Annotated in this window: 50 protein-coding genes, 2 tRNA genes and 1 other RNA gene (1 of these 53 running past the window's edge); 24 read left to right on the top strand and 29 right to left on the bottom strand. The window is 52.0% G+C overall.

All coding sequences use genetic code 11. The features are described 5' to 3' along the window. The 4 genes from BM231_RS06915 to BM231_RS06900 all read left to right on the top strand — a co-directional run. Positions 1–1,176: the end of an ATP-dependent helicase gene (locus BM231_RS06915; RefSeq protein ID WP_093517972.1), read on the top strand. It extends 1,263 nt beyond the left edge of the window; the window shows 1,176 of its 2,439 coding nt (coding positions 1,264–2,439); the start codon falls outside the window, past its left edge; its stop codon occupies positions 1,174–1,176. A 74-nt stretch (positions 1,177–1,250) separates the two neighbouring features. After that, entirely contained in the window at positions 1,251–3,068 is a 1,818-nt protein-coding gene (locus tag BM231_RS06910; protein ID WP_093517970.1) for a cation:proton antiporter, read from the top strand. 89 nt (positions 3,069–3,157) lie between these two features. Continuing rightward, positions 3,158–4,060, top strand: a complete 903-nt coding sequence (locus BM231_RS06905) for a 50S ribosomal protein L11 methyltransferase (protein ID WP_093517968.1) — start codon at positions 3,158–3,160, stop codon at positions 4,058–4,060. A 578-nt stretch (positions 4,061–4,638) separates the two neighbouring features. After that, positions 4,639–6,459, top strand: a complete 1,821-nt coding sequence (locus tag BM231_RS06900) for an aminopeptidase P family protein (protein WP_093517966.1) — start codon at positions 4,639–4,641, stop codon at positions 6,457–6,459. A gap of 60 nt (positions 6,460–6,519) precedes the next feature. On the opposite strand, the gene BM231_RS06895 is transcribed toward BM231_RS06900, so the two are convergent. From BM231_RS06895 to BM231_RS06880, 4 genes are all read right to left on the bottom strand, one after another. After that, positions 6,520–6,843, bottom strand: a complete 324-nt coding sequence (locus tag BM231_RS06895; RefSeq protein ID WP_093517964.1) for an AzlD family protein — start codon at positions 6,841–6,843, stop codon at positions 6,520–6,522. After that, a complete protein-coding gene (locus tag BM231_RS06890) occupies positions 6,840–7,589 on the bottom strand; it encodes an AzlC family ABC transporter permease (RefSeq protein ID WP_093517962.1) in 750 nt (249 codons plus the stop codon). The genes BM231_RS06895 and BM231_RS06890 overlap by 4 nt, the downstream gene beginning before the upstream one ends. Positions 7,590–7,676: 87 nt before the next feature. After that, on the bottom strand, positions 7,677–8,546 hold the full coding sequence (locus BM231_RS06885; RefSeq protein WP_063289926.1) for an AraC family transcriptional regulator: 870 nt from the start codon (positions 8,544–8,546) through the stop codon (positions 7,677–7,679). Between the two features lie 89 nt (positions 8,547–8,635). Continuing rightward, entirely contained in the window at positions 8,636–10,276 is a 1,641-nt protein-coding gene (locus tag BM231_RS06880; RefSeq protein WP_093517960.1) for a chloride channel protein, read from the bottom strand. 309 nt (positions 10,277–10,585) lie between these two features. Here BM231_RS06880 and BM231_RS06875 point away from each other — a divergent pair, with 309 nt between their 5' ends. Next, positions 10,586–12,007: an FAD-binding oxidoreductase gene (locus BM231_RS06875; protein WP_093517958.1), complete on the top strand. Its 1,422-nt coding sequence runs from the start codon at positions 10,586–10,588 to the stop codon at positions 12,005–12,007. 172 nt (positions 12,008–12,179) lie between these two features. Then, the gene (locus tag BM231_RS06870) at positions 12,180–16,256 is read left to right on the top strand and encodes an AsmA family protein (protein ID WP_093517956.1); all 4,077 of its coding nucleotides are present in this window, start codon (positions 12,180–12,182) and stop codon (positions 16,254–16,256) included. Here BM231_RS06870 and BM231_RS06865 read toward each other — a convergent pair. The 4 genes from BM231_RS06865 to ssrA all read right to left on the bottom strand — a co-directional run bounded on the left by BM231_RS06865 (position 16,249) and on the right by ssrA (position 17,841). Next, on the bottom strand, positions 16,249–16,470 hold the full coding sequence (locus BM231_RS06865; RefSeq protein ID WP_093517954.1) for a ribbon-helix-helix domain-containing protein: 222 nt from the start codon (positions 16,468–16,470) through the stop codon (positions 16,249–16,251). The genes BM231_RS06870 and BM231_RS06865 overlap by 8 nt on opposite strands. Positions 16,471–16,479: 9 nt before the next feature. Further along, entirely contained in the window at positions 16,480–16,689 is a 210-nt protein-coding gene (locus BM231_RS06860; protein ID WP_093518496.1) for a DUF4169 family protein, read from the bottom strand. A 57-nt stretch (positions 16,690–16,746) separates the two neighbouring features. Then, positions 16,747–17,358 (bottom strand): SspB family protein, encoded by a 612-nt coding sequence (locus BM231_RS06855; RefSeq protein WP_063298175.1) that lies wholly within the window; start codon positions 17,356–17,358, stop codon positions 16,747–16,749. Positions 17,359–17,485: 127 nt separating this feature from the next. Then, positions 17,486–17,841: a transfer-messenger RNA gene (gene ssrA, locus BM231_RS06850) on the bottom strand. Between the two features lie 272 nt (positions 17,842–18,113). On the opposite strand from ssrA, the gene BM231_RS06845 reads away from it, so the two are divergent. From BM231_RS06845 to BM231_RS06830, 4 genes are all read left to right on the top strand, one after another. Continuing rightward, a complete protein-coding gene (locus BM231_RS06845; RefSeq protein WP_093517952.1) occupies positions 18,114–18,908 on the top strand; it encodes a thymidylate synthase in 795 nt (264 codons plus the stop codon). A gap of 30 nt (positions 18,909–18,938) precedes the next feature. Continuing rightward, the gene (locus BM231_RS06840) at positions 18,939–19,763 is read left to right on the top strand and encodes a 3-deoxy-manno-octulosonate cytidylyltransferase (protein ID WP_093517950.1); all 825 of its coding nucleotides are present in this window, start codon (positions 18,939–18,941) and stop codon (positions 19,761–19,763) included. Beyond that, positions 19,760–20,371 carry a histidine phosphatase family protein gene (locus tag BM231_RS06835; RefSeq protein ID WP_093517948.1) on the top strand — a complete coding sequence of 204 codons (612 nt, stop codon included), beginning with the start codon at positions 19,760–19,762 and terminating at the stop codon, positions 20,369–20,371. Before BM231_RS06840 ends, BM231_RS06835 begins: the two co-directional genes overlap by 4 nt. Before the next feature lie 88 nt (positions 20,372–20,459). Beyond that, positions 20,460–20,981: a dihydrofolate reductase gene (locus BM231_RS06830; protein ID WP_093517946.1), complete on the top strand. Its 522-nt coding sequence runs from the start codon at positions 20,460–20,462 to the stop codon at positions 20,979–20,981. 10 nt (positions 20,982–20,991) lie between these two features. Here BM231_RS06830 and BM231_RS06825 read toward each other — a convergent pair whose 3' ends face one another. Beyond that, positions 20,992–21,912, bottom strand: coding sequence for a phytanoyl-CoA dioxygenase family protein (locus BM231_RS06825; RefSeq protein WP_208860157.1), 921 nt, complete (start codon positions 21,910–21,912; stop codon positions 20,992–20,994). Positions 21,913–22,111: 199 nt separating this feature from the next. Here BM231_RS06825 and BM231_RS06820 point away from each other — a divergent pair, with 199 nt between their 5' ends. From BM231_RS06820 to BM231_RS06800, 5 genes are all read left to right on the top strand, one after another. Further along, on the top strand, positions 22,112–22,576 hold the full coding sequence (locus BM231_RS06820) for a GNAT family N-acetyltransferase (protein ID WP_093517942.1): 465 nt from the start codon (positions 22,112–22,114) through the stop codon (positions 22,574–22,576). 349 nt (positions 22,577–22,925) lie between these two features. Beyond that, entirely contained in the window at positions 22,926–24,095 is a 1,170-nt protein-coding gene (hflK, locus tag BM231_RS06815; RefSeq protein WP_093517940.1) for an FtsH protease activity modulator HflK, read from the top strand. Then, the gene (hflC, locus tag BM231_RS06810; protein ID WP_063307985.1) at positions 24,095–24,982 is read left to right on the top strand and encodes a protease modulator HflC; all 888 of its coding nucleotides are present in this window, start codon (positions 24,095–24,097) and stop codon (positions 24,980–24,982) included. The genes hflK and hflC overlap by 1 nt, the downstream gene beginning before the upstream one ends. After that, complete coding sequence (locus tag BM231_RS06805; RefSeq protein ID WP_057465757.1) at positions 24,982–25,176, top strand: DUF2065 domain-containing protein; 195 nt, start codon at positions 24,982–24,984, stop codon at positions 25,174–25,176. The genes hflC and BM231_RS06805 overlap by 1 nt, the downstream gene beginning before the upstream one ends. Before the next feature lie 164 nt (positions 25,177–25,340). Then, a complete protein-coding gene (locus BM231_RS06800) occupies positions 25,341–26,825 on the top strand; it encodes a Do family serine endopeptidase (protein WP_093517938.1) in 1,485 nt (494 codons plus the stop codon). A 72-nt stretch (positions 26,826–26,897) separates the two neighbouring features. Here BM231_RS06800 and serB read toward each other — a convergent pair whose 3' ends face one another. Continuing rightward, positions 26,898–27,791, bottom strand: a complete 894-nt coding sequence (gene serB, locus BM231_RS06795) for a phosphoserine phosphatase SerB (RefSeq protein WP_093517936.1) — start codon at positions 27,789–27,791, stop codon at positions 26,898–26,900. Here serB and miaA point away from each other — a divergent pair. Both miaA and BM231_RS06785 read left to right on the top strand, forming a co-directional pair. Then, positions 27,769–28,767 carry a tRNA (adenosine(37)-N6)-dimethylallyltransferase MiaA gene (gene miaA, locus BM231_RS06790; protein WP_167550276.1) on the top strand — a complete coding sequence of 333 codons (999 nt, stop codon included), beginning with the start codon at positions 27,769–27,771 and terminating at the stop codon, positions 28,765–28,767. The two genes, serB and miaA, sit on opposite strands and share 23 nt — an antisense overlap. A gap of 609 nt (positions 28,768–29,376) precedes the next feature. Then, positions 29,377–29,913: a GNAT family N-acetyltransferase gene (locus BM231_RS06785; protein ID WP_208860156.1), complete on the top strand. Its 537-nt coding sequence runs from the start codon at positions 29,377–29,379 to the stop codon at positions 29,911–29,913. A gap of 58 nt (positions 29,914–29,971) precedes the next feature. On the opposite strand, the gene BM231_RS06780 is transcribed toward BM231_RS06785, so the two are convergent. The 3 genes from BM231_RS06780 to BM231_RS06770 form a co-directional block, all read right to left on the bottom strand. Then, entirely contained in the window at positions 29,972–31,528 is a 1,557-nt protein-coding gene (locus tag BM231_RS06780) for a 2-isopropylmalate synthase (RefSeq protein ID WP_093517930.1), read from the bottom strand. 532 nt (positions 31,529–32,060) lie between these two features. Further along, positions 32,061–32,975 (bottom strand): PhzF family phenazine biosynthesis protein, encoded by a 915-nt coding sequence (locus BM231_RS06775; protein WP_093517928.1) that lies wholly within the window; start codon positions 32,973–32,975, stop codon positions 32,061–32,063. A 138-nt stretch (positions 32,976–33,113) separates the two neighbouring features. Next, positions 33,114–34,268, bottom strand: a complete 1,155-nt coding sequence (locus BM231_RS06770; protein ID WP_208860155.1) for a GNAT family N-acetyltransferase — start codon at positions 34,266–34,268, stop codon at positions 33,114–33,116. Between the two features lie 301 nt (positions 34,269–34,569). Between BM231_RS06770 and BM231_RS06765 the strand changes: the two genes are divergently transcribed. Next, the gene (locus BM231_RS06765) at positions 34,570–36,048 is read left to right on the top strand and encodes a tetratricopeptide repeat protein (protein ID WP_093517925.1); all 1,479 of its coding nucleotides are present in this window, start codon (positions 34,570–34,572) and stop codon (positions 36,046–36,048) included. A 53-nt stretch (positions 36,049–36,101) separates the two neighbouring features. Here the strand turns inward: BM231_RS06765 and BM231_RS06760 are convergent, their stop codons facing one another. From BM231_RS06760 to BM231_RS06740, 5 genes are all read right to left on the bottom strand, one after another. After that, positions 36,102–38,147, bottom strand: coding sequence for an alkyl/aryl-sulfatase (locus BM231_RS06760; protein ID WP_093517923.1), 2,046 nt, complete (start codon positions 38,145–38,147; stop codon positions 36,102–36,104). A gap of 126 nt (positions 38,148–38,273) precedes the next feature. Next, complete coding sequence (locus BM231_RS06755; RefSeq protein WP_093517921.1) at positions 38,274–38,696, bottom strand: GNAT family N-acetyltransferase; 423 nt, start codon at positions 38,694–38,696, stop codon at positions 38,274–38,276. Between the two features lie 182 nt (positions 38,697–38,878). Continuing rightward, positions 38,879–39,319, bottom strand: coding sequence for a GNAT family N-acetyltransferase (locus tag BM231_RS06750; RefSeq protein ID WP_093517913.1), 441 nt, complete (start codon positions 39,317–39,319; stop codon positions 38,879–38,881). A gap of 15 nt (positions 39,320–39,334) precedes the next feature. Continuing rightward, complete coding sequence (locus BM231_RS06745; protein WP_093517911.1) at positions 39,335–40,537, bottom strand: MFS transporter; 1,203 nt, start codon at positions 40,535–40,537, stop codon at positions 39,335–39,337. 135 nt (positions 40,538–40,672) lie between these two features. Further along, the gene (locus tag BM231_RS06740; RefSeq protein WP_208860154.1) at positions 40,673–41,878 is read right to left on the bottom strand and encodes an MFS transporter; all 1,206 of its coding nucleotides are present in this window, start codon (positions 41,876–41,878) and stop codon (positions 40,673–40,675) included. A gap of 307 nt (positions 41,879–42,185) precedes the next feature. Here BM231_RS06740 and BM231_RS06735 point away from each other — a divergent pair, with 307 nt between their 5' ends. Both BM231_RS06735 and BM231_RS06730 read left to right on the top strand, forming a co-directional pair. Beyond that, a complete protein-coding gene (locus tag BM231_RS06735; protein WP_063298157.1) occupies positions 42,186–42,683 on the top strand; it encodes a hypothetical protein in 498 nt (165 codons plus the stop codon). A gap of 12 nt (positions 42,684–42,695) precedes the next feature. Beyond that, positions 42,696–43,175, top strand: a complete 480-nt coding sequence (locus tag BM231_RS06730; RefSeq protein ID WP_063298156.1) for a carboxypeptidase-like regulatory domain-containing protein — start codon at positions 42,696–42,698, stop codon at positions 43,173–43,175. Between the two features lie 120 nt (positions 43,176–43,295). Here the strand turns inward: BM231_RS06730 and ilvC are convergent, their stop codons facing one another. The 4 genes from ilvC to BM231_RS06710 all read right to left on the bottom strand — a co-directional run bounded on the left by ilvC (position 43,296) and on the right by BM231_RS06710 (position 46,439). Further along, entirely contained in the window at positions 43,296–44,315 is a 1,020-nt protein-coding gene (gene ilvC, locus BM231_RS06725; protein WP_063301472.1) for a ketol-acid reductoisomerase, read from the bottom strand. Positions 44,316–44,418: 103 nt separating this feature from the next. Next, positions 44,419–45,048, bottom strand: coding sequence for a TetR/AcrR family transcriptional regulator (locus BM231_RS06720; protein WP_057465771.1), 630 nt, complete (start codon positions 45,046–45,048; stop codon positions 44,419–44,421). Positions 45,049–45,303: 255 nt separating this feature from the next. Next, positions 45,304–45,906: a YeeE/YedE thiosulfate transporter family protein gene (locus tag BM231_RS06715; RefSeq protein WP_093517907.1), complete on the bottom strand. Its 603-nt coding sequence runs from the start codon at positions 45,904–45,906 to the stop codon at positions 45,304–45,306. 11 nt (positions 45,907–45,917) lie between these two features. Further along, positions 45,918–46,439 carry a YeeE/YedE thiosulfate transporter family protein gene (locus BM231_RS06710; protein ID WP_093517905.1) on the bottom strand — a complete coding sequence of 174 codons (522 nt, stop codon included), beginning with the start codon at positions 46,437–46,439 and terminating at the stop codon, positions 45,918–45,920. Between the two features lie 302 nt (positions 46,440–46,741). Between BM231_RS06710 and BM231_RS06705 the strand changes: the two genes are divergently transcribed. Next, positions 46,742–48,274: a hypothetical protein gene (locus tag BM231_RS06705; RefSeq protein ID WP_208860153.1), complete on the top strand. Its 1,533-nt coding sequence runs from the start codon at positions 46,742–46,744 to the stop codon at positions 48,272–48,274. Positions 48,275–48,315: 41 nt separating this feature from the next. Here the strand turns inward: BM231_RS06705 and BM231_RS06700 are convergent, their stop codons facing one another. The 3 genes from BM231_RS06700 to BM231_RS06690 all read right to left on the bottom strand — a co-directional run bounded on the left by BM231_RS06700 (position 48,316) and on the right by BM231_RS06690 (position 50,313). Further along, the gene (locus BM231_RS06700) at positions 48,316–48,696 is read right to left on the bottom strand and encodes a ribbon-helix-helix domain-containing protein (RefSeq protein WP_093517903.1); all 381 of its coding nucleotides are present in this window, start codon (positions 48,694–48,696) and stop codon (positions 48,316–48,318) included. A gap of 31 nt (positions 48,697–48,727) precedes the next feature. Next, complete coding sequence (locus tag BM231_RS06695; RefSeq protein ID WP_093517901.1) at positions 48,728–49,309, bottom strand: DJ-1/PfpI family protein; 582 nt, start codon at positions 49,307–49,309, stop codon at positions 48,728–48,730. Positions 49,310–49,407: 98 nt separating this feature from the next. Next, positions 49,408–50,313 carry a hypothetical protein gene (locus tag BM231_RS06690; protein ID WP_093517899.1) on the bottom strand — a complete coding sequence of 302 codons (906 nt, stop codon included), beginning with the start codon at positions 50,311–50,313 and terminating at the stop codon, positions 49,408–49,410. Between the two features lie 346 nt (positions 50,314–50,659). Between BM231_RS06690 and BM231_RS06685 the strand changes: the two genes are divergently transcribed. After that, positions 50,660–52,066, top strand: coding sequence for a type I glutamate--ammonia ligase (locus tag BM231_RS06685; protein ID WP_093517897.1), 1,407 nt, complete (start codon positions 50,660–50,662; stop codon positions 52,064–52,066). Positions 52,067–52,139: 73 nt separating this feature from the next. On the opposite strand, the gene BM231_RS06680 is transcribed toward BM231_RS06685, so the two are convergent. The 3 genes from BM231_RS06680 to BM231_RS06670 form a co-directional block, all read right to left on the bottom strand. Continuing rightward, positions 52,140–52,898, bottom strand: a complete 759-nt coding sequence (locus tag BM231_RS06680) for a pyridoxine 5'-phosphate synthase (protein ID WP_093518490.1) — start codon at positions 52,896–52,898, stop codon at positions 52,140–52,142. Positions 52,899–53,098: 200 nt separating this feature from the next. Beyond that, on the bottom strand, positions 53,099–53,692 hold the full coding sequence (gene ilvN / locus BM231_RS06675; RefSeq protein ID WP_057465780.1) for an acetolactate synthase small subunit: 594 nt from the start codon (positions 53,690–53,692) through the stop codon (positions 53,099–53,101). Between the two features lie 19 nt (positions 53,693–53,711). Then, positions 53,712–55,484, bottom strand: a complete 1,773-nt coding sequence (locus BM231_RS06670) for an acetolactate synthase 3 large subunit (protein ID WP_093518488.1) — start codon at positions 55,482–55,484, stop codon at positions 53,712–53,714. Positions 55,485–56,344: 860 nt separating this feature from the next. Between BM231_RS06670 and BM231_RS06665 the strand changes: the two genes are divergently transcribed. Next, positions 56,345–56,420: transfer RNA gene (locus BM231_RS06665), tRNA-Lys, on the top strand. A gap of 20 nt (positions 56,421–56,440) precedes the next feature. Continuing rightward, positions 56,441–56,516 (top strand) — tRNA-Lys (locus tag BM231_RS06660). A 373-nt stretch (positions 56,517–56,889) separates the two neighbouring features. On the opposite strand, the gene BM231_RS06650 is transcribed toward BM231_RS06660, so the two are convergent. Next, the gene (locus BM231_RS06650; protein ID WP_093517895.1) at positions 56,890–57,153 is read right to left on the bottom strand and encodes a hypothetical protein; all 264 of its coding nucleotides are present in this window, start codon (positions 57,151–57,153) and stop codon (positions 56,890–56,892) included. Between the last annotated feature and the right edge of the window lie 518 nt (positions 57,154–57,671).

Here is a 57,671-nt window from a genome sequence, read left to right as displayed (position 1 = left end):
ATTGGCGGTCCGCGCTTTTATGAGCGCATGGAAATCCGTGATGCACTCGCCTATTTCCGCTGTGTTATGCAGACGTCAGATGACCTGGCTTTTGAGCGTATCGTGAATACGCCGAAGCGTGGGCTTGGCGAAGCCACGCTGAAAATCGTTCATGCTTATGCACGGGAACGTGCTATTCCGCTGATGATTGCTGCGGAAGAGTTGGTGCAGACCAATGAACTGCGCCCGAAAGCTCGTGCTGCGCTGGCGGATGTGCTGGGCATGTTGGAGAACTGGCGCAATCAGGTTGAGACCATGAGCCATACAGAGCTGGCGGAGATCATTCTTGATGAGAGTGGTTACACCCAGATGTGGCGTCAGGATCGATCTGCTGAAGCGCCGGGGCGTTTGGACAACCTGAAAGAACTTATCCGCTCTATGGAAGAGTTTGAGAGCATGGCTGGCTTCCTTGAACACATCTCGCTGGTGATGGATAAGGACAGTGATGCGGAAGAGGATGCGGTGTCCATCATGACACTTCATTCCGCTAAAGGTCTTGAATTCGATACGGTTTTCCTGCCGGGATGGGAAGAAGGCGTGTTCCCGAACCAGCGGGCATTGGATGAGACAGGGCAGGCTGGTCTGGAAGAAGAGCGGCGTCTTGCCTATGTGGGTGTTACCCGTGGCCGCAAGCGCGTGAAGGTGTGGTTTACCTCCAATCGCCGCATTCATGGGTCCTGGCAATCCTGTATTCCTTCGCGGTTTCTTGATGAGCTGCCTGCAGACAGCGTTGAGGTTGTTGAGGCTTCCAGCTCTTACGGTGGGTATGGTCTGAACAGTGCTGGCGGTGGATATGGTGCCAGCCGGTTTGACAACAGTGATCCGTTCCAGAGCAAGTATTCGACGCCGGGTTGGCAGCGCGCGCGCAAGGCGCAGGCTTCCGGGCAGCAGTATGGCAAAATGCATGGTGGTAACCAGAGCCGTCGGGCTAAGAAGGCTGGCCCGATGACCATTGAAGGCGAGCTGGTTGCCAAAAGCGTGACTGAGGCAGGAAGTGATTTTGCGATCGGTGAGCGTATCTTCCATATGAAGTTTGGTTATGGATTGATCGGCGATATCGAAGGGAACAAGCTTACCGTCGATTTTGAGAAAGCTGGCCAAAAGAAAGTGCTCGATAGCTTTGTTGAGCGGGCATAAGCTGCAACTCAAGCGTTAATTACCTTTAGGGTAGATTGTGCTATCTCTCTTCTAAGTTGTGTTGGGAGGTGGCAATGAATGAGGTGGTTCTCGCGCTTGCGATGATTGGTGTGGCAGGTGTTGGTGCACAATGGCTTGCCTGGCGATGGTCTTTGCCTGCAATCGTCCTTCTGCTTGTTGCTGGCTTTCTCATTGGTCCTGCCACAGGTGTTCTTAGTCCAACTGCGTTGTTCGGTGATTTATTGCGTCCAACTGTTGCGCTTGGCGTTGCCGTTATTCTGTTTGAAGGCGGTCTTTCCCTTAACTTTCAACGTATTGGCGGTGTTGAGAAAGCGGTTTGGCGGCTCGTTCTTATCGGTGCGTTGATTGCGTTCTTATTGGGTGCGCTGAATGCTCATTACTTAGCTGAATTAAGCTGGCCATCGGCTCTTGTGTTCGCAGCCATCCTGATTGTGACCGGCCCAACTGTCATCATTCCACTGCTGCGTCAGGCGAGACTAGAGCGACGGGTGAGTTCGCTGTTGCGCTGGGAAGCAATCCTTGCTGATCCGCTTGGAGCGCTGCTCGCGGTGTTCATGTTTGAGGGCTACCTTGTTTATCATGGAGACCATGGTTTTTGGGTGCTGGCGATCCGGGCCGTGGCTGGGCTGCTGTTTGGTGGTGTTGGTGGCTGGGCGCTGGGGCGTGGGTTGATCTGGCTGTTTGTCGGTGGCCGCGTTCCTGAGTTTCTCAAAGTTCCGCTGATTTTTGTGAGCGTGATGGGCGCCTATGCACTTTCTGATTTGGTCTTGGAAGAATCTGGTCTGCTGACGGTGACGGTTCTTGGGCTGGTGCTTGGTAACTCTCGTCTTGCCAGTCTTGAAGAGCTGAAGCGGTTTAAGGAGGCGGTCACGATCATTCTGGTGTCTTCTGTGTTTATTGTGCTTACAGCTTCCGTTCAGCTTGGCAGTCTTGCTGAGTTTGGTTTCGAGGATCTGGCGTTTGTTCTGGTGCTGTTGTTCGTGATCCGGCCTATCTCGGTTTGGGTTGGAACCATCGGTGCTCATCTGAGCTGGAAAGAACGTTTGCTGGTTGGGTGGATTGCGCCGCGCGGCATTGTTGCTGTTGCAGTTTCCGGCTTGTTTGCAAGGTCGCTTGTTGAGCATGGGGCTCCTGATGGGGAGCGGCTGGCGGTTCTGTCGTTTGCTGTAGTGGTTGCAACTGTGTTTGCGCATGGGTTTTCGCTTGGGCCGTTTGCGCGGTGGCTCGGGCTTTCCAGTCATTCCGGGCCGGGTTTACTGATCGTAGGGGCGAGCCGTTTTAGCGTTGCGCTTGCGACCAAGTTGAAAACGCTGGATGTTCCAAGTCTTACTGTTGATCGCAACTGGGGCAAACTGCGGCTTTCGCGCAATGCCGGACTTGCGAACCATTATGGCGAGGTTCTTTCTGAGGAAGTTGAGAACGAGCTCCCGCTTGAGGACTACAGCGTTTTGCTCGCTGTGACCGACAATGATGATTACAATGCGTTGGTGACCACAAACTTTGGACCACTTATGGGGCGAGGGGAGGTGTATCAGTTTGCGCCTTCAGAAGAGCAAAGCGAGAAGGAAAAATTTCGCCGTGTTGTGACACTTGGTGGTCGCCCCTTCCTGACACCAGAACACAGTTATAACGACCTTGAAACGAAGATCCGTGAAGGCTGGTTCATCAAAGCCAGTGAGTTGACAGAGACTTATGGCTGGACCGAGTTTCAGGAGACCTTGCCGGAAACGGCCATTGTGCTGATGGTGATAGACCCGACCAAGAAGCTTCGCCCGCTGAATGGTTCCAAGCCTGCGATGCCGGTTTCTGGTTCAACAATACTTAGCCTTGTTCCCTGTGAATATGCTGCAGAGCGCGAGAAAACCTCGTGAGCACTGGCTTTTCGGAGCTGCACCTTCTATACGCCTAGGCAAAGGTTTTCACTGAGTTTTGTTAGCTCATCGTAACTAAGGGATTTTGCATGGACACGATCCGGGTTCGCATTCCGGCACCTGAGGCTGAAGCAAAAGCACTCTCCGATATTATGGAGGCACGCTTTGAAGATGACGGGTTCCCAGTTGCCGTCTTTGAAAGCTCCAAGGACGGAAAAACTTGGACCGCAGAAGTGCTGGTTCTGGAATCTACAGTTGATGACGCAATCAATCTGGTTGAAATGCGTTTGTTTGATCAGTTTGAAGGCGGCGTTATTCCAAGCTTTGCTGAAGTTGAGGCGTTGCCTGACATCAACTGGGTCGCCAAATCCCTTGAAGGTCTGAAGCCGGTTCGCGCGGATCGGGTTATCGTTCATGGTGCGCATGATCGTGATGCTGTCGGCCAGTCTGATATTGGTATCGAGATTGAAGCGGCGCAGGCCTTTGGTACCGGTCATCACGGTACGACTGAAGGATGCCTCTTGGAACTTCAGCGTTTGTTGAAGCGGCACAAATACCACCGCATGCTGGATCTGGGTACCGGAACAGGTGTTCTGGGCATTGCCCTTGCCAAGCTGACTAGTTCTGAAGTTCTGGCGACCGATATCGATCCTATTGCAGTGGAAGCTGCGATTGATAATGCACGCAAGAACAATGTGGGGCCTCACTTCAAAGCGTTTACCGGTGCTGGTGTAGATGATCGACGCTTTAACGAGTTTGGCCCGTTTGATCTGGTTGTTGCCAATATCCTTGCAAAGCCTTTGATGCAGATGTCTGCTAAACTGTGTAGCAATCTTGCGCACAAGTCCACGCTGGTTCTTTCCGGCTTGCGGACTGAGCACGGTCCACGGATCATTTCTGCATATGGGCAGCAGGGATTGAAGCTTGTGCATCGTCGCGAGATTGACGGGTGGTTAACGCTGACCTTTGCCAAAGGCAATTGGGACTCGTAAGGTCTGACAGACTGCCATTAATTCTGAACCCTCATTGCTTATGCTGTGAGGGTTTTTTGATATCTGGCTGAAATGCAGAAAACAAAAAACCTTTGCTTCCAGATCCGGCAAATTGGGAGGAAATTGCCGGGGAAGCAAAGGTTTTTTTGTGTGCCAAGCAACTGGGAGGAATTTGCTTAGCTTGCTAGATACTGGGAGGAGGTATCCAGCTGTATAAGTGGCATTTCTAGCGCTTTATCAGCAGCTGATGGATGCCGGCCATTTTTGTCGTGCAGATCACTTTGGGAGGAGGTGTGATCCGCCGGTTTGCTTTGGGAGGGAAGCGCCCCGTCGACAAGAGGAGTTATCTATTATTTTAGTTTGTAAAAAAAGAGATAGTTTCGCATGACACTTATGCATTTTTTGCATGTCTCTGTATTGTCATGATCTGAATTTGCATGGAGTACATAGCAGATCTGCGTATACCGCATGGATTGTGTACTTCTGTATCCTCTCGACCTGAATTGAGAGCATAAATTCCTCTGAGGAGCCGTGTTTGTGTGGTTGAGTTGCGTGCCGATCGGCATTAGCCTTCCGGCATGTTTCAGAGCTTTGACACAGTAAATGATAAATCTCGTGGGCCGGTTCGGTTGGCCGCTCTGCGAGACGAGCTGGCCTCTCGTGGGCTTGATGGCTTTTTGGTGCCGCGAGCAGATGCTCACCAAGGTGAGTATGTTCCTGATAGTGACTGCCGCCTTGAATGGCTGACAGGTTTCACCGGTTCTGCCGGCATTGCTGGCGTGCTTACTGAGAAAGCGGCTGTTTTTATTGATGGCCGCTACACCATTCAGGTGCGGGACCAGGTGGACGAAGATGCGTTTGCCTATCGTCATCTGATTGATGAGCCGCTGACGGGCTGGCTTCGTGAGAATGCGGCAGAAGGTCAGAAGATCGGTTACGATCCAATGTTGCATCCTGTTCGTCAGGTGCGCTCCCTGAAAGCTGCCTGTGAAAAGGCCGGTGCTCAGCTGATTGCCATTGAAAGCAATCCGGTTGATGCAGTGTGGAGTGATCGCCCTGAAGCGCCGCTTGGTGCAGTGAAAATGCACGCGATGCAGTTTGCTGGTGAAAGTGCTGCAGACAAGATCAAGCGTATTGGTGAGTTGATTGCTGGAAAAGAGGCGGATACAGCGCTTCTGACACAGCCAGACTCCATTGCATGGCTGTTGAACATTCGTGGCAGTGATGTGATGCATACGCCGTTGCCACTGTCTTTCGCTTTGGTGCCCACCAAAGGCAAGCCATCGCTGTTTATTGATGGACGCAAGCTTTCTAATGAAGTGCGTGATGAGCTGAGTGCTCTTGCAGATATTGCAGGACCGACAGAACTTGCACCTGCGCTGAAAGCACTGGGTAGTGAAGGCAAACGGGTTCTCATTGATACCGGTCTTGCTGGTCAGGCTCTTTATGATGCGGTTGCTGACAATGGCGGCCATGTTGTGGAAGGGCAGGAGCCAACTCTGTTGCCTAAGGCTGTTAAAAATCAGGCTGAGATTGAAGGTAGTAAAGCTGCACATCTGCGTGATGGTGTTGCTTACGCTGGCTTCCTTGCTTGGTTTGAGAAAACAGCGCCTCTTGGCGGCTTGAGCGAAGTTGTTGTGGCTGAGAAGCTTGAGGAGTTTCGCCGTGAGACGGGTGCTTTGAAGGACATCTCCTTCGACACCATTTCAGCTGCTGGTCCTCATGGTGCGATCTGCCACTACCGCGTGAGTTATGACAGCAATCTGCCGATTGAGCTGAACAGTGTGTATCTGATCGATTCCGGTGCTCAGTACGAGGATGGTACGACAGACATCACGCGTACACTTGCTGTTGGGGCTGTGACCGCTGAGCAGTGCAAGCACTTTACGCTTGTTCTGAAGGGCCACATTGCAATTGCGACTGCACGTTTCCCTGTTGGGACGACTGGGTCTCAGCTGGATACGCTGGCCCGTATCGATCTTTGGAAGCAAGGTCTCGATTTTGACCATGGTACTGGTCATGGTGTCGGTTCTTATCTGGGTGTGCATGAAGGTCCGCAGCGGATTTCCAAAGCACCAAACAGCATTGCGCTGAAGCCGGGTATGATCCTTTCCAATGAGCCGGGTTATTACCGTGCTGATGAATATGGCATCCGAATTGAGAATCTTGAGCTGGTTACACCTGCGGCTTCAATCGAAGGCGGAGATCAGAAGATGCTCGGTTTTGAGCCTCTGACGCTGGCGCCGATTGATCTGCGCATGGTGGACACCAAACTTCTCTCTGAATTTGAGTTGAACTGGCTGAATGCTTACCATGCACGTGTGCGTGAGTTGGTTGGCCCGTTGCTGGATGATGAGACTAAAGCATGGCTGGAAGAGGCGACACGTCCGGTTTCCTAAGCTGCTTTTGTTTTTCTTTGAGATATAGAAAACCCCGCTTCATGGAGCGGGGTTTTTTGTTTAGATGACAGTGAGTGCCAATCTGAGCACGACAACACTGACGACACCCAGTGTCATAGCTGCCAGCATTGGTAGGCGCAGGGCTGCAATCGCGGTGATCGCTGTTGCGGCGGTCTCTGCGATGCCGGTTGCGAAGGCCGTTGGGGCCACGACCGACATGAGGATTGCTGGTGGAACGGCCTGTAATGCCGCCTCAGTTCTACCCGAGAACGTGACGAACTTTGTCAGCACCAGCCCTGCTATGCGGGTCAGATAAGTTCCTGCTGCCATGACCAGAATGGTGAAGAGGACGAGCGGATCAACTGCGAAGACTTCTGACATCATGACTGAAGTGCCTCCGCAGGTTTCTGGAGCCTATTTGGGTTGTCGTCATACTGAATGGCTGCTGCAATAACACCAGCAATAGCGCCTGCAATTATGTACCAGGCACCCGGCACGAACTTGTGTGTGAGAACAGCAGCAAGACCGCTGGCTGCGAGGACTACGCCCGTTTTGCGGCCTTGCCAGAAGCCCATGACCAGACAGATGAAGAGAGCGGTAAAGGCAAAGTCCAGACCGTAGCGGGATGGATCGCCCATGACAGCACCTATCAGGCTTCCTGCGACTGAAGCGGCTTGCCATGTGACGAAGAGGGTGAGACCGACACCCAGATAGAAGCTGAAGGTTGTGTGCTGTTTCATGGCACGTTGCTCAGACAGTGCCCAGACTTCGTCGGCTAATATGAAAAAGCCGAGGTATTTTTGCAGGGGTGTCCAATGGCCGAGTTTGGGGGCAAGCGATGCACTCATAAGCACGTGGCGCAGGTTGATCAGAAACGTGGAGAAGGCAATGGTGAGCCATGGGAGCGGGTCAGACCACAAGTCCAACGCGAGGAACTGAGAGCCACCTGCAAACACGAAGGAGCCCATCAGCAATACTTCCAAAGGAGACATACCCTTTTGTGCCGCGAGAGCGCCAAACAACAGGCCGATAGGTGTCGCGGCGAAGATCAACGGGAAGAACGTTGTTACACCGAGAAAAAATTCATTAGGGCCAGCGTTGACCGCTGATTTGTTCTGATTGCTTTTCACAAAACCCTCCTAGAGCATGGAGTGGTTTTAGGTCAGAGTGACCGGTGTCGTCTTGAATGAAATTGCGCTTCTGGTATGCCGCTGTGATTAAATGGAAATCACAGATCGCTGGAACGCTGCTGGTGTGGTGCCTACGCGGGATTTGAACTGACGCGTGAGATGAGCCTGATCTGCAAAGCCGCAAAGCGATGCCGTCTCGCTTGGAGAGGTTCCACGAACAAGCAGGCGTCTGGCATTTCGTACCCTCACGTCGGTCAGGTAGGCATGTGGTGTTTGCCCAGTCGCTTTCTTGAAGGAGCGGATGAGATGGTACTTTGAGCGGCCCGAGATGTTCACCAGATCATCCAGATGCACGGTGCCCATGAAGCTTTCTTCCAGATACTCCCGCGCTCGCGTGATCGCGACAGGATCTTTTGATCCGGTGATGTTGTCAGTGAAGCTGCCGTGTTTTGCGAGCATCTTGGCGAAGATCATATAGAGCGGCTCTTCAGCTTCCAGATCAATGGAGCGGTTCTGTATGGATTTGTGCGCTTCGACGAATTCCTGACAGAGCTCTGGGTCATGGACACAGGCCTCCGGGAAATAAGGTGTTCCGCTTTGTGGTTTGTCCGTCAGATCCTCTGCGATCTTCTGCAACAGGGAGATGCTGGGATAGGTCATCCGGTAGGTGTAACCGTAGCCCTCCGGTATGCCGTCATGAAGCTCGAACGGATTGACGAAGACCAGATCTCCAGGGCCAGCGAATATCTGCTGTCCGCGTTGCCAATAGCACTGACAGCCCGAGAGAATACCACCGACAACGAACGTATCGTGAGTGTGAGGTTCGTAGACATGGGTTCTGAAACTTGCCGCAAGGCATTCCAACCCATCAAAGCGAGGCGCACGCCAGAATTGTGCGTTCTCTCCCGAATTGAGCGGAGTTGCTTCTAAGGCAATTTTTTGAGTGACCGGCTTCATAGACCCAATTTATCCAGCGAAGACAAGGATGTCTTGAATGAGATTGCTGTTTTTTACGGATGGGTCAATGGAGATTATCTGGGGTTTGGCTAGCGGTGCTCCTCAACATTCGCCTGAATGAGGGCTGAATTGAAGTAACGTAACGCCTTCACGTGGCTTGCGTAACCAACAATTTCCGTCGGGTTCTTGGGGTCAATGACGGGCAGGGTGGATTTGCCAGCATCATCGAAGGTTCTGAGTGCTTTTTCGAGCGTATCCAGCGGTGCCAGGAACGGCTCTTCTGACTCTGGGTCGAAGGTTGTATCGGAATCCGGCCTTGGCGGATCTGCGAAATCTTCAACATGAACAATGCGGACGAGCCATTTGTGGGCACCGTCTTGCAGCATGACACCGCGCATTTCCAGCTGCCAGTGGAAGTAGGACCGGCCATGGATTGCCTGATTGAGGCCAGTGGAAATGGAGACAGCGATCAGTAGTGCAATGGACAATTCGTAACCACCTGTCAGCTCGAACACGATCATGGTGGTTGAAATTGGTGCGCCAAGGACAGCTGAGGCGACCGCTCCCATGCCTAAAATAGCGTAGAGGCCGTGGCTGGAAGCCATTTCGGGCAGGTGATTTGCCGCGATCAGGCCAAAGGCGCCACCTGTCATAGCGCCCAGATACAGCGAGGGTGAGAAGATGCCGCCGCCGAAGCGGGAGGCGAGTGTGATGGCTGTTGCTATTGTTTTTACAACGAGCAATGAGAGCATCAATGTGAGTGGCAGTTCTGAGTTGAGCGCCCCATCGGTTGCTTCGTAACCAACGCCGATGATCTCTGGATAGAAGACAGCGATAGAGCCAACCAATGCGCCGCCGATGATCGGGCGAAGCCAGATTGGCATTTTGATGTTTCTGGCAAGCCAGTCTGAGCCGATCAGTGCGAACTGAAAGGAGATGGCAACAATTGCGCAAATGATGCCGAGCAGCACGAAAGCCGGGAATTCCCAGTATGTGTTGATCTGGTAGTGGGGAAGAATGAAAGCCACCGCTTCGCCAAAATAGAGGCGAGACACCAGTGTTCCCATGGCTGAGGAGAGCACGATTGGAACGAAAGCGGACATTGCGTAGTGGCCGAGGATGACCTCGTGTGCGAACAGTACGCCTGCGATTGGTGCGTTAAAGCTTGCGGAAACTGCACTTGCGACACCTGCAGCGAGCAGGATGCGCATTGTTGAATCGGGGAGTTTCAGCTTGGAGAAGACAGAGGTGCCGAGTGTGGCGCCCAAGTGAACCATGGGGCCTTCACGACCTGCGCTGGCGCCACTGCCGAGTGAGATGACTGTGATGAGTGCGGAACTGAGGCCGGGCCAAAAGGGCAGGCCGGTTCCTCCATGGGCTCGTGCTTCAATCACGTCTGCTACGCCGCCAGCACGTTGCTTCTTCTGGATGGTTTGCAAAAGGAGGCCCACAATTGCGCCGCCTATGACGGGTGCCAGAACAATCACATACCATGGTTGCGCGTTGGCCGCGCTTATCATGCGTTCGGAGACAGTGCCGAGCGATAACCACTGAACCAGACCGATGCCAATGCGAAACAGGATCGCTGACCCGCCCACAGCAGCTCCGATGATCAGCGCAAGGAGCCAGACAAGCGGGAGCCGCGATGACATGAACAAACGTAAGTTAGGTTCGACCCATTTATAGGCTATACGCATTGCGATTTTCAGCGGGTTAGCTTGGTTTGGCATAATAGATTAAGCGATACGACAATGAATGATTGGCACTGTCTTTAACGAGATTCCCCGGCAAACGCTAATCAGGATATGCTCTGATCTTCGGATTTCGGATCATTATTTTCGATAAGCACTGAGAAACACTTAAGGAACCTCAAGAGGCCGCAACGTCAAGGTGGGTTCAGCCTTGCCAAAAGCTCAATTATGCTGACCATGCAGAATACTATAATTCCAATAAATGCCGAGGCGTGTCTCGAAGTTTCGACTATATGCTTGGAAGTGTGCTTCCGGGGGGAAGTATCTGGAATATAAGGGAGGTCTGCCATGTCTCTGACGGGGATGCAGCTGAATGTTACACGTAATGCCGAGGGGATCGACAAAGCGATTGCGTTCTTGAGTGAGAAGTTTGGCGATCGCTGCCAGACATCCATGAGCTTACGGGAGCAGCACGGGCATACGACATCATGGCTACCAAACCAACCGCCGGATGCTGTTGTCTTTGCACAGTCGACCGAGGAAGTCTCTGAAATCGTAAAGCTTTGTGCTGACCTGCATGTGCCGATCATTCCGTTTGGCAGTGGTTCTTCTCTCGAAGGGCATCTGAATGCACCGGGCGGCGGTATCTCGCTGGATCTCTCTCAAATGAATGAGGTTGTCTCCGTTCATGCCGAGGATCTGGACTGTGTGGTTCAGCCGGGTGTGACGCGCAAGCAGCTCAATGCTTATTTGCGCGATACTGGCTTGTTCTTTCCGATTGATCCGGGCGCTGATGCCACCATTGGCGGTATGACAGCGACACGTGCTTCGGGTACCAATGCGGTGCTTTATGGGACGATGAAGGATATGGTTCTGGCGCTGACGGTTGTCATGCCTGACGGGACCATTGTGAAGACTGGAAGCCGTGCCAAGAAATCATCTGCGGGATATGACCTGACGCGCTTGATGGTTGGCTCGGAAGGCACGCTCGGGGTGATCACTGAGATTACGTTGAAGCTGAAGGGCATACCTGAAGCAATTTCAGGTGGAATTGCTTCTTTCGATAGCATTGCAGATTGCTGCAACACGGTTATCGAGGCGGTACAGTATGGCATTCCCGTTGCCCGTATGGAGCTATTGGACACACTGACCGTCCAATCCGTCAATGCTTACTCAAAGCTGGATTTGCCAGAATCGCCGCTGCTGCTTGTGGAATTCCACGGCTCTGAGGCTGGTGTGAGAGAACAGGCTGAGCGGTTTGGTGAGATTGCGGCTGAAAACTCTCTGAAAAAATTTGAATGGGCGACGGATCCTGAAGAGCGCAACAAGCTTTGGGCCGCGCGGCATGACGCCTATTGGGCTGGCCTTGGACTGGCACCTGAGCGAACCGGATTGTCGACAGATGTCTGTGTGCCGATCTCTCGTCTGGCCGATTGCGTGACAGCTACACATGATGACATCGAAGAAAATGGCCTGATAGGTCCGATAGTTGGCCATGTTGGTGACGGCAACTTTCATGTGCTTGTGTTGACGGACCTGACTGACCCTGAGGACATTGCCAAGTCTGAAGCGTTTGTTGAACGTTTGAATTACCGTGCGATTGAGCTGGGTGGAACCTGTACTGGTGAGCATGGTGTGGGGCAGGGCAAGATGAAGTATCTGCCAAAGGAACATGGGGCAGGGGTGGCTGTGATGGCTGCAATCAAGCGTAGTCTTGACCCACTGAATATAATGAACCCTGGTAAGATTGTTGCCTTAGATACCGAGTAAAGAAGTGCCATAAATACGCACTTGCTTCGTTCCGTTCGGAAACATTGCCTTAAGTCGTTGCTGTCGTCTTGTTCCTGCTGTAATTCACATAGACAAACAAGTGTTTGCATGCAGCTCATAGGCGGACAGCGCGGCAAGGCGTGAGGTTCGAAGTGGGTAAAGGAGCTTAACGTTGAATTCGGTTTACATCACCGTCGGTGGGACTTTGATCTTGGCGCTGGTCATCGCGCTTGTTGGCCCTTTGGTCATCGATTGGTCAGCTTATCGTTCCCTGTTTGAAAGCTATGGTGAGAAAGTTCTGGGGCATCAGGTGACGATCCTCGGTGAGACCGATGTCCAGCTGCTGCCTGCTCCGTATGTGAAGCTCTCTGACGTTCGTGTTGGTTCTGTCGAAGATCCGCTGATGACCATCAAAGGATTTGAAGGCCGTATTGAGTTGCCTTCGCTTTTGCGCGGCGAAGTGCACGTCACCGAGATGAAACTCAACGCGCCAGAACTTAGCCTTTCTCTTGATGAGGAAGGCCGTCTTGATGTTTTGCAAACCAATTCCCGCCGTTCCGTTATTTCTGAAATCGATCCGACCTCGCTTATTCTGGAAGGGGTGAGCGTTCAAAATGGGTCTGTCGTGCTGACTGATGCGCGCACTGGCGAAGTGCGCCGCGCAGGCAATGCGAACCTTGAACTTTATGCTGGTGGTTTGCAGGGGCCTTTCAAAGCGGAAGGCGCAATGCTTTATGAAGGCGTGCCTTACACGCTGAAAATCGGTAGTGGCCGAGTGGAGCGCAATGGTCAGATCCGGGTTAAGACGCAGGTGTCTCCTGCAAATGTTGCGGCTCAATTCTCAACTGATGGCTTCCTGACACACCAAAACGGTGTGGTTTCCTATTACGGAGATGCTGAGGTTCAATCTGTTGTCAGTGAAGGCTCTGACGCGCTGGAATGGGCCGGCAAGAGTAAGTTTAATCTGGACGGTGAGCGACTGGAACTGACTGAGAGCACGTTGCGTCTTGGCTCAGAAGATCGTCCGATTACCGCTGAGGGTGGCGGGATTTATAGTTTTGGGCCAGAGCCAGAATTTCAGGCTGTTGCTCAGTTCAAACAGGTTGATCTGGACCGGATGATCGGCGGTGGGCCACAGCGTCCGCTGGTCCCGACCGATGTTGTTCTCACGCGACTGGCTGGTGGCTTGAAGTCGTTGCCGCTGCTGGATGTGAAAGGCAATATGGATCTGACCGTTCCTGTTGTGGTGGCGGGCGGTTCTGTTGTTTCCAATCTGAGTGCCTTACTTGAATCGACAGGAACCGGCTGGAAAATTGATGAGCTCTCTGGAGAGTTGCCGGGTCGTAGTTTGTTCAAGACCAGCGGTTATCTGGAGCTGCGCGGTTCTGCCGGGTATCAAGGTGACTGGGAAATCTCTTCCCGTCAGCCACATCAGCTGGCGCATTGGTGGTTGGGTGAGCGTAAGGACGCTTCCAAACGGCTGTCTCCTGTTGCGTTGAGAGGTCGTGTTGAAGCTGGTTCGGGCGCTCTGCGACTTCCTGATCTTCGGATTGATGCAGGAGATGTACGCAGTGTAGGCTTAATTTCATTTGAGCATCCGCTGGATCGCAGCCCGTTGATCACCGTTGATATGGATAGCGACCGCGTCAATCTGGATGAAATTCAGCGTTACGTGGAAGCTTTTACAGGCAAAAAGATCAAGCCAAGCGCAGTTGATATGTCCATGCGGCTTTATGCAGATGAGCTTGTTGCCAGTGGCGTGAAAGCAAAAAGCATGGCGGTGAGTGCGAGCCTGAGCCGGGATACGCTTTCCATTGAGCAGCTGAAGATCCGTGATTTTGCTGGTGCGTACATTGATATGAAGGGTCGTATTGATGATCTGAGTACGACGCCACAGGGGAATATCAAAGGCACGCTGACTGCGTCATCTCTCAGTGGTGCGGTTGCTGTTTTGGAAGAATATGCGCCTGACCATCCGTTGATCGAGCGCTTGAAAACGGCTGCTCCGGATCTTGCACCTGCCAACCTTAAAGCAGAGCTTTCTGCTTATGCTGAGAAGGGGCGGACCGATATGTCTTTGAACCTCTTTGGTGAGGTTGGTGTCAGTGATCTGGATCTGAATGGCACCTTTGAAGGCCGCATTGATGACTTCGCAGAAGGTGACCTTTATGCGGAAATGACGCTTGGCGGCAAAGATGGCGTCAAGGTGCTTCGTCAGCTTGGGTTCGAGGCTATCCCAATTACGCAACTGCAACCGGGAGAGGTTCGCCTTTCCTTGTCTGGTAGCCCTCGTGATCAACTTGCCTTTGGGTTTTCAAGTGATCTTGTTGGGCTGAAGATCCTCTCTGATGGGACCGTGCGTATTCCGAACCGGTCTGCTGCTGTCTGGTCTGCCAAGGTGGCGTTGCAGTCTGATGATTTGGCGGATTATGGACTGGCATTTGGCAAGATCTATCCAATTTACTCCGGTCCTCTCAAAGCAAACCTGAGTGGTCAGCTTGAAGGACGTGGGCGGGACTTTAAGCTCTCAGATCTGAAAGGCCAGCTGGCTAATATGGATCTTTCTGGTGATCTTGAAGGTACTTTGAAAAAGGGTGGGCCTTTAGAGGCATCTGGCAAGTTGGAACTGTCTGAGCTTGATATGCGTAGTCTGAGTGAACTGCTGCTAGGTTCCAATGTTTGGGCTGGTGTGCTGCAGGAGGATTCTGTCTGGTCCTCGCAGGCGTTGGGGCAAGGCCTTGCTGATGGTGTGGATTTGACGCTTGATGTGAAGAGCGACCGCGCCTTGTTCAGTGATGAGTTCCGACTGGATGCCGCCAGTGGTCAGCTTCGGTTACGTTCAGATCAGCTGTCTATCAATGAAGGCACTGGTCGTTTTGCGGGTGGTGAGTTCTCGGGTGCCTTCGATCTGCGGCGGGATCAGGGGCAGGCGAATCTGTCTGGCCGGTTACGGTTGGATGACGCTGACTTTGAAGAGCTGGCCTGGACTGATGAAGGCCGTGCTTTAGCCACTGGTCAGTTGCAGGCAATTGCTGAGTTTGAAGGAAGCGGACGCACAATCTCAGGTCTTGTTGCAGGTCTTTCAGGTGGTGGTACTTTCAGCGTTACTGATGGTGAAATTCGCCGGATCAACCCAGCGGCCTTTGATCTCGTGATCAAGGCAGCGGATGCGGGTCTTGAGCTGGATGAGGCTGCTATTCAAAACACCTTTGCGGACCATCTGGATGCAGGGTCTATTGCGTTCAACCGGGTTGACGGTTCATTGGGCATCGCCAGTGGGCGGATACGGGCGCGTAACATCTCCGTTGATACTGCTGGAACCACATTGTTTGGCTCTGCGCTTGTTGATCTGGAGAAGTGGGCGCTGACAGGCGATGTTTCCATGAAGACCCGTGATGAAGCACAGAAAGTTGCCGGTGCTGAGCCTCAGGTCGCTATCTTGTATTCTGGGCCGCTGGAAAACCCAGTGCGCAAGCTGGATACCGGGCCTTTGCTCTCCTACCTCAATCTTCGTGCAATTGAGTTGAATGTGAAACGCATTGAAGAAGAGCAGCGCAAGATTGCTGAGCAAGAGCGCATGCTTGATGAATTGAAGAAAAAGCGGGAAGAGGAAGCCGCACAAAAGGCGCAAGCTGCAGAGGATGCGGAAAAGGCTCGTCAAGCCGAAGCTGCTGCTGCAGCTGAGCGTAAGCGACAGGCGCAGGCAGACAAAGAGGCGAAAGCCCGTGCTGCTCGTCTAGCTGCTGAGGAAGAAGTGCGCAAGGCGAAAGCAGTTGAGGCTGTGAAGCGGGCTGAGGAAGCTCAGAAGGCGGCAGAAGCAAAAGCTGCTGCGGAGGCTAAAGCTGCTGCTGAAGCAAAAGTCCAAGCCGATGCTGAGGCCAACAAGAGTACAGTTCAGGACTTTACTGCGCGTATTCGGTCTGTTCTTGACGGAGACGCCACTGCAAAAAAGCCCGTTAGCCCCTCTGTTGCAATTGTTGACCCGCCCAAACCGCGGGCAAAATCCAGCCTACCTGCATTGGAAGCTCCGGTGACCATTGGTGGCGTGAACGAGGCGACCGTGCCAGCGGGAGAGGTTGACCTGCTTGGGCCTATCATCCAGTCAGGTGCTCCGAAAAATCTTGGCGTGCTTGAGGCAGGCAATGACAATCAGGTCTTACGTGGACCGCTGCCTGATTTGCAGACTGATGAACGCGGAGCGCCTAAGTTCATTGAGCTGCCAGGCGGTCGCCTGCTGCAGGTTAACTGACCAGTTGGCTCTGAAAGTGCTTGAGCACGGCGACGCGGATACAGCTTGAGAGGTTGTTTTCCGGGTTCCGCTCATCATCAATTGAGGCGATTGCTGCGGTAATATTTTTACCCTGACTTCGCGCAAAATCTTCCAGACCAGCCCAGAACTCTGGCTCCAGCGTGATGCTGGTTCTATGTCCGTGGAGGGTGATGGAACGTTTCTTGAGGCTCATAGGGATGTCTCAGTCTTCATCTGTAGGTGATGATGAGGAGACGGAGGCCAACTTGTGACCTTCAAAGCGTTTTGTCTGCAGGTCTGCTTCTGCATTTTCCTGAGATTTTTCGGCTTTTGAACGCCCGAACTTCCGGCGGTTTTCCGCTGCGGACAGGGCTTTACTGTCTCTGGCCTTTTGTTTGCGGGCCTGACGCAGGTTAACAACGGTCGCGCTCATACAATCACCCATTACATGACGTTGATGAGCCGACCGCTCTTATCTTGATCGGAAGGATCAGCTCTTCTTGCGGAAAGCATCCAGAGAAACAACCTGCGCACTTCCGTTGTCATCTTTGGAAGTCTCGTCAGAGTCAGTTTTCTCTTTCTCTTCCTCAGAGTCTGAAGCTGTCTCTTCTGTTTCGGAAGCAGCTGCGTTAGCTTCTTCTTTTTCGTCCTGTTCGACAGCCGATTCCAGACGTGCATGGAACTCTTCTACAGAGTCCAGATCACGTTCCGCAATGCGGAATTCTGCAGGCAGTTCTTCACCGGTCTTGCCAGGCTCAAACTCAAGAGCAAACTGGACAGACGGGTCGAAGAAACCCTTAATTGCAGAGAACGGAACATACAAATGCTCCGGAACACCACCAAAGGACAAACCAACCTCGAAAGCGTGCTCAGTGATCTGCAGGTCCCAGAACTGGTGCTGCAGCACGATCGTCATTTCTTTCGGGTAACGTTCCCTTAAGCGGTTTGAAATCTTGACGCCAGGGGCCGTGGTTTCAAAGGCAATGTAAAAATGGTGCTCTCCGGGAAGTCCTGCCCGGTTGACCTCAACCAATATCTTTCGGACTGCGTTTCTCAGCGCGTCCTGAATGATGATGTCATAGCGGATTAAATCTTCAGCCATGTCCGGCACCGCTCATCCTTTGCGTTTTTATTCGGCCTAACTATAGCGTAGAGGCGACAAAAAGGCCTGTCTTTTATTTCTATACCTTGAATAGGCGTAGAATAAGGAAAGAGCCTTTTAACACTAAAGTGGAGGCTTCTGTTGCCAGGTGCCTCCGAACCCCGCCTGAAGGTGCTAACCAACGGGACTTAGTGGACTACCGGAACTGCATTACGCAGCTACAGCGTTGTCCATAGCGTAGTTGTCATTTGCAACTATCATTTTGGTCCGATAACGGTGGTACCATGCCGAGCAAAAACAAAGCCTTTACGCCCTCGTCGATCCTGTTTCGCCCCCCCAAAGACCGCTGGAGTACAACGGGCTTTGGTGGAGGCGCCGGGTACCGCCCCCGGGTCCGAATGGTTTATTGCGCTCGCAATTTATTGCCGTAGCCAGCGAACTGGCAGGGGGAATATAGGTGTACGCACTGGTAAATGGAAGGGCAAAAGATAGCGGTTACTGTGGCAGGGCTAAGAGAACCTGTTGACAAAGCGGCATATTCACAGGCCAATTTGAACAAGTGGTGGTGTTGAAGATTTGTAAATGACGCTTTTGCTGGGATTTGCCTAAGGCGGAAGCGCTCAAGCTATTTTCCCGGTCTTTTTATCGACGGAAGCTTGGGGTAAGACCCCATATGCAAGATGGCACAGAAGCGATTTTCGGTAGATTGGCTATACTGTGCGCGACTCGAATCGTAAAACAGGAGATGATCCTTCGTGCAGCAATATCTAGAGCTGATGCGCCGTATCATGGATGAAGGTGTGGTCAAGGAAGATCGTACCGGAACAGGCACCAAGTCTGTCTTTGGTCATCAGATGCGGTTTGATCTGTCCAAGGGCTTTCCGGTTGTCACGACCAAGAAGCTGCACCTGCGATCTATCATTCATGAGCTGCTCTGGTTTTTAGCGGGTGATACCAACATCAAGTACCTTAAAGATCATAAGGTGCGCATCTGGGATGAATGGGCAGATGAGAATGGCGACCTGGGGCCTGTCTATGGTTATCAGTGGCGCTCCTGGCCTAAGCCTGATGGTGGTTCTATCGACCAGATTGCAAATGTGGTGCAGCAGATCAAAACAAACCCGGATAGCCGCCGGTTGATTGTTTCTGCCTGGAACCCCGCGCTTGTTGACGATATGGCGCTGCCGCCTTGTCATTCACTGTTCCAGTTTTACGTGGCAAACGGCAAGCTCTCCTGCCAACTCTATCAACGCTCGGCAGATGTGTTCCTGGGTGTTCCGTTCAACATCGCTTCTTATGCATTACTGACCATGATGATTGCGCAGGTTTGTGATCTGGAGCCTGGTGATTTTGTTCATACGCTTGGTGATGCGCATCTTTACTCCAATCATATGGAGCAGGCTGAGCTTCAACTTTCCAGAGAGCTGCGCGCCTTGCCTGTTATGCGTATCAATCCAGAAGTGAAGGATATCTTCGGGTTTTGCTACGAGGACTTTGCTTTGGAAGGTTATGACCCGCACCCACACATCAAAGGTGTTGTTGCGGTTTAGTTGTCTTTGGTTTTTTTAAAAGGAGTTCCCATGCGAACCCTTATTTGCGTTCCGGCGCGTATTGGATCAACCCGTTTTCCGCGTAAGCCGCTGCACCCAATTAGTGGACGCAGCTTGCTGGAGCGCGTTGTGCAGGTCGCTCGTGTCGCGGCAAAACAAACTGGTTCTGATTATGTGGTTGCGGTGGACCATGAAGAGGTTGCCGAACATTGTCGCCATATAGGTGCGCCCTTTGTGATGACTGATCCGGAACATCCATCCGGGACAGATCGTGCGCTTGCTGCCTCCAGAGTACACGGCACTCATCCTGAGTTTGTTTTGAACCTGCAGGGTGATGCGCCGTTTACACCGCCAGAGCATGTTTCTGCGTTGATCCAGGCTGCTGCGATGCGCCCTGATGCGGACGTATTCACGCCTGTTATCCGGCTGGACTGGGACGGGTTGGACGCTCTTCGTGAACACAAGAAAGCCCATCCGTTCTCCGGTACAACTTGCGTACGCAGGGACGATGGAACGGCTCTGTGGTTCTCCAAGAACATTCTTCCGGCCATTCGCAAAGAAGAGAAACTGCGGGAGACCGACAAGCTTTCTCCTGTCTTCCGCCATATCGGGCTTTACGGCTACCGCGTTGATGCTCTTGAGCGTTTCAACGAGCTTGGGCTTGGGTATTACGAGCAGATGGAAGGGCTTGAGCAGCTTCGCTTTCTGGAGAACGGTATGGTTGTCCATGCAGAAGAAGTACAGCCGCCTAAGCTTTCCATGTCTGGTGTGGATACGCTAAGCGATGCGGAGCTTGCAGCACAATTGATTGCTAAATTTGGCGATCCGTTTGATCATCTGGAGACTGGCCTTTGACGCGCGTTTATATTCTCAGACACGGCAACACTTTTGATAAGGGCGATGTGGTTACGCGCGTTGGTGGCCGTACAGATTTGCCGCTGAGTGTTTCTGGCCTGGATCAGGCTGAGAAGCTCTCTGAGCACTTTGCTGATCTTGGGGTGACCTTTGATATGTCGTTCTGCTCTCCGCTACAGAGAACGAAGCAAACGGCGCAGATCGCACTGAAAACGCAGGCCGAAGAGGTTGACCTGAAGGTTCTGCCGTTTTTGGTGGAGATCGATTACGGGCCCGATGAGAACAGGCCTGAGGAAGAAGTCCGCGCCCGGATTGGGGATGAAGCTCTTCGCGCGTGGGAAGACGAAGGTGTGCCGCCGAATGGTTGGCACATTGACCCGCCCGCTGTGATTGGACGCTGGCAGGAGTTTTTTAAGTCTGCTCCCAAAAAGTATCCAGGCAAGACTCTTCTTGTGGTGACCAGTAACGGGATTGCACGCTTTGCATTGAAAGCATTGGCGGATCAAGGTGCTGGTGCTGACCTGAAACTGAAGACAGCTGCTTATGGTGTGTTCGATGTTACAGACGAAGGCCAGCCGTTAATGCTTAGTTGGAATGTGAGGCCGTAGGTTCTTTCTGCTGCCTGAACTGGTTTAGATGGGAGCTTGATGCTCTCATCAACTGAGTACGACTTGTCTCTTGCCGATTGAGGATAGGATGAAGCAAATTTCGATGATCTCAGCTGTGGCTGAAAATGGTGTGATTGGCGCAAACAATGACATGCCATGGTCTGTTTCTACCGATCTGAAGTTCTTTCGCAAGACGACAACTGGTAAGCCCGTGATCATGGGGCGTCGGACCTTTGAGAGTATCTGCACGACGCTTGGCAAGCCTCTTCCTAACCGCAAAAACGTCGTTATTACGCGTGATCCGAACTACGCTTATGAAGGTGTTGAAGTGGTCAGCAGTCTTGGTGATGCGCTTACACTTGCGAACGACATTGCTGAAAATGACGGTGTCGATGAGATCATGATTGTGGGTGGTGGGCAGATATATAAAGAAGCGATGCCAAAGGCTTCTACTCTCTACATTACCCGTATTCATGCTCAGCCAGACGGTGACACGAAATTCCCGGATATCCATGAGGGTGAATGGGAGCTTGCCGAGCGCACGCCGTTTGATCGTGGTGAAAAAGACTCTGCAGATTCCTCATTAGAAATCTATCGTCGCAAGCTTTGATCTACACTGATTAGTTGTTGCGCGTTGACGACTTTGTTGAAAGGTCAGCGCGCAAGGCAAGGCGGTGAGCAGTATGGGCGTTGCGTGCGTTGTTGGTGCTCGGCAAGCGGCCATGAAAGCCCGTTCGGTCCATAATCAGCAGTGTGTTTGCCTCTACCTTTAAAGGTAGGAGAGGTGGTAGATCCAGATCTTGCAGATCACTCAGTCCTGTGATGGGCTCATCGTCCTCTTCTTCTATCTCTGTATAATCGAGGTGGCGCTGGTACTCCCAGAAAATACGTTGTTCTGTCATGCGATGTGAGCCGGGGATGTAAAACATTGCGCCGTCTTCTGGTGTGATTTTTTCCAGAAAAAGCAATGCAATTGCGCCGGGCGAGAATGCATCGTGCTCAATTTCAAAAGGTGGTGCGTTGCTGCCTTCCGTTTCAAAGCGGAAGGACGGTGTGCATTGTGCCATTGCCTCAAGATGATATGCTGGTTTGGCTTTTCTGCCTGCTGAGAACTGAAGCGGTGGCGGAATAAGCTCGTCTGTAATGGCAGATTGCAAAAAGGGTTGCCTGAGAAGGTGCGTATAGTTCAACGGTAGTGTGAAGCTTTGTGAGTTATGCCAGTTGGAGAGGAGTCGCTTGTTACGGTCTCTCTGGCCGACAAAATAGTCGAAGGCCTCAAATTTAAGTCTGCGGAAAAACTCGCGGGGCAACACATCATGTTTGATCCAGATGCCATGGGTTTGCAATGTCTGAGCGCAAGAGAGTGGCAGGGTCGAGTATAGTTTTGCCTGCTTTTCAATCTTTTGGCTATGGAGATCGGTCAGCTCGCTATGAAACCAACTGGGTATCGTTCCTTCGTCCCACTCCGATTGATAGGAGGACGAAGGCAGAAACCTGCGTTGCAAGCTGTTCATGAGGTGTTTTGGCTTTATTGCCCGCATACGCATCCCCGCCGCTCTTCATTAACGAGAGGTTAAGGGGATCGGTGCTTTGGGTCTTTCCTTCTGTTTCTGCTTGTGAAATCTGCCTAAAGATTAGTTTCTGGCAGTAATTGACTTGCAATTTGAACGCTGAAGACCAAGATAAATAAGAGTTTGAGGCTTGCTTTTCGGGAGTAAGCCGCGAAATTTTTGAGGTGGAATGTCCCAGTTTCTTGAGCTTAAAGACTTCAACGAGTTCAGCGTTGAACAGCTCTATGCTTTGCTAAAGTTACGTTGCGATGTGTTTATTGTTGAACAGCAGTGCGCATATCCAGATATCGATGGGCTCGATCCTGTCAGTAAACACATTCTCGTGATGAATGATGCCGGGCATATTCTCGGGGCGCTGCGAATCCTCTTGAAATACGAAGATGGCGATGTGTTCAAGATTAGCCGTGTGTTGGTCTCAAAGGATGCGCGCGGGCAGGGTATTGCCGGCAAGTTGATGAATGCTGCGCTTTCTTACTGTGCAGCGACCAATGATGATGCGCGCGTGGAGCTGCAGGCACAGGACTATCTGCAGGACTTCTATGGCGGACTTGGCTTTTACGCCACTTCGGAGACCTATCTGGACGATGGTATTCCGCACATTGATATGCGTTTAAGGGTGCCGCCTGAAAGCTGAGAGCCCGAAACTCTGCACGTTTCTACTGTGTCTTGGCTTGGTTTACGTTTTGTTGAGCAAAACAGCAAGAATTTGCCTGATTGTGCCTCTAATTCTTACAGCTGAAATTTGCAGGTAGGCTCTTGTACGTCGGTTGAAACGTGCGAAAGAAGGCTTATCTTCTTCAATAATGTCCGGTTTCTGTGGGGTTTTGGTGTTTTTCCGTAAAGTGCAGCCTTTTGGCGTATCTGCATTCGTTGAAAGGCGCTGGTAACTTGCCTATAACCCTAATCAAGTAATAGTTGGCTTAGTCTAACTCTCATCTATTTGTCGGTTTGTCCGGCAGCATACCTAGTAAAGGGATCTCTCTATGCCTTGGAGCAATCAAAGCGGAGGTGGCGGCAATAACGGCGGCCCTTGGGGGAACTCCGGCGGCAACAAGGGCGGTGGTGGCCCTTGGGGCGGCGGCGGTGGTCCACAGCGTGGCGGCGGAAACGGTGGTGGCGGTAATCCACCTGATTTTGAGGAAATCCTCAAACGCGGTCAGGATCAGCTGAAATCCGTTCTACCTGGTGACGGCGGCGGCCTTGGTTTTAAAGGCATTTTGTTCGCTATTCTCGTTGCCGTTGTTATCTGGCTTGCTACCGGTATCTACCGCGTTGAACCAAGTGAAGTTGGTGTGGAACTTGTGTTCGGTAAGGTCGTTGGACAAACTGAGCCAGGTTTGAACTACAACTGGCCATATCCGGTTGGCGAAGTGCGCACTCCAGAAGTGCTGCGTGTTCGCGAATTGACTGTTGGTATGGAAGAGTTTGTTCGTGGCAGCTCTATCAATCAGCGTGATGTGCCTGAAGAGAGCCTGATGTTGACCGGCGATGAAAACATCGTTGACGTAGACTTCAAGGTTCAGTGGCGTATTCAGAACACTCCTACCGGCGTTCAGGAATACCTGTTTAATATTCAGAACCCAGAAGGCACTGTGAAAGCAGTCGCTGAAAGCGCGATGCGTGAAGTTGTTGGTAGCTCCCGCATTGATTCAATTCTGACTGAAAACCGTGCTCCGATTCAGATTGCAGTGCAAAAACTGATGCAGGAAACACTCGATAACTACAAAGCTGGTATCGAGGTAACTCAGGTTCAGATGCAGAAGGTTGATCCACCTGCGCAGGTTATTGAAGCGTTCCGTGATGTTCAGGCAGCTCGTGCTGACCAAGAGCGTATTCAGAACGAAGCACAAGCCTACGCAAACAAGATCGTCCCTGAAGCTCGTGGTAATGCGGCTCGCGTTTCTGAAGCTGCACAGGCGTATCGTGACAAGACCATTGCGAATGCAAATGGTCAGGCACAGCGCTTCAGCAAGATTTATGAGGAATACGCGAAGTCTCCTGACGTTATTCGCCAGCGCCTCTATCTTGAGACCATGGAAAATGTCTTGAGCAAAAATCCGAAAATCATCATCGACGGAAATGGTCAGCAAAATGGTGTTGTGCCTTATCTGCCGCTTGACCAGCTGAACAAACGTGCTGGAGGAAACAACTAATGAAAAGCGGTCTTCTTGGCATTGTTATAGCTGCTATCGCTCTGGTTCTTTACTGGTCGGCTTACATCATTACTCCAACTGAACAGGCGCTTGTTCTGCAGTTTGGTGAGGTGAAAGCGCAGGAAACTGAGCCGGGTTTGAAATTCAAGTTGCCTTGGCAGAACGTTATCGTTCTTGATAAGCGTATCCTTGATCTCAACATGCCTCCTCTGGAAGCAATTGTTGCTGACAAAAAACGTCTGACTGTTGATGCGTTTGCTCGTTACCGTATCACCAACCCAGTGCGCTTCTACCAGTCTGTGAACAACGTAAATGAAGGTGCACGCCGTCTTGCGACGTTCCTGCAGTCTTCACTGCGTTCTGAACTGGCAAAAGCAACCTTCGTACAAGTGGTGCGTGATGATCGTTCCGATCTGATGGAAAAGATCCGTCAGGACGTGGACAAAAGCGCTGCTGCGATCGGTATTGATGTGATTGACGTGAAGATCCGTCGTGCAGATCTGCCAGAGGCAAACTCTCAGGCAATTTTCCGCCGCATGCAGACAGAACGTCAGCGTGAAGCGACTGAAATCCGCGCACAGGGTGAAGAGCAGTCTCGCCGTATTAAGTCTCGTGCTGATCGTGATGCAACCGTTCTTGTTGCTGAAGCACAGCGTGATGCTGATATCATCCGCGGTGATGGTGATGCGGCTGCCAACCAGATCTTCGCAGAAGCTTATGGCAAAGACCCAAGCTTCTTCGAGTTCTATCGTTCCATGCAGGCATATACCAATGCTCTGGAAGGTGGTGATACGTCTCTGGTGCTGTCTCCTGACTCTGACTTCTTCCGCTACTTCAACGATCCAAGTGGAACGCGGAGTGCTCCGGCGGTTGGTGCACCTCAGTAATGAATGATTTTATTGTGGCTCTGGGACTTGTCCTCGTTGTTGAGGGAGTTGTTTATGCTCTAGCCCCAGGCCATTTGAAGGAATTCATGCGGAAAGCTCAGGAAATTCCTGATCAGTCTCTCCGTCTTGGTGGTGTTGCTGCGATGGGATTGGGCGTGTTGATTGTATGGTTGGTGCGTTCGCTTAGTGGCTAGACGCAGATTTGCCAATGATACAACTGCGAGAAATCAGCCTGACGCAGTTAAGAAATAAATGTTAGTTTTGCCCGCGCTTTATTAACCAAGCGCGGGCATATTTGTTTTCAGTATGCGTTCTGGTGAAGTGTTTGTGTTCACCTGATAATCTGAGGAGATGGCTTATGGCCGGTGTTTTCCCTCGCCTTGAGCTTGGACGATCAATCAAGGCAATTGTTTTTGCGAGTGTACTTGGAGTTGCGGCTGTGACCGGCAGCTTCGACAGTGCTCGCGCAAGCGGCCCAGAATCTCTGGCAGACCTTGCTGAAGAGCTTGGTGATGCTGTGGTCAACATTTCGACTGCGCAACGGGTGAAAGCCAAACGGTCTCTCCAACTGCCAGATGTTCCTGAGGGATCTCCTTTTCAGGAATTTTTCGAAGAATTTTTCAACGGGCAAGAACCTGAAGGTGAAAGCCCGCAGCGTGTTCAATCGCTTGGTTCCGGTTTTGTCATTGACGGTGAAAAGGGCATCATTGTTACCAACAACCATGTGATCGAAGGTGCGGATGAGATCACCGTTAACTTCAATGATGGTACTAAACTGTCAGCACAGCTGCTCGGATCTGATGAGAAGACGGACCTTGCTGTTTTGAAGGTTGAGCCTCAGTCGACCTTGGACTCTGTGAAGTTTGGTAGCTCCGAAGTGCTGCGTGTTGGTGACTGGGTGATGGCGATCGGTAACCCGTTTGGTCTTGGCGGTACAGTCACAGCAGGTATCGTTTCTGCACGAAACCGCGATATCAATTCTGGTCCTTATGATAACTTTATTCAGACCGATGCTGCCATCAACCGGGGAAACTCGGGTGGTCCGCTGTTCAACATGGATGGTGAAGTTGTCGGGATCAACACTGTTATCTTCTCACCTTCCGGTGGGTCTATCGGCATCGGCTTTGCCATTCCTGCAGAGACTGCTACCCGTGTGATTGCGCAGCTGCGTGAGTTTGGCGAAACCCGTCGCGGTTGGCTTGGTGTGCGTATTCAGCACGTCACTGAAGAGATTGCTGAGAGCCTCGGTATGGATAGTGCGCGTGGCGCTTTGATTGCTGGCGTGACTGAAGGTGGACCAGCGCAGGAAGCTGACATAATGCCTGGTGATGTTGTGCTGAGCTTTGATGGCCGGAGCGTTCCTGAAATGCGTGATCTACCGCGTATGGTTGCGACCACAACGATTGGCAGTACTGTTCCGCTTATGGTTTTGCGCCGTGGTGAAGAAGTCGAGCTTGAGGTTACTCTCGGACGTCTTGATGAAGTGGCTGAAATTGAGAAGGTTGAGGAAGAGCAAGAAAGTCCAAAGAGCAAAGCGGATGAAACCGTTGTGCTTGGATTGTCTCTGGCTAAAATCGATGAGCCTCTGCGTGAACGTTTTGCCCTGTCAGATGAAATCGAAGGCGTTGTGATTACCCGCGTTGCTGAAGGCAGTTCTGCTGAAGATAAACGTGTTCGCGCTGGTGACGTGATCGTTGAGGTGGCTCAGGAGCCTGTTGCCGCGCCGAAAGATGTGGTTGCTATGGTTGAAGCTCTCAAGGCAGACAAACGTCGCTCTGCCTTACTGCTGCTCTCCAATGGATCGGGGGAACTGCGGTTTGTGGCGGTCCGCATCGAGGACTAGTCTGTTTAAACCAGACATGAAAAAAGCCGCTTCCAGATTGGGAGCGGCTTTTTTATTTGAAGGCAAAGAAACTTAGTTCTTTGCAAATTCGTCGTGGCTGTAGCCTTGAATGTAGAGTAGGGCTGTCAGGTCGCCGTAGTTGATCTTAGCGCGAGCTTCTGCTGCCACTTTCGGCTTTGCGTGGAAAGCAACGCCCAGACCAGCAGCGCAGATCATGGCAAGGTCATTGGCGCCATCGCCCACTGCGATGACGTCTTCCAGTGCGATGCTTTTTTCCTCTGTTAGCTCGGTGAGGCGGTCTAGTTTCGCTTGTTTGCCAAGGATCGGTTCAGCAACCTCACCAGAAAGCTTGGCTTCTGCTTCCAGAAGGATGTTGGCCTTGTTTTCATCGAAACCGATGATCTCGGCTATCTTCTGCGTGAACGAAGTGAAGCCGCCAGACACCAGTGCAGCATATCCGCCGTTGGCTTTCATGGTTTGCACGAGTTCTCGTCCACCAGGTGTGAGTGTGATGCGGTTTTCGATGGTCTTGCCTATGACTTCGGTGCCCAGGCCCTTAAGCAGGGCAACACGCTGGCGCAGAGCTGGCTCAAACTCAATTTCGCCACGCATAGCGCTCTCGGTGATCTCGGAGATTTTCTCTTTCAATCCCAGCTCAGCTGCAAGTTCATCAATGCACTCCTGTTGGATCATGGTGGAATCCATATCTGCGATCAGGAGTTTCTTTCTGCGGCCATTCTGGGGTTGAATGAAAACATCAACTGGTGCATCTGCAAGGTTTGTGCGAATAGAACTTTCGAGTTCTTCAGGTTCTGCGTGGCCCTCAATTGTCAGGTCCACTGCGATGTGTGGGTTGAGAACCTTAACCTGAGGCGTTGTAGGCAGAAGGGCACTGACCTTCTCAACGAGATCCTCAGTGACAGCGGGTTTGGCTGGATTGGAAATGAGCGTGACAACAAACGACATAAGCAGCTCTCGGACTGTGCAAGTGAATGGCACTGGAAAAAGGCCTGTTGCGGTGTTGATAGCCGGACCAACAGCCAGCGGCAAGACAGCTCTTTCCATTCAGCTGGCAAAAGAGCTGAATGCGTGGGTTGTTAATGCAGATTCCATGCAAATCTATTCTGATCTACACATTTTGAGCGCGCGCCCAAGCGTGGAAGAAGAATCGCAGGCACCGCATCACCTGTTTGGCCATGTGCCCAGTGACCAGCCTTACAGTGTGATGAACTGGCTGACGGAGTTTGAAGAACTGTTGTCTGACGCGCGGCAGGCGGGTCGCCCGCTGGTTGTTGTCGGGGGGACTGGTCTTTACTTCAGGTCTGCGCTGGAAGGACTGTCCTTGATGCCCGATATCCCTGAGGATGTGCGGCAGCATTGGAGAGTGTTCTCACAGAATGCAGCAGCAGGGGCGCTTCATAACGCTCTGGGAGAGCGCGATCAGATTATGGCTGACCGTTTGCATCCATCAGACACGCAGCGCATTGTACGCGCTCTGGAGGTTATTGAGGGGACAGGTAAGTCTCTATCAGTCTGGCAGAATGAGCGCAGTACTCCTTTACTGAGCACAGATGAATCCGTGAGAGTGGTGTTATCGCCAGATCGCAAGGTGCTGCACGACCGGATCCATCGCCGATTTGATTTGATGGTGGAGCAGGGAGCGGTTGAGGAAGCGTGCGCGCTTTGGGCCAAGGGTCTTGATCCAAACTTGCAGGTGATGAAGGCGATTGGCGTAAAGCAGCTTGCAGAAGCCGCTCAGGGACTCACCAGCATGGACTGGGCAGTTGAGAAAGCTAAGACTGAGACGCGTCGCTATGCGAAGCGACAATCCACGTTCTTCAGGGGACAACTTTCGACCTGGCAAAATATCGACCCGCTCAAAACAAGCGAAATTGAAGCTTTTGTTGAAACTGTGAAGACTGCATTTTCTCATCGATCTTAATGCTGGCTTTTATTGATTGGCGAAAAACCTTGTTAAAATTGGCAGATAGATAGTTTTACTGATGAATTTCTGAGTGACATCTTTCTATGGTTTCTTTAAAGAGAGGCGCACGTTTGGCAGAGGCCGCCAAACAAGCCATACTATCTTCCGAGAAATTTAATTTGCGGCGGAGCTGAGGCTCCTTAGAGCTCTGGTCGGTGTGAGAATACTCCACCGACCAGTACTAATTTTAAGTGATTGTGATGAGTTGTATAAGACTAGGTTTACCTTAAGTCATTGTGCGGCTCGCATAATTGGCGTTATCTGGCAAATCTGTGGTATCTAAAGATCGTAATTTCGCCTTATTAAATGTTGTCTGCATACTTTCTTCGAGAAAATCCTACTGAATTTCAAAGGATTGCATGAAGCAGGACTTCTGACGCTTTTTAGACATAATGAAGTGCCATCAAGCATTCGCCTTTGAATTTTGATGGTATTTAAAAGCATATTGCATGCATTAAGGCGGTTGTAATCTGAGGGATAACTCTCCAGATGTGACCTGAGGCTGTTGGTCTTACGTGGCTAGTTTTTCTGGCTGGTTGGCGTGTGATTATAATGGAGGAAGCAAGCGTGACACTCCCAATTCTGGAAACGAAACGGCTGCGGGCACGACCCTTTACCTCTGATGATCTGGCAGATCTTGTAAGTCTTCATAGTAATCCAGAGGTCAATCGTTACTTACAGCCCACCAATGTGGCCTGGGATGTTTCGATTGTGAAAAAACGGCTGGCAAGCTTTATTGAGACTCAGGAGCTGATGGGTTTCAGTCAATGGCATCTGTCGACGCATGATGGTGAGTTTGTTGGTCGTGCAGGTTTCTCTCTTTACGAGAAAACTGCCGAAGTCGAGATGGACTACACTTTGTTAGAGCACTTCTGGAACAAACGCTTCGGTAGTGAGATTGCGCAGGCGCTGGTGGAATGGTTCTTTGAGAACACCTATTACTCGCACCTTTTGGCCTTTGCCCATCCAGAAAATCATGCTTCCAAGAAAGTCATGAAGCGCGCAGGCTTTGAGTTTCGTGAGACGCGTCTGGTTGACGGATTACCCTGCGAATTTTATCAGGTGCTAAGCCCAAGCTGTCAGAAGCTTGCTGTTCCAGCCTGAGCAGATGCAAAAAAGCGCGGGCTTTCGACCCGCGCTCTTTCCATGAAAATTGAATGACTTAAACGGTGATCGCGTCTTCGACGTTGACCTGACGCTGACGACGGATTGTCAGCTTGTTCAGTGCAGAGACATAGGCGCGGGCAGAAGCGACCAGAGTGTCTGTGTCTGCGCCTTTGCCGGTTGCGATTTTGCCGTTGTCTTCCAGACGAACGGAAACTTCAGCCTGAGCATCGGTGCCTTCTGTCACTGCATGTACCTGATAGAGGGACATGTTTGCGTCATGCGGCCAAATTGCCTTGATTGCGTTGAAGGTAGCATCAACCGGGCCGTCGCCTGTGGCTTCACGGGTTTCGTGCTTGCCGTTGACGTCCATGGTCAAGATGGCTTTCTGAGGTCCACCAGTACCAGCGATCACTGTCAGAGCGATAACCTTGACGTTCTCGCTTTCGATTGTGATCTGGTCTTCGACCAGGGCTTCAATGTCTTCGTCGTAAACGTTTTTCTTGCGATCTGCCAAGTCCTTAAAGCGACGGAAAGCTTCCTGCAAAGCGTTGTCGCCCAACTCATAACCCAGCTCAGACAGCTTGTCTTTGAACGCATGGCGGCCAGAGTGTTTGCCCATGACCAAAGAGGTTGCACGAACTCCAACATCTTCCGGACGCATGATTTCGTAGGTTTCTGCGTGCTTCAGCATGCCGTCCTGGTGAATGCCACTTTCGTGGGCAAATGCGTTTTTGCCGACGATTGCTTTGTTGTACTGGACAGGGAAGGAAGAGACTGCAGAGACCAGCTTAGAGGCGCGGGTCAGATAGGCTGGATCGATGGTGCATTCATATGGCAGCACGTCGCTACGTGTGCGCAGGGCCATGACGATTTCTTCCAGCGCGGCGTTGCCAGCGCGCTCGCCCAGGCCGTTGATGGTACACTCGATCTGACGTGCGCCGCCTGCGACACCAGCCAGAGAATTTGCAGCGGCCAAGCCCAAGTCGTTGTGACAATGTGCTGAGAATATTGCCTTATCTGAGTTCGGAACATTCGCGATGACCTGCTCGAACATGGCTTGATACTCAGCAGGTGTCGCGTAGCCAACGGTATCTGGCAGGTTGATGGTTGTTGCACCGGCGTTGATGGCGGCGTCAACACAGCGGCTCAGGTACTCGATGGAAGTTCGGGTGGCGTCCATTGCGGACCACTCGATGTCGTCGATCAAGTTGCGGGCCTGTGTTACCGTTTTGGTTATGATCTCCAGAACCTGCTCTTCTGTTTTGTTCATCTGGAATTGCAGATGGATTGGAGAAGTGGAGACGAATGTATGGATACGGCCTTGATTTGCCTGCTTAATTGCTTCACCAGCGCGGTCAATATCCGCTGGGATTGCACGGGCCAGGCCTGCGATTACGGAGTTTTTAGAGCGTTTGGCGATTTCACTGACCGCTTCGAAGTCACCCTGAGAAGCAATTGGAAAGCCTGCTTCAATGATGTTGACGCCCATTGTGTCAAGTAATTCTGCGACTTGCAGCTTTTCTTCCAAGGTCATGGAAGCGCCGGGAGATTGTTCTCCGTCGCGCAGGGTGGTGTCGAAAATAACTACTTGGTCTTTAGCGGATGCGGTCATTGGTGATGCCTTCAACTTTGCCCCGACAGCTTATGTGTCCTGAATAGCGCCTGGGGATTTTTCTTCATTCTCAGATATTTAAGAGTGATCCCCTAAGTGCCCGCCCAGATACGGGGCCGCCGACGCCTAGGGGCATCTAAGTAGAAGGAGCGCGCGTAGGAAGAGGCCGCCATGCGGGCGCATGGTGCTGTTTTCATTCAGATTGTCGCGGTTCGCGATCATTATCTGTCAGCTGCCTTTTCGTCGCTATGGCTTGGAATCAAAGTTTTCCAACTACTTACGTGTCAGATACCTGTTTGAAATTACAAGCCAAATCTTCTTGTAGCGTTACCGAGTAAGTCTCGTTTTTGCCTAATCTGTAATTTTCCTAGCGGATATGAGGGTTAAACGCAAGAATTTTACTCAAAGACAGGGCTCTGATTACTCAAAAGTATATGCAGCTCACGCTGAGATAATCTCAATTGGCTCACAGAGCAGTCCCAATATGCGGGAGATGCGGAGGAGGCGGAGAGCTCTCCTCCAGTGTTATCGATCAAAGGAGCAGTTCGCCTCGGGCGAGGATAACTGCCTGCCCACCTATGCGGTGAGCGTGAATGGCGCCAGACCGCATTTCCATTTCCAGTGAGATGGAGGAGGGGCGGCCCATCTTGAAGCCTTGCTCAATGAGGTACTTGTGTGTGCCGTCCAGTGGCTGGTCGAATTCTGCGATGGACCCGGCAAAGGCGGCGACTGCTGACCCTGTTGCAGCATCTTCGCGTGGCAAGCCGTTTTCCAGATAGACCATGCGCGCGTGGAATGCGCTGTCTACGTGGATGGTCTGGCGGCAGTACGCAAAGGCATTGTTGTGGTCGATGGTGCCGAATGCCTCTTCCCAGTATTTATGAACTGGCTGGATACGGTTGATCGCGTCCATATCTGCAACTGGAACAAATGCAAATGGCAAACCTGCTTCCCAGGCTTTCGGCTTGTGGTTTTCGAATGTGATTTCATTTGGTTCCAGAGACAGTGCTGCAGCAATCACATCTTTTTCGCCGAGCTTCTGGGCTGGCTTTGGCAGTCTTGGAACATCAAACTCGGCAGAGGTGGCCTTGTCTTTTTGCAAGGCGACTGCACAGCGTACCAGTCCGACTTTTTCCTCTAGCAGCACCAGTGCATCCATATCGTTATCCGGTGCGCCGAAGCGGTTTTCGGCCATCAACACGGCAGTGCCTACGGTTGGATGGCCTGCAAATGGCAGTTCCATGGACGGAGTGAAGATGCGGATCGAAGCGTTGTGAGCGATATTGTCTGGTGGCAGAACGAAGACAGTTTCGGAGAGGTTAAACTCACAGGCGATCTGCTGCATCTGAGCGTCTGACAATCCCTTTGCATCCAATACAACTGCAAGCGGATTACCTGCCAGCGCCTTATCAGTGAAAACGTCTAGCAGGGCATAAGGTCTGGCCATTTTTGAAGTCCAATTATCTCAGTTGGGCGCTGCGCTTGTGGTCTTGCGTCACAAGCGCAACTTGCGAAAAATGTTTGCTTGAGCGCCACTCAAGATTGTTTTGGCGCTAAATACAAGTCTGCAAATGAATATAGCTCGTTAATTTAACAGATGTGCGGTGAGCGCCAAGGCATATGGGGGGACGCTGTATTCCTTCAGGTCGGCAAGGGATTTCACGATAACTGCTTCTTCCAACTCAGGTTTTTCCTGGTTTGCGTTGAAATGTGCAATTTTTGAAAGGATTTCGTCTGAGGTGAGTTGCAATGTTAAAATACGCGCGATTGCGAGGCGTGGTCCGTCTTCCACTGCGAAGACGTCCCCCAGCTCACCCTGATCCAGCGTGAAGCCTGTTTCTTCTTCCAACTCGCGAGCGATGGACCCAAAGATATCCACCTCGCCGGTAGGAGTGATATCGTTGAGGTCAAGATTGCCGCCGGGTGGGTAGACCTGACCTGCGGTTGCCGTGTTGCCTGCCATTTTGCCAAAAACGAGATGACCCTGACTAGAGCGGAGGACTGCGCAGCCAAACAGGTTTTTAGCGCCTCTGTCAGGGAAGCCCCAGTCGCGCCATGCGAGGAACTCGGAATAGTTGATTTCAACCAAATCACCAGAAAACTGTTTCTGGCTTAAGGAGTATTGGTACAATGATAGAACCTTACCATCCCAGAGATCCGGGTTATCGGAAATCAATGTTTGCCAGTTTTCCTTGATTGCCTCATGATTATTGGTGGCGAAATCCCAAGTATCTGAGGCGCTGAGGTTCAGGTTAATATCAGCGATCTCGTGGATTTGTGGGGTGAGATCTTTTTGCATGTGCTCAATCGGGCCGGCATCTTTGAAGGCACTGGGTCTGTTGCTTGTGCTGTGATAGCCGTGGCGCTGATAAAAAGGGGCTGCGTTTGCATCTGACTCAAGGCGCATTGTGGTGCATTGCATGCGTTTGGCGGCTTCTTCAGCGCCTTCCAGCAACCAGGCCCCATAGCCTTTGCCGTGTGCCTCGGGCAACACAAACAGACAATCCAATACTGCGGTCTCAGTGCTTTCCTTAGTGATCCGTGCAAAGCCGAGCGGCTTTTCCTTCTCGGTGATGACAAGGATCGGATCTGCCTCGATCATTTCCGGGGTGATCTTCCAGTGCTCGCAAAACTGCTGCATGTCCTGCGGGTCATACCCCCAGTGGCCTTTGGCAGCGTGCATAATATCTGTAAGGGCAATGGCTTGGCTTTTTGCGGCAAGCCGCATCTGGCAATGCATTCTTGTTAATTCTCCAAATTCAACCAGCACCTTTTGTGCTTAAGCCCGAGAAAGTCGAGGCCAAAGATTTGCCAGTCTTCTTTTCGGTCTAGTTGAAACAACCAGCCAATAGTGGCCCAAAAGAGGAAATGGTTTCAAGTGACCAATGTGATTTGAAGGATATCCAACCCGAAAAGATTAGAGATTAACTATTTGCATGAGGTTCGTAGGCTGACAAGAGCTTTCCGGGCAAACATGGCCTGTTTGCCCATTCGCATGGCGCTCTTTCTGACCCGTGACATTCACAGTTGAGAAGGTACTCATGCGCATTTTATTGTCACTCCTTTGCTTGCTCGCGGTTGCCTATGGCCTGCCTGCCTATGCTGTGAGTTGGCAGGCAAGTGGGAGTGAGAAGGAACTGCTGCTGACCAAGGGTGTTGGCGGGCTGACGCTTCTTCATAACCGGGCAGGGAAGATCCATCGTTCCACACGCGCGGAAATGTCCAAGAGTGCGCTGATCTCCTCTTTGAATGCAGAGGCGCTCGCTGGCAATGCAGAGGCTGTTTTCGGGCTGGCTGTGGCGCATGAAATGGGGCATGGCGTGCCGCGTGATTTGCCCGCGGCTATGGAGCTTTATGAAAAAGCCGGCGAGATGGGGCTTGCGGCGGCCTATAACAATCTGGGTGAAATCTATCGGCAGGGCAAGCATGGTGCGCCTGATGCGGAGAAAGCCCGCGAGCTTTATCAGATTGCTGCAGATTGGGGCGATGCCTGGGCGCAGAACAACCTTGGCCTTCTTTATCTGCATGGCATTGGTGTGGCGCGGAATCCGAAGCTGGCCTTTTATTGGGTGAAAGGCGCTGCCATGGCGGGGTTGATGCAGGGCATTGAAAACCTTGCTGGCCTGTATCGTGATGGCGTTGGCGTTGAGCGGGATACCTCGCGTTCTCGTGTGCTTTATCGCAAAGCTATTTCCCTGGGCTCTATAGATGCGCATGTGCCACTTGGTGAGCTGCTGGAGAATGGGGATGGCGGCGAGGCGGACCTTGCTGCTGCAATTCGGCATTACCGTGTTGCAGCTGGTGAGGGACATTTGCTGGGCAACCATTATCTTGGCACGCTTTATGAAGACGGTGTCGGGGTCAAGCGAGATCTTGAGCTGGCCTTCTTTCATTACGAGCGTGCTGCACGGCGTGGGTTGGCGCGATCGCAGTTTGCACTGGGGCGGTTTTATCTGCTGGGGCAGGGGACAGAACCAAACCTGCAAAAGGCGATCCGGCTTTACAAGACTGCAGCCAAGCAAGGCAATGCGCAGGCCCTGAATGATCTGGGTGTGCTTTATGAAAATGGGCGGGGGGTGCCGCAGTCCTATGAGTTGGCGTTGGAGTTCTATACGGCTTCATCAGCTCGTTTTCCGTTTGCCCTGACCAATGCGGGGCTGCTGTATCTGAACGGGCGCGGTGTGCGGCAGGATGTCGACTTGGCGAAGAAGTTGTTTCAGCAGGCCTCTGAACGAGGGGAGCCTGTAGGGGACGTGCTGCTGGGTAAAGTTTATTTGCAGGGCTTCAATGAAGAGCCTAACCCCGGTGAAGCTGCGCGGATGTTTCTGCTTGCTGCGTCCAAAGGGGTGCCAGAAGCGTTCTATCTGCTTGGGTATTGTCATGAAAGCGGGCGATGTCTGGGCCGTAATCTTGTAAAGGCTCGTGATTTCTACAAGATGGCTGCTGAGCAGGGGTATCCCGAAGCAGAGAGTGCATTGCGTCAGCTTGAATGGCGCCTGAGAACTCAGAGCAACAATTAAATGCAAAAAGAGCCGGTTTTGCGCCGGCTCTTTTAGGTATTGGTGCAAGCATGCTATTTGCTTGGCGTACTCTGGTTGGCCTTGTCCAGTGGAACGGGGCGTACGATGTTGAACCAGAAATCAAAGCTGTCCAGCATTGCGAGCAGATCAGTCAGCTTAGAGGCTTCGCCATCCACTGTGATCATGCCGGATTTGATGGCCTCATCAAACGTTTCCATGCCCAGCATAATGTTGTCGAGTGTGCTTCGGTCCAATGTCACCGTCGCATCTGCATCATCCAGCTGATAACCTTCAATATGGCTGAGGGCTGCGTTTTGCAGTTCCATTGCATATTTTTGGTCCGTATCAGGGAAGACCCAGTTCAGCTTGATTTGCTGGTCGCCCGCCTTTGTGTTGTTCAAACGCATGGCTGCGTAATCAAAGAGCAAATCTACATCCATGGAGCGGATGATGTCTGGGCTGGCCGTATCAACGGCAGGTAATTCCTGAATGCCAGAGCGTAGCTCTTTAGCGCCGGAGAGGTAGAAGTTGCGCCATGGACCGGATTCTGCCTGATAGCCGAGTTGCTCTAAAGCATCCGCCTGCAACTGTGCTGCATCCTTGTTATCTGGCTGTGCAAAGACCAGATGGTTGAGCACTTCTGCCACCCAACGATAGTCACCATTGTCAAAGGATTCCTGCGCTTTTTGCAGAAGGATCACCGGGCCGCCCATGAACTCGACGTATTTGGGGCCGGAGAGGCGCTCTGGGTATTTGTGCAGTGTGGCGGGGTTGCCATTGAACCAGCCCAGATACCGAACGTAAGTGGATTTTACGTTGTGGTTGAATGAGCCGTAATATCCGCGGGTGCTCCAGTCGTTTTGCAATGTTTCCGGCACTTCCAGCATTTCTGCAATCTCAGTCATGCGGAAGCCATGGTTGGCGAGGCGCAGCGGCTGATCGTTGATGTAGCGATAAAGGTCACGCTGGTTGCGCAGGTGTTTCAGGATGACGTCATTGCCAGACAGATGCCAGTGGTGCGGGGCAAAAAGGGTTTCAACGTCCTTGCCGTATTTGTAGATGGCCTCGTTGATGTATTTGGACCAACCCAGTGGATCCCTGAGTTTCGCACCGCGCAATGAGTATGTGTTGTGCATTGTGTGAGTGGCATCTTCTGCGGTGCAGAGGGCTTTGAACTCTTGAATATAGAAGAAGAACTCTGAAGGAGCCTCTGAATCCTGTGCCATCCAGAAGTCGAAGGTCAGGCCGTCGATCTTATGGGTTTCGCCGTTGTCCTTGATGATATCAGTTGGCGGAATGAGTGTGACTGTGCCGCTTGATGTTGTTGGGCCGAGGCCCGCGCCGACCTGTCCCTCCGGAGAGTGCGGCAGCAGGTTGCCGTACATGTAAGAGGCGCGTCTGCTCATGGCGTTGCCAGCCATTACGTTTTCTGAGACGGCATGCTCCATGAAGCCTTCAGGGGCATAGATTTTGACCTTACCGCTGGCGACATCAGCTTCATCCACCACACCGCGCACACCGCCGAAGTGGTCCACATGGCTATGAGTATAGATGATGGCTTTGACCGGCTTTTTGCCGCGCTGGGCGTAATAAAGCTCCAGTGCATAGCGGGCGGTTTCCTCTGAGATCAACGGGTCGACAATGATGATGCCTTCGTCGCCCTCAATGAAGGTGATGTTGGAAAGGTCCGCCGCGCGCACCTGGAAGATACGTTCGGAGACCTGAAAGAAGCCGCTCAGCAGAATGAGTTGGGATTGGCGCCAGAGGCTAGGGTTGACGGTCTCCGGGGCAATGGAGCCTTGCATGATGAAATCAAACTTGGAGAGGTCGTAGACGATATCTCCCTTGGCATTTTTAACCACACCGCCATCCGGGAGCGGAGCGAGGTAACCTGCCTGCGCATCCTTGAAGTCTTGCTCATCGGAAAAATGCAGCTGCTTCAGGATGTTTTCGTAAAGATCTCCGGTGAAGCGTGTCGCCGGTTTAGTGATGGTCTCTGCCGTGGTCGCGGTGAGCGACACAGACCATGCGATGCTTACGCCGACAGTGGTGCACAGGATTTGGCGGGCAAGGGATTTCTTGGTTTTATTGAGCGTCATTCCCGACCTCCAGAGTAGAGTTGCCCTTCTCCTTATAGACGTGCGGTTAAAGCCTCAGCTCAACCACTGTTTGAAATGAGGTTTTTGGTTGCTGAAGGCCTAATGAGACGCTGCAACCACGGGTTATTACGTTGAGGGTTTGCGTTTGTTGAAGCGCACCATGAGCCGTTCTGAAGGATCCACTCGGATAAAGCCGTATTGGCTGTACAGGTCGTGAGCATCGGGCGTTGCAAGGCCGATACTTTGGACCTCTTTGACGTCTGGATGTGAAAGAACTTCCTCCAGCAGTTGCTTGGATAGTCCTTTGCCGCGATGTTCTTCAAAAACGAATAGGTCGCACAAATAGGCAAACGTGAGTTTATCTGTGATCACGCGAGCAAAGGCGACCTGTTCTCCACTGGGCAAGTAAGCGCCAAAACAGATGGAATTGTTCAGAACAGTTTCGAGTGCTTGTGGTGGTAGTCCTTCCAAGCGCCCGGATACCTCAGAGAGGAACCGGTAGACACGTTCCTTTTCAATTTTGGAGATATCGGTGCTGAACGTGATCATTGGTTCGCCTCTGCTTCAATGTGAACACACTTCGCTTTATTGAGGGAGGGTGCTTTCTTGCGCAGTTTATTTCTTGGCGGTTGAGTGATCTCTTAAATACGCAAGACGCTAGGTTTGTTGGTTAGCGCCCTGCGAATATCATATGAACAAATTGTTGGAGGAGTGCGTTGTCGTCTGCTCTCCTAAACTTTCTGATAGGCCGTCTTGTTGTGTCGTTCCATCATGCGGTCGGGGGCGCCAAGTGGGGTGAAGCCGAATTGTTTGTAGAGGTCGTGGGCGTCTGCTGTGGCCAGAAGGATGCGGCGGAGGCTTTGCAGCTCGGGGTGGGTATCGATTGCTTTCATGAGCTGTTTGGAGAGGCCTTTGCCCCGGTGCGCGGGGATTACAAAGACATCACACAGATAAGCAAAGGTGGCTTTGTCTGTGATGACGCGGGCGTAGGCAACTTGTTCTCCGTTTGCCAGATAGAGGCCGAAGCACAATGAGTTTTCTACGGATCTGTCAAAGACGTCACGCGGCAGGCCCTTGCTCCAGTAAGCGTCTTTAGAGAGGAACTGGTAGAGCTTATCGCGCTGAAGTTTGTCTTTGTCGGTTGAGATTTCGATTTCCAGAATTTGGGTCATTTTGAGTTGCTTAGTTCAGGAGGTTTGGAGGCTGGTTTCAGGTTTCGGTGCCCGGACAATCAGCAAAATTGCGGCGGAGAGCAGTGTGAGCAGAGCGGAAAACTGGATGGTGTTTCCGAATGTGGTGATGCTTGCCACTGTACCGGTCATCATGTTGCCAACCAAGGCGCCTGCGAAAATGGCATTTGTGTAAGACGCCGTCGCGACCCCCGGTCGATGCGGTGCGTATGCCTGGATGAATGTGAGGCCAAGCCCGACGTTGATGCCATAGTAGAGACCTTCCAGAGCGCAGAGCAGGTAGATTTGAGATGGATCGGTTACCCGTACAATCAGAAGGAAGAAGAGCGTTCCAAGCAGAGCGGAGAACAGCATAGCGTTTTTCTGGCCCAGCTTTTGAGCAGGCTTAACGACAAAAAAGATGGCTAAAACCTCGACGAAACACTTCACTGAGAAGGCGAGGCCCGGTGTTGCCGTTGGGAAGCCCATTTCCTCGATGAAGAAGACGGGACCTGCGGATACAAAGATGACGTTGGCCGAGGTGAGTGCGAATATGGGCAGGCAGGCGAGGATGAGGGCGAACGGAACTGGCTCAATCCTACCATTCTCGCTGGTTTTGATCGGATGGTGGGTGGTGAAGCTCTTGGGGACGATCCAGATGCCCATTGCCAGCCACAAGACGCTGATAACGCCTGCTGTCGGGAAAATGGAGCTGACGCCGAATATGCCGTAGAGCGTGAAGGCCAGCGGAGTGCCGACCATCCAGCCTAATGACATGGCAATGCGTAAATGTGAGTTGAACTTAGCGGGTTCCCGATTGGTTTGCTCTGCGAACAGGCGGCCAAAAGAGAACATGGTGGAGAGCACGCCACCTGAGACACCCATGAGCGGCACACCCATCAGCAACATCCAGTAGGCTGGTACCGTCGATTGAAGGCCCATGTTGAGCATGTAAAGCGTGGAGCAGAATATCAAGATAGGCTTCAGCCGTGCTCCGGCATCAATACGTGCGCCGAAATAGCGGTTTGAAAACAAAGTGATGGCGGTTGAACCAACGATGTAGACCGCGAGTTTCCATGCTGGCTCGCCTAGCTCTGTGACAACATAAGAGCTGTAGAGCGGGATGAGGCAAGCAATCGCCAAAGAGCCAATGAGCATGTAGGCGTGAATCAGTATTGGGAAACGATCCAGCATTGCCAGAGCCGCAGGAATAGAGCGCATGGGGAATCCAAAGGTGAGGGGAAAAGGCTTATGGAGTCACGAGGGAATGTACGTATTGATACATCTCCTTGAAGGAATTGCAAGCAGGAGATGTTGCCGTGCATTTATGCGCGCTGTGTCAGCCAGCGCAAATGCTCAGGATGTTTGTGCAAGCTGCTGGTGTTGGGGGGGCTTGATGACCAATAGGATTAAGGTGGCCAGAGCTGCCAGGCCGACGCTGCTTAAGATTGTGTTTTGGAAGGTGGTGTAGGACGCCACAACTCCAGTAAGGACGTTGCCAGCTAGGCCGCCGACGAAGATGGCATTGACGAAGTAAGAGGTTGCGATGCCAGGTTTGTGACGGGCATAGTTCTGGATGAACGTGATGCCTACACTGGCACAAATGCCATAGTACATGCCCTCAATGATGCAGAGCATGAGCACTTGTCCAACAGAGGTAGCGCTTGTGATTGTTGCAAAGAAGAGCATGGCGCCAAGGCCAGAAAGTAACATCATATTCCGCTCGCCAATCCGCTGTGTTGGCTTGATTGCAAAATAGATGATGATGACTTCAAAGAGGCTTTTGGTTGCAAAAGCCCAGCCGGGGACGGAGACCGAGAGGCCCATCTCCTTGATGAAGTAAACGGGGCCTGCCGAAAAGAAAACGCTGTTTGCGGCGGACAGGGCAAATACGGGAACACATGCGATCAGCAACATCATGGGAACTGTGTTGGCAGTGCTGCTTTCCTGAGCATGCTTCTTGATGTGAGTTTTCAGTGTTGCGGGGATGAACAGCAGGCAAAGGGTGAGCCAGATGAAGGCTGAAATAGCTGCTGCAAGATGGATTTCCTGAAACCCATAGGTGCCATAAAGCAGGAAGGCTGTAGGCGGACCAAAGACCCACCCAAGCGACAGGCAAATACGCATGTGAAGGTTGAAGGTGCCCGGATCGCGTCCGGTCTGCTCGGCAATCAACCGACCCGTGGAGTACATGGTGGAGAGCGCGCCAGCACTGATGCCGATCAACGGAATGCCGAGAATGACGAGAGACAGGTAGGAGGGGGCAGTCAATTGGATGAGAGCATGAACAGTGAAGGCGCAAATGTTGATGAGAAGCAATGGTTTGACGCGGTTGCCACCATCAATCAGACCACCAAAAATGCGGTTGGTAGCAAGAGACACAACCGAAAACCCACCGATGACCAGCGCAAGATTAAACGCGGGTTCCTGTAATTCCTCGATGATGTAGGTGCTCAATAATGGGATTACGAAGGCAATCGAAAATGCGCCAAAAAACATCACTGCGAAGAATAAAATTGGGAACTTATCAAGTCTTTGTAATGGACTGCTAATAGGATTCAAGAAAAACTCCACGCCCTAACCTTGCAAAAGATGGTTTCGGGCCAATCGCTCTAATACTACGTAAATTACCTGATGAGGGTGTTGTGTAAAGTGAGCAATTTTAAGCACAGAAAAACACAGTGAAGGCTCTGGTTTTTCTGGATGTCGTGGATCTCTAAGCCTTTGGAAGATTATTGATTATTGTTGATTGGATAAAGGTGAGCTGGATTTATTCTGTTTGAGCATCGCTGCTTTTCTTCTCGAATATTGACGGTTGGTTTTTTCGAATTGGCTGGGATATTTTTGGAGTGATTGGTGGGAGGTCTGGATGCTCTTTGCCTTTATTCTTGCTCTTACGGGTATTTTATTTGGCGGTCTTATCGCCATCTTGTCGGTCTATGCGCTGATTAAAGAAAAGCGATTTGTTGACAATGAGGGGCGCGTTGTTGAGCTTGAACTTCCATTTTTTGGCAAGCTGAAAACAAACGCGGCGCCGATTGCTGTGACGTTCATCGGTGGAGGATTGATTGTCTTTTGCCTGCAGCAATTTGGCAATTCTCCCAACCTAACTGAGCTTGTTGCTACGGTCAGAATTGAGCAACCGCACTCTGTCAACATGGTTGCGCTGGCGGTTGTCAGCGATGAATGGGATTCCGTGGAGAGCTGGGGCAACGAGGAAGAGCTTGAGATCAAGTTAACCGTTCCCAGCAACTGGAAGTCTTATAACGGGTATCTGGTCCCGTTGGGCGATCCGGATGTTGCTCCCCGATTTTTTAATGCAGGCGAGAAGTTTAAACCGACCGTTGTTTTGAGCAAAAACCGCTAAGGAGGAGCGTAGATGATGATCCGCCATTTCGCTCGTTTTGTGATGTTTTTCGCCTTGGTTTTGGTCAGTATACCAGCGTTCTCAATGGGGGGATGTGAGGGGAGTGATGCCGTGACGGGTGCGCCTGCTGCCTCGGTGTGTGGGCAGGCGGTTGATGATCAAAATGAACCTATTGCGAATGCTCCATTGCTGCTGAAAAACAAGGATAGCGATAAGGCCATTACTGTGTTCACGGATGATCAGGGTTTTTTCAGAGCCTATAATCTTGATAGCGGTGAATATTCAATTGAGCTGCCAGAGGGTTTAGCAAAAGAGTTTTCGGTTGCTCCCTCTGATGAAGCTTTGCCTGCCAGCAGTGTTGCAAGCAGACGAGACAAGAAAACCATAGAGATTAAAGAAAAGAGCTTCTTTCAGAACATGCTCAGTTTGCAGCCTGATGCCGTTGATGCCGGGAAAATTCAGCTTGAGGTTGAGCCGAACCTGCAGAGATAAAACCGGGTGACCAGGTCTTCAGTGCATTGATCTTTATAAAAACAATCAGAGCGGCAGTTGAGATTAAATTCAACTGCCGCTCTGATTTTGTTTTATGCGTATCCTGCGATGAGGATCAGATTAGTTCTTCGCTTTGTCGACCAGCTGGCCAGCGGAGATCCAAGGCATCATTTCGCGGAGCTTTGCGCCAACTTCTTCGATTGGGTGCTCGTCGTTCAGGCGGCGTGTTGCTTTGAATTTCGCGCCACCAGCCTTGTATTCCTGGATCCACTCAGAGGTGAAGGTACCGTTCTGGATTTCTTCCAGTACGCGCTTCATTTCTGCTTTGGTCTCGGAAGTCACGATGCGCGGACCAGTCTGGTACTCACCCCACTCAGCGGTGTTGGAGATGGAGTAGTTCATGTTGGCGATGCCACCTTCGTAGATCAGGTCTACGATGAGCTTCACTTCATGCAGACACTCGAAGTATGCCATTTCTGGTGCGTAACCAGCTTCGGTCAGAGTTTCAAAGCCAGCGCGGATCAGTTCAACCAGACCACCGCAGAGAACTGCCTGCTCACCGAACAGATCGGTCTCACACTCTTCGCGGAAGGAGGTTTCGATGATGCCGGAACGGCCGCCACCAACACCGGATGCGTATGCCAGACCGAGGTCTTTTGCGTTGCCTGTTGCGTCCTGATGAACAGCGATCAGACAAGGTACACCGCCGCCTTTCTGGTATTCGCCGCGAACGGTGTGGCCTGGGCCTTTTGGTGCAACCATGAGAACGTCGATGGTGGACTTAGGCTCGATCAGGCCGAAGTGAACGTTCAGGCCGTGTGCGAAAGCGATTGCAGCGCCGTCACGGATGTTGGCTGCGATTTCTTCTTTCCAGATGTCTGCCTGCAGCTCATCAGGAGTTGCCATCATCATCAGGTCGGCGTCTTTTGCAGCTTCTGCAACAGTTTTACAGGTGAAACCGTCTGCTTCAGCTTTCAGGCGTGTTGTGGAACCTTCGCGCAGAGCGATGGTGATGCCTGCAACGCCGCTGTCCTTCAGGTTCATTGCATGTGCTCGACCCTGAGAACCGTAGCCGATGATGGTGATGTTTTTGCCCTTGAGCAGGTTCAAATCGCAATCGCGGTCATAATATACGCGCATGGTACTACCCTTTGTTTCGCCCGTGCCTTTCCCAAAGCACGTATGGTCTAGTTTTTGGTCTGCGTATCCCTGAAAAGTTGTTTCCACTTTTCGGGGATGCGCTTTAATTCTGCGCTCCGTAGAGCTGTATGAACTGTTTGACTGCTGTTTGAGCAGCCAGTTCCAAGTCTTTTGCCGATGCCTGTGCGGTGCCGCCCAGAAGCATGCGGATGTGCTGATCGCGGACGACCAGCCCGTAGAGTGTGCTGTAGGCTTCCTGCGGATCTTCGCAGTGCAGGTAGCCAAGTGTGCATCCTTTTTCCAGCAAAGCTGTGGTCTGTCTGCCAATGCGGGCGCGGCCACTCTTTTCGAGGATAGCGCCAAGACCGGTTTCAGATTTGCTGGCTTGCCCGATGGCAAGTCTGTTCAGGGCCAGAGAAACGTCGCCGGAGATGGTCTCCAGCAGGTTTCTGGCAAATTCTTCTAATGCGGCGCGCAGGCCGTCTTCGCTCATGTTTGCAGCTGGATCAGCACCCGGAATAACCTTAGAGGCCTGACGGGTAACGATTGCAGCAAGCAATCCATCGCGATCTCCAAACCACTTGTAGAGGCTCTCTTTCGAGCATCCCGCAGCACGAGCGATAGCGGCTGTTGTCAGCGCTTTTTCACCGCCTTCCACGAGCAGCTCCAGGGCTTTGTCCAGAACCGCGCGCTGGCGGTCTGTAAAGTCTGGTTGTTCTGGCTCAGTGGACATATGCGGTTCTAATTCCAGCGGTTTGGCTTGTTTGATTTTCTGTACCGTACGGTACGGTTCGGTTATGCCGTAGAATCGAAATGGATGCAACAGGAAAGTGAGGGAAAATGCAGTGTGAGCGCAACAAAATTAGGTGTCTTAGGGTGAGTTTGGTTTGATCATTTCTCATTCACGCAAAAAAATGCCCCGAAGGTCTGTGCTCCTTCAGGGCATTACTGATCTGAACAAAGGTCAGTTCAGTTGGGGGCTCTTAAATTATGCATGTGCAGCATTTGAGCTGGCAGATGCATCGTTGTTCTGATCCATGCCACGATCCACTTTCCATGGGCGGTACATTTCCAGCGCAATCATGACTACGACGAGGGCAGCTGCGGTGATGAGGCCGAGCATCCAGAAGGGCAGGGATGGGAACAGATCTGCGTAGGTGATCTTGCCAAGGCTGCCCATGTCCAACACGCCGTCAATGAGGGATTTGTTGTAGCCATAAAACGCTGCACCCATGATGCCGCCGATGATGGTGAGCCATGCGTCTTTGTAGCCGCGGCCAATCTGGGCGAAGACTGTACCGGGGCACGCGCCTGCGATGGCTATGCCTGCACCGAGGATAGTACCGCCGACGATGATGTTGCCAACAACAAAGCTTTTCGGGTGCAGCTCAGCAAGGCCGAGTGCGGTCAGGCCAGAGAGAACGACCAGACCAGTTGCTGTTGCTGCAAGGAACATTTTAAGCATGGTGTAGTCTTTGAAGAGGAACTGACCGATGAGCACGCCGGGTTCCATGACGCGAGACTTTTCCAGTGCGACACCGAAGATGATGCCCATGGTGAGGCCGAGGATAACAAGCCAGAAAATTTCCATATGACCTCTCCTTAGGATGCGCGTTTGTAAAGAAGATTGGCGGTGACGATGCCACCTGCGAACATGGCTGCAACAGCAACACTGGAGCCAACGCCAAGCTGAGCAAGACCTGAGATGCCGTGGCCTGATGTGCAGCCGCCTGCGATGCGGGCGCCAACCAGCAGAACGAAACCGCCGATGAAACCTTGCAGGAGGCGGGCAACTGGTGCCGAGCTTGCGCCAATGTTCTTCCAGCTGGCGGATGAGAAGCTGGCTTTGCGGCCACTTGCTTTGTAGGAAATCAGCGCACCAAGAGCGATGCCGATGACCAATGCGCTTTGCCAGAAGTACTTGTCCTTGGACATGTACTTGGCGAAGTACTTGATCTCCGTGATGCTGGAATCAAACAGCGAGAAGATGAAGCCGGTGCCGGTGACGAAAGAGGATGATGCCCCCAGCGCAGTATCAACCAGCAGAAATGCCGGGATTTGCAAGAGCCCAATAATTATGCCCGCCAGGTAAGGGGACCAAACGTTTTGCCTGAGAAGATCCAATTGATTGCCCTCCGATCTCTCCTTAATTTAGTATATTAATATATGCTAATAAACTAATATACAAGAGGGATTTGTAGGGGAAGCGTGATTTAGATGAGCTGAATGAATTTGTTCTTCCAGCAAGATCATCCAGATATAACGCAATAGTTTCATTGGTGTTGGTTAGGTTACCTGTTGTTTTCTGGATGAACATCCATCTGCATTTCAAATATATGAAATATGGAATTCATAGTCCTACTATTGGTTATTGTGAGACCGGCGTTTTCCTTCAGGATGTAGTTGCTTTGCATTCGGGAGGGATGATGTCTTTATTTGAGTATAAAGGGAATGATGCGCGACAGCTCATGTCTGATGCTTTGGACTTGATGCTTTATAGTTATCACGGGTTGGATGATGCGCTTGGGAGTGCGTATCAAGCCAACGGGTTCTCGCTGGGAACACTGGTCGGAACTCTTTGGGGAACTGAAGATCAGGCCGGATTGTTGAGCGGAGAGAGTGAACAAGCGGCACGCGACAGGATTGAGGAGAAGGGATGGACGGTCCTTTCTGCTGCTGATCTTGAGTATGATGGAGCAATCGTTGATCACAACGGGACGTTTCAGGGAGAGACGTTCAAGTTCAAAGATGCTCAGGCAGACGTGTTGGCCAAGTATGATGATCAAGGCAACATCACGCAGGTTGCGCTGGCGTTTCGTGGAACGACGGGGACATTAGACAACATTGTTACCGACACGATTGGGGACGTGATCGACTATCTTGAGTTCTTCAAGGATGAACCGCATTACGTGGAAGAGGCATTTGGAGGGCTGCTTGCTGCGCTGAAGGACTTCATGGTTGGGCATGGTCTGGATGGCAGTGATCTGGTTGTGACGGGCCATTCGCTGGGTGGCGGGGCTGTTGCCAACATGGCAGAGCGCAGCAATGACTGGCTGGATGGCTTCTTTGTAGATGCCAACTACATGGCGTTTGCGAGTCATTATACGCCTGAGGACGGAGCTGCTGTTCTGGACAGCGGGGCAGAGCTTTTCAGCTTTGATCTGGAAAATGATCCGGTGCCCTCGACGATCTCCTCTGATGGTCTGGATCTGACGGGCAATGATACGGACTATGGCTACGACACCAGTAATATCGTCATTTTCAACGATTGGTATGATACACCGCTGTTTTGGGATGGCGGCGGTTTGCTCAACTTACCGAGCTGGTCGGCGCACCTGCCGTTTAATTACAGCACAGCATTCAATGCGATCAATGCCTCCGAGTTCTATGGTGAGATGAGCCGTGACAGTGTGTTGATCATCTCCGGGCTTTCTGATCAGAAACGTGATGATACGTGGGTTGAGGATATTCAAATTCCTCTCGATTCAACCGGTCATCACGGGCAGGACGCCTACATCCTTGGTTCCGCCTCCGATGACTTGCTGCGTGGGAACGATGGCGATGATGCGTTGGAAGGGTTTGCAGGTGATGATCATCTGCGCGGGGAAGATGGCAATGACCGGCTGCTCGGTGGTGCAGGAGATGACATTCTGGAAGGTGGTGACGGCAACGACGTATTGCGGGATGGTGCGGGCCGTGACTTTCTTGTTGGAGGAGACGGTGCCGACACGTTCTGCTTTGAGGATGATGGCATGAAGGATGTGATTGATGACTTTGACGTTGGCGAGGACACCATTGATCTTTCCGCTGCCGGTGTAAGCTCATTTTCGGAGTTGGATATCAACGAGACTGTTTTGGGAGGATGGATCACCATATCCTACGGCAATGATGTGCTCGAGGTGGATACGGGATGGTTGTTCACTCATAGCCTAAGCGCCGAAGACTTTGTCTTTGCGTAGTAGCGAACTGGCTTCCCTTGCTTGTGTCAGGTGAGGGGAGCCTAACTTGTGCCGGTGACTGCCTGCTGTGATTTGGCTCGATAGGCACGTTCGTTCTTCAGTAACTGAGGAGCATTGAGGGTGCTGATCGGGACGGATTTGTCTTTCGGGATATCCTCTGTCACCTGTAGCGAGAGATAGCGGAGACAGCACACGCGCAGGAAGCTGGTGAAATTGCCCAAGTCATGTCCGGCTTCAATGGATTCATTGTGCAGGCGTGTCAGAAGCTGGCCAACGGACATGTCATCACGCTCAGCGATTTCTTCAAGGATGGTCCAGAAATAGGTTTCCAACCGAACACTGGTCACCATGCGGTCAATGCGAAGGGAGCGTGTGGTGCTCTCCCACAGGTCAGTATCTGCTTTGATGAAAAGCTCGCACATGGTCCCCTCCGCAATTGTCTAATGCCGCTGCTTAAGCATAAGCAGGCTGGTTCAACAGGGCAAGGAACTGCTTGAGCCATGCTGGATGAGCTGGCCATGCTGGCGCCGTGACCAAGTTGCCATCGGTGACTGCATCAGCCACGTCAATGTCAGCGAACTTACCGCCGGACATGGTGACCTCTGGTGCGCAGGCTGGATAAGCAGAGCAGGTTCTGCCCTGTAACACGCCAGCTGCAGACAGAAGTTGTGCGCCATGGCAGATGGCGGCGACCGGTTTGTTCTCTTTAAAGAAATGACGCACCATGTCCAGAACGGCTGGGTTCAGGCGCAGGTATTCTGGTGCACGGCCACCGGGAATGACGAGTGCGTCATAGTCCGCCGGGTTGATGGCGTCAAAGCTGGCGTTGAGTGTGAAGTTGTGACCGCGTTTTTCGGTGTAGGTCTGGTCACCTTCAAAGTCATGGATGGACGTTGCGACGGTGTCGCCTGCCTTTTTATCCGGGCAAACGGCGTGAACATCATGACCAACGGCGCCCAAGGTCTGAAATGGTACCATGGTTTCGTAATCCTCGGTGAAGTCACCGGTGATCATAAGGACTTTTTTGGCAGACATGTTTCCCTCCCAGATGTGGCTGCGAGGGAAACCTAGCAAGGGATGAGGCTAAGCGGGTAATAGCGTATTACTACATAGCTCAGCCTCATCCTGGAGGTTTAGTCGACTTCGTTGGTTGAGAGGGAAATCCAACGTTTCAACTCAGGCAAATCGGAGCCTGCTGCAGTGCGGTCGTTTTCCTGCAGTGTTGTGGTGCCGAACTGGAAGAATGCGCCAAAACGGAACTCATGGACGGTTGGCTCGTCAGACTCATCCCCTTTGATCTGGAAGTCATGACCGTTGTAGGACGCGCTGAGACCAACTGGCAGAGCAGTGAAGCTTTGCTTGAACTCTGCGCCCCAGCTGAAGATGTTCACTTCGCCGTCGCGTGCATCGCTTGGGCCTGGGCGATTGTAGCGATCTCCGGTGACGTAAGACAGAGAGCCAGTCAGCTTGGTGTTTGGTGTAAAGTAGTAGCTGGCACCACCGCGTGCAAACAGGCCGTTGTCGATGGTCTCGTACTGATCATCGTCACCATCCAGGAAACCAGCCTGACTGAATAGGGTGATATCCTGAAGGTAATACTGGCCTTCAAGGCCGATGAACTGGAATGTCTTGTTGGACGTGTCGTCGCCACCGTCAACAGTTGCGCCGCCACCTGCGAAGACGCCAAACAGGCCTTGCTGTGGGTCTTTGTAGGCGAAGTGGACTGCACCCAGACCGTCGCGGAGGGTGTTGTCGCCGTCTTTGGTGTCGAACTGATAGTATTCGATGTCACCATCTACCTGCAGGCTGAAATGCTGGAAGAGTGGGATGGCGTAGGAGCCGTAAAACCCGAGTGTTTCCGGTTGATGATCTTTGGTGTCGACCTGATCAGACTCAAGGTATGTGCGACCCACATTGACGCCGACGAAACCGCCTGCGTTGAGCTCTAACGGAGCCTCTGTCTGATGGGAGGCTTCCTGCGCACTGAGGGGATGTGCAGCAAGGGCCATAGGGAAGGCTAGGAGGTATAAATAGCGCATGTTTCTATTATTCTTGATGGGGTGTCCTTAGGGAATGTCCAACTTAGCAGAAATCCGTATCCCGACAATTTTTTGGCAATAAACTATTAGTTATCTCTACGAGTGTTGCTGATCTGCACAGTGGGTTTAGGCACTATTATTTTCATCATTTCATGGGGTTGATGTGATTTTTGTCGATTATTTGCGTTTGGGTGCCTGTGTATCAATTGTACTGCCTAGGTAGTCTTGATGCTTTACTTGCAACTTCTGCGGATAAGGGATTTAGTTTAAAGGTCGCCAAATTCTTCCACGCTTTGCAATCTGCGTTGACTTTAAGGTGCTTGGTACATCTTGGAGTAGATCAGGCATGATGACGTTTTCAGAAGAGCAAGCCGCCTCTAAGGAGGCGTTGGCCAAGCAAATCGGGCAGTTGAAGCAGCGGGGCGTACATTCGGTTATCACGCAGGTTCCGGATATGAACGGGCTTTTGCGGTGCCGACTTCGGCCTCTGGATGGGTTGGAGAAGGGATGTTCCACCAATTCTTCGCTTTACCTCATCCCTCACGGTGACGGGCAGCCGGCAGGTGAGCAGATCTACGAGTCTCCGCATGTCTGGTATCATACAGGCTTTGGCAACTTGCACAGTTTGGCAGATGGTAACACCCTGTGCCAACTGGGGTGGCGGCCTGAGGTCTCTGAGGTTCTGCTCAACTGCTATGAACGGGGTGGAGAGCGCTTTTCACTGGATGTGCGCCGCCCGTTGGCAATGCTGGAAGAGAAACTTGCCGAGCTGAAGTTCACCATGAAAGTTGGGATGGAGTTTGAGTTTGGGATCTTTCACTTTGACCGTGCATTGGTTGAGGCAGGCGAGCATCATAAACTCAAGCCGTTTGGTCATTCACTGCAATATGACTCGGTCAATCGTGATCCGGATTACATGGATCTGATGGAAGCGTTTCGGGTGCGTATGGACTCGCTTGGCATCGGGGTGTCCTCAATGGAGAGTGAGATTGGTTGGGGCATGTATGAGGTTGCCTTGTCGCCAACCTCGCCGTTGCAGGCTGCTGACAATGCAGTGCGGGCACGTCATCACCTGAAAGAGCTTTGCCGGGAGCATGATCTGATTGCGACTTTTATGGCGCGTTATCAGCCGATGGGGCAGGATTCTGCGTGCGGAACCCATGTGCACATCAGCCTCTACGACGAGATGGGGCACAATGTGTTCTATGATCGGGAGGCGGTGTTGAGTGAGCGGGGAAGGTTCTTTGTAGCGGGGCTTCTGGCGCAAATGCAGGCGTCTCATCTGGCGTTCCGGCCAACCATCAACTCTTATCGGCGGCTGTCGCGGTTTACAGGGTGTCCTGAAGAAGTGTGTTGGGGAGAGGAACACCGGGTGAGTGCGGTGCGTGTGATTTCCAGCCCTGATCCGCAAGCGATCCGTTTGGAGCATCGGTGTCCTGGAGCTGATACCCATCCGCATATCATTGTGCCGTTGATTGCCGCCGCTGGGCTAGAGGGGCTTCGCAAGAGAGAGGAGCCTCCGGCGATGCTGATTGGTGATCCGGGCAAGGATGAAACCTTGGAGAAGCTGCCTCGGTCTCTGGAAGCGTCATTGGAACTCTTCCGGGAAAGTGACTTTGTGAAGGAGGCATTGGGTACGTCGCTAGCGGATCAGTATGCGCGTAGCCGGGAGAATGAGCTGAAGGCGTTCAAAGCGTGGATTGAGAAAGACATCACCAGCTTCGAGTTTCTGCGGTATTTTGAAGGGGTTTGAGCTCTGTAGTGGCCTACAAAAAAAAGCCCGCTGTAATGGATCACAGCAGGCTTTTTCTTAAACTCGGTGGCTCTTATAGCTCTACAGGCTCGCCGAGAGCGTGGCGGAAGCGGCGGACGCTTTGGGTGAAGCCGTGTTCCAAGGCATCGGCGGTGAAGCCGTGGCCAATGGAGACCTCTGAGATGTATGGTACGCGCTCAATCAGAGCTGGCAGGTTTTCAACGGTGAGATCGTGGCCTGCATTAACCAGAAGGCCTGCTGCCTTTGCAGCTTCTGCGGTTGCAACGACTTTTTCCAGCTCGACCTTTTCTGCTTCCTTGTCAGAATGACAGGCACCGTAAGGGCCCGTGTAGATCTCGATACGCTCAGCGCCTGCTTCAGCTGCAAGAGCTGGCTGGCTTGGGTCCGGGTCTACGAACAGGGAAGTGCGGACGCCCCAAGTCTTTGCCGTGGCGATCACATCTTTCAGGAGGTCCATGTTTTGGGAGAAGTCCCAGCCGTGGTCTGAGGTTTGCTGGGATGGATCGTCCGGGACAAACAGAACCTGTGTCGGGCGGGTTTCTTTCACCAGTTCCATGAAGCGCTCATCCGGGTAGCCTTCAAGGCACAGCTCTTTGCCATGCAGCTCTTCGCGCAGCATCTTGGAGATGTCTTCAACATCGGTGCGGCGAATATGGCGCTCATCCGGGCGAGGGTGCACGGTGATGCCTTTGGCTCCTGCATTGAGAGCGAGGGCCGCCAGATGCGTAACGCTTGGCCACGGAACGTCGCGGCGATTTCGCAGAACTGCTACAGCGTTTACGTTGACGGATAAGCGGCTAGGCGTCTTCATGGGGCATACTCTTTTTTGAGTCAGAGCATGTTGCTTTTGTGCGTTGTGCTCTGACTTTTTTTGTTCTTCACGCATCCTTACCCGAAAACCGGTTCCCACCTGTCGGGGATACGCTCTAGATTATCAAAATAAAACGGCGTCTTCACAGACTTGCAAAAGACGCCGCTCAATATCAATAGGACAAAATTGTCCTCTAACTGTTAAATTTCATCCTGCAGGTCTTTGAGACCTTGAGAACCGCGTGAAAGTGCGGCAACGCCTGTACGTGAAACCTCAACAAGACCGAGTGGTGTCAGGATTTCGATGAACTGATCGATTTTATTGGTGCGACCTGTGATCTCGAAAACGAAGTGATCGATGGTTGCATCAATGACAGTTGCTCGGAAAGCTTCTGAAAGGCGCAGGGCTTCCAGACGTTTCTCGCCTTCACCACGCACCTTGATCAGGGCGAGCTCACGCTCAAGCGGCTTTTCCTGATTGGAGTTGCGTGCTGCAACGGTCAGGTCGCGGACGATATGCACCGGTACAAGGCGATCCAGCTGGTGGCGGATCTGCTCGATGATCTGAGGAGTACCTGTGGTCACAATCGTGATACGGGAAACGTGTTTCTCGTGCTCAGTTTCAGAGACGCTGAGACTGTCAATGTTGTAGCCACGGCCAGAGTACAGGCCAATCACGCGGGCAAGAACACCAGGTTCGTTGTCTACAATGATAGATAGGGTATGTGTTTCGAGGACATCGCTGGTTTCGGCTAGGAAATAGGCCGATAGAGCGTCTGTTTTCTGTGCGTTCATAATGGTTCTCCCAGCTTACCTATACCAATGACTTGCCAGCGGTGTCGATGGCGTTTGCAACGGCTTCATCAGTTGCTTCATCTGGCAACAGCATTTCGTTGTGCGCTTTGCCTGATGGGATCATTGGGAAGCAGTTGGTCAGCTGAGCGACGCAGCAATCAAACAGAACCGGACCCGGTGTCTCAATCATTTCCTGAATGGCGTCATCCAGTTCACCCGGTTTGGTAACACGAATACCTTTGCCGCCGTAGGCTTCTGCCAGTTTTACAAAGTCAGGCAGGCTTTCAGTATACGAGTGGGACAGGCGGTTGCCATGCAGCAGCTGCTGCCACTGGCGAACCATGCCCATGTAGGAGTTGTTCAAAATAAACGTTTTAGGTGCCAGACCGTGTTGAACGGCTGTCGACATTTCCTGAATGTTCATCAGGATGGAGGCATCGCCTGCAACGTTGATACACAGCCCATCTGGATGGGCAACCTGTGCGCCAATGGCTGCTGGCAGGCCATACCCCATTGTGCCAAAGCCACCTGAGGTCAGCCAATGGTTTGGCGATTCAAAGCCAAGGTACTGGGCCGCCCACATCTGGTGCTGTCCAACCTCGGTGGAGATGTAAACATCCTTGCGGCCTTTGATGGCTGCGTTCAGACGCTGCAATGCGTACTGAGGCATGATGACATCGTCGCTGTGGCGGTAGGACAAGCAATCCCGCGCACGCCACTTGGCGATCTGTGTCTGCCATCCCTTCAGCTCTGGTTGAGAGCGGAAACTGGAGGCGCGCCAGATGCGAACCATGTCTTCCAGAACGTGAGCCACATCGCCAACGATCGGCAGATCAACATGGACGATCTTGTTGATGGAGGATGGGTCGATGTCCACGTGGATCTTGGTGGAGTTCGGTGAGAAGGCGTCCAGACGGCCCGTGATGCGGTCATCAAAGCGTGCACCGATACAGATCATCAGATCACAATCGTGCATGGCCATGTTGGCTTCATAGGTGCCGTGCATGCCCAACATGCCGAGCCACTGGTCGCCAGAAGCCGGATACGCGCCCAGACCCATCAGGGTGGAGGTGATCGGGAAGCCTGTCTGATCCACCAGCTCACGCAGCAGCTGACTTGCAGCCGCGCCGGAGTTGATGACGCCGCCGCCTGTATAGAAAACAGGGCGTTTGGCTTTTGACATCAGCTCAACAGCTGCGCGAATGGCAGTCATGTCGCCTTTCAGCTGCGGGCGATAGCTTTTGTGATTGCTTGGGTTTGCTTGCGGACCTTCATAGGTGCCGGTGGCAAACTGAACATCCTTTGGAATATCGACAACAACAGGGCCGGGACGACCAGATTGTGCAACATAAAATGCTTCATGGAGAATGCGAGGCAGATCATCAACGTCCTTCACCAGCCAGTTGTGCTTGGTGCATGGGCGGGTGATGCCAACGGTGTCACACTCCTGGAACGCATCAGACCCAACGAGGTTGGTTGGTACCTGACCGGTGATGCAGACCATGGGGATGGAGTCGAGCATGGCGTCTGTCAGGGCAGTCACCATGTTGGTTGCGCCCGGACCAGAGGTCACCAGAGCAATGCCGGCTTTGCCGGTAGAGCGTGCATAGCCTTCAGCAGCATGGCCTGCGCCTTGCTCGTGACGGACAAGGATGTGCTGGATCGCGTCCTGCTGGATCAGCTCATCATAAATGGGTAGAACTGCACCACCAGGGTATCCAAATACATGTTCCACCCCGTTGTCCTTCAGCGCCTGGAGAACCATTTCAGCGCCTGTCATCTCCCGTTGCATCATCAAGTCCTTGTTGCCTGTATCTGCTCGTTTTGCCTGATTGAAGGGTGTGCAATCAATCCGACTGTTTGTTTTGCAGAGGTGCTCTTTTAAACATCACTGCGAATTAGCCATAAAAAAAGGAGCCGTTTGGCTCCTTGTGCGCGTCTAACCGTTCCGAGTGAGCTTGCTCACTCCGGCGACGCGCGTCCCACCACGATAAGAAGAATTGAAGTTTGCATTTTGGTATTGGGAGCCTCAGGGCTCCACTCTCCCTTAACATAATTCCAACCGTGAAAGAGATTACCGCGCTTCACCATTGAATCGCTCAGGTAAACTCTGAAATTCGGGGAGAGATTAGGCTTAGATACGTAAAAGCGTCAAGTGGCTTCTTCTTAATGTTGCGCCGCAAAGACCTCTCGTTTTCTTGAGTTATCTGCAACAGTCAGCGTGCTTTGCAGAAGTTGCGTCACGGAAAGTTCTACTCGCTCTGTTTGCATTGGCTTTTCTAAGCGCAATTGTTGCGCTTGAGCGAACCCGCAGAAATACGGGATTTTGCAGTGCGATGATGGTGGAGCGACTTTAGCTGCAGTGCACGCCTGTGATTGCTAAGAAGATTTGAGATAGACCGTGGCAGGGAGATCTGTGAAAATTTTGCGTTGGACTAATTGATAAGAAGGCAGTTTTGCGAAAATTGCGGTGTTTTTTCGCGTTTCGCACTTCTGAATTGTGTTTGTGCTGCGAAAATTCGTAGATTTGCATAGGTTAGTCTGGGATAAGTTTACTTTACACAAGACATTTTCGAAAAGTTGCACGTAGGGCCTTGCGCTCTCGCAAAAGGCTTTATATACACCCGCCATCGCTTCGGCGGGAAACGTTTTGGGTGTATAGCTCAGTTGGTAGAGCAGCTGACTCTTAATCAGCCGGTCTAGGGTTCGAATCCCTATGCACCCACCAACAGACGTCTCGTGTTTAGTGAGCCCGTAGCTCAGCTGGTAGAGCAACTGACTTTTAATCAGTAGGTCCACGGTTCGAACCCGTGCGGGCTCACCATTTAACCTCATGGTATATAAAGAGGTTTAGCAAAGCTCCCTTCCGGGAGTTTTTTGCTTTTGAGCTTTGTGTCAGCACTATGTAAGCAAATGAGAGTGTTTGAAAGCGCAATTTCACCTCTCTTAGTTCCTACAAATACCCTTTCAAATTAATTCTGGAAAAGCTGTTAATGTCGTCAGTATGCAGGCTTCCCATAAAGTTAGTGCCTTAGAAAGCTGTCAGAGAACTGTTGCTTGTCGTCAGAGCGCAATTTCAGTGCCTTTGATAAAGGGCATATCTGCTTGAGGCAAAGATCAAAAAGGGCCTGAGAAGCATCACGCTTCCCAAGCCAGAATAGTCCGCGAGAGGCAAAACCTCTCTTCATTCCGTATTTTTAGTCTTTGGAGATTTCCAGCGCACAAGGTTCGAGCAGCACGGAAATCTTCTCGCTACTTCCCTGCACATCTTCAATGTGATTGCGCACAGTATCAAACAGCGTCAGCAACGCTTCATATTCCTGTGTGTGCTCCATGCGTTCACTCAGAACCACACTCATGGAATAAACCAGATTTTTGAGGTGGTTGGTTGCTAGGCTAAGCTGGTCCACTTCATTGCGAAGGGATGTATGGGCACATTTCTCTTTACCAGTATCAGTCATTACGAAGCCCTCTTCGTTGGCTTGTTGAACAAACCACTCGACAGAGAGCTTTCGACAACCCACTGGCGAGCGGGAGGTTCGAAACCTGACGAAGACAGTCGGGTTTATTCCCCTGCAAAGGGTAATTTATTCATCGCCCTCCCGCCCATAAGCGAGAGTTTGCGTTTGGAGAGCTAGCTCCAGACACAAAAAGACCGCAGAAATGGCTGCTGTGCCGCATCGCCGAGGTTCCGATGCCGCAGGATGGCATGTGATGATTGATGCAAGGTGTCAATGCAAGGCAACTGAATTCCTCCACAATCCCATAGGATTAGCGGGATAAAATGTGAGAACAGCAACAAGAACCTCAATACCAAGCCCTCGCGAAAACCACATAGCCGCTTGCACCGTGGTCTCGAACTACCCGCAGGCAAGCAAAGGCCCAGGAAGGACCCATGATGTTTTGAAGAAGAAGAGATTGGATCATATCCAGCCTAACGAGCATTTGCCGCCCTTTAAGATAGCTAAAGTCAATACCC

It is taken from the genome of Pseudovibrio ascidiaceicola (assembly GCF_900114245.1).
Lineage (GTDB): Bacteria > Pseudomonadota > Alphaproteobacteria > Rhizobiales > Stappiaceae > Pseudovibrio > Pseudovibrio ascidiaceicola.
The sequence above is the reverse complement of the archived record's forward strand: the minus strand, read 5'-3'. Positions and strand labels throughout refer to the sequence as shown.

Excerpts from the sequence above, each read along its gene's own strand:
- BM231_RS06910 (WP_093517970.1), top strand. The coding sequence starts at position 1,251 with ATGAATGAGGTGGTTCTCGCGCTTGCGATGATTGGTGTGGCAGGTGTT.
- BM231_RS06905 (WP_093517968.1), top strand. The coding sequence starts at position 3,158 with ATGGACACGATCCGGGTTCGCATTCCGGCACCTGAGGCTGAAGCAAAA.
- BM231_RS06900 (WP_093517966.1), top strand. The coding sequence starts at position 4,639 with ATGTTTCAGAGCTTTGACACAGTAAATGATAAATCTCGTGGGCCGGTT.
- BM231_RS06895 (WP_093517964.1), bottom strand. The coding sequence starts at position 6,843 with ATGATGTCAGAAGTCTTCGCAGTTGATCCGCTCGTCCTCTTCACCATT.
- BM231_RS06885 (WP_063289926.1), bottom strand. The coding sequence starts at position 8,546 with ATGAAGCCGGTCACTCAAAAAATTGCCTTAGAAGCAACTCCGCTCAAT.
- BM231_RS06880 (WP_093517960.1), bottom strand. The coding sequence starts at position 10,276 with ATGCCAAACCAAGCTAACCCGCTGAAAATCGCAATGCGTATAGCCTAT.
- BM231_RS06875 (WP_093517958.1), top strand. The coding sequence starts at position 10,586 with ATGTCTCTGACGGGGATGCAGCTGAATGTTACACGTAATGCCGAGGGG.
- BM231_RS06865 (WP_093517954.1), bottom strand. The coding sequence starts at position 16,470 with ATGAGCCTCAAGAAACGTTCCATCACCCTCCACGGACATAGAACCAGC.
- BM231_RS06860 (WP_093518496.1), bottom strand. The coding sequence starts at position 16,689 with ATGAGCGCGACCGTTGTTAACCTGCGTCAGGCCCGCAAACAAAAGGCC.
- BM231_RS06855 (WP_063298175.1), bottom strand. The coding sequence starts at position 17,358 with ATGGCTGAAGATTTAATCCGCTATGACATCATCATTCAGGACGCGCTG.
- BM231_RS06840 (WP_093517950.1), top strand. The coding sequence starts at position 18,939 with ATGCGAACCCTTATTTGCGTTCCGGCGCGTATTGGATCAACCCGTTTT.
- BM231_RS06830 (WP_093517946.1), top strand. The coding sequence starts at position 20,460 with ATGAAGCAAATTTCGATGATCTCAGCTGTGGCTGAAAATGGTGTGATT.
- BM231_RS06825 (WP_208860157.1), bottom strand. The coding sequence starts at position 21,912 with ATGCGGGCAATAAAGCCAAAACACCTCATGAACAGCTTGCAACGCAGG.
- BM231_RS06820 (WP_093517942.1), top strand. The coding sequence starts at position 22,112 with ATGTCCCAGTTTCTTGAGCTTAAAGACTTCAACGAGTTCAGCGTTGAA.
- hflK (WP_093517940.1), top strand. The coding sequence starts at position 22,926 with ATGCCTTGGAGCAATCAAAGCGGAGGTGGCGGCAATAACGGCGGCCCT.
- hflC (WP_063307985.1), top strand. The coding sequence starts at position 24,095 with ATGAAAAGCGGTCTTCTTGGCATTGTTATAGCTGCTATCGCTCTGGTT.
- BM231_RS06805 (WP_057465757.1), top strand. The coding sequence starts at position 24,982 with ATGAATGATTTTATTGTGGCTCTGGGACTTGTCCTCGTTGTTGAGGGA.
- BM231_RS06800 (WP_093517938.1), top strand. The coding sequence starts at position 25,341 with ATGGCCGGTGTTTTCCCTCGCCTTGAGCTTGGACGATCAATCAAGGCA.
- miaA (WP_167550276.1), top strand. The coding sequence starts at position 27,769 with ATGAGCGTGACAACAAACGACATAAGCAGCTCTCGGACTGTGCAAGTG.
- serB (WP_093517936.1), bottom strand. The coding sequence starts at position 27,791 with ATGTCGTTTGTTGTCACGCTCATTTCCAATCCAGCCAAACCCGCTGTC.
- BM231_RS06780 (WP_093517930.1), bottom strand. The coding sequence starts at position 31,528 with ATGACCGCATCCGCTAAAGACCAAGTAGTTATTTTCGACACCACCCTG.
- BM231_RS06775 (WP_093517928.1), bottom strand. The coding sequence starts at position 32,975 with ATGGCCAGACCTTATGCCCTGCTAGACGTTTTCACTGATAAGGCGCTG.
- BM231_RS06770 (WP_208860155.1), bottom strand. The coding sequence starts at position 34,268 with ATGCATTGCCAGATGCGGCTTGCCGCAAAAAGCCAAGCCATTGCCCTT.
- BM231_RS06765 (WP_093517925.1), top strand. The coding sequence starts at position 34,570 with ATGCGCATTTTATTGTCACTCCTTTGCTTGCTCGCGGTTGCCTATGGC.
- BM231_RS06760 (WP_093517923.1), bottom strand. The coding sequence starts at position 38,147 with ATGACGCTCAATAAAACCAAGAAATCCCTTGCCCGCCAAATCCTGTGC.
- BM231_RS06755 (WP_093517921.1), bottom strand. The coding sequence starts at position 38,696 with ATGATCACGTTCAGCACCGATATCTCCAAAATTGAAAAGGAACGTGTC.
- BM231_RS06750 (WP_093517913.1), bottom strand. The coding sequence starts at position 39,319 with ATGACCCAAATTCTGGAAATCGAAATCTCAACCGACAAAGACAAACTT.
- BM231_RS06745 (WP_093517911.1), bottom strand. The coding sequence starts at position 40,537 with ATGCGCTCTATTCCTGCGGCTCTGGCAATGCTGGATCGTTTCCCAATA.
- BM231_RS06735 (WP_063298157.1), top strand. The coding sequence starts at position 42,186 with ATGCTCTTTGCCTTTATTCTTGCTCTTACGGGTATTTTATTTGGCGGT.
- BM231_RS06730 (WP_063298156.1), top strand. The coding sequence starts at position 42,696 with ATGATGATCCGCCATTTCGCTCGTTTTGTGATGTTTTTCGCCTTGGTT.
- ilvC (WP_063301472.1), bottom strand. The coding sequence starts at position 44,315 with ATGCGCGTATATTATGACCGCGATTGCGATTTGAACCTGCTCAAGGGC.
- BM231_RS06720 (WP_057465771.1), bottom strand. The coding sequence starts at position 45,048 with ATGTCCACTGAGCCAGAACAACCAGACTTTACAGACCGCCAGCGCGCG.
- BM231_RS06715 (WP_093517907.1), bottom strand. The coding sequence starts at position 45,906 with ATGGAAATTTTCTGGCTTGTTATCCTCGGCCTCACCATGGGCATCATC.
- BM231_RS06705 (WP_208860153.1), top strand. The coding sequence starts at position 46,742 with ATGTCTTTATTTGAGTATAAAGGGAATGATGCGCGACAGCTCATGTCT.
- BM231_RS06700 (WP_093517903.1), bottom strand. The coding sequence starts at position 48,696 with ATGTGCGAGCTTTTCATCAAAGCAGATACTGACCTGTGGGAGAGCACC.
- BM231_RS06695 (WP_093517901.1), bottom strand. The coding sequence starts at position 49,309 with ATGTCTGCCAAAAAAGTCCTTATGATCACCGGTGACTTCACCGAGGAT.
- BM231_RS06690 (WP_093517899.1), bottom strand. The coding sequence starts at position 50,313 with ATGCGCTATTTATACCTCCTAGCCTTCCCTATGGCCCTTGCTGCACAT.
- BM231_RS06685 (WP_093517897.1), top strand. The coding sequence starts at position 50,660 with ATGATGACGTTTTCAGAAGAGCAAGCCGCCTCTAAGGAGGCGTTGGCC.
- BM231_RS06680 (WP_093518490.1), bottom strand. The coding sequence starts at position 52,898 with ATGAAGACGCCTAGCCGCTTATCCGTCAACGTAAACGCTGTAGCAGTT.
- ilvN (WP_057465780.1), bottom strand. The coding sequence starts at position 53,692 with ATGAACGCACAGAAAACAGACGCTCTATCGGCCTATTTCCTAGCCGAA.
- BM231_RS06670 (WP_093518488.1), bottom strand. The coding sequence starts at position 55,484 with ATGCAACGGGAGATGACAGGCGCTGAAATGGTTCTCCAGGCGCTGAAG.
- BM231_RS06650 (WP_093517895.1), bottom strand. The coding sequence starts at position 57,153 with ATGACTGATACTGGTAAAGAGAAATGTGCCCATACATCCCTTCGCAAT.